Raw genomic sequence first — 55,741 nt, 5'->3', positions numbered from 1 at the left:
CGAAATGCTGGGCCTCTATGTATCGGCCCACCCGCTGGACGGCGCCGAGCACGTCCTTTCCCGGGCGCGGGACTGTTCCATCGCCGAACTGCTCGCCTCCGGCCGCACCACCGGGGACGTACAGCTCTCCGGGCTGATCACCGGCATTCAGCTCAAGATGACCAAACAGGGCAACGCCTGGGCCATCGTGAACCTCGCGGACCGTGACGCCGGCATCGAGGTCCTCTTCTTCCCCGCCGCGTACCAGCTCGTGCAGCACGCGCTGGCCGAGGACAACGTCATCGCCGTCAAGGGCAAGGTCGAGGACAGAGACGGAACGATGAACATCTTCGGTCGCGAGCTCTCCGTCCTCGACATCTCCTCCGCCGAGATCGGCGGCAGGCCACCCGTGAGGCTCGCGCTTCCCTCGCACCGCGTCACCGAACAGTCCGTCAAAGAGCTCAAGCGCATCCTCGCGGCCCACCCGGGCGACAACCCCGTACACCTCAGCGTCCGCGGCGCACGCAAGACCACCGTCTACGCCCTCCAGGCCACGGTGGACCCCACGACCATCGCCTCCGATGTCAAAGGCACCTTCGGAGCCGACGCCTGGCAAGGCATCGCTTGAGAGCGCGGGCGAGCAGGTCGATGCGACATGCGCGAATCGTCAACGACCCTGCGCGGACTGACAAGGCCGAGTGCTATCGCCCTCGGCCATCCTGAGTGCCGAACACCGAAACAGCTGCGCCAGTGAAGGACCACGCACGTAAGGAGAGCCATGAACATCTCTCGCATCCTGAAGACCGCCGTTCCTGTGGCCGCCGCAGTCAGTCTCCTGGCCGCATCCCCCGCGGTCGCCGCCGACTACACCGGGTGCACTTCCAAGGCCTGTGGCAGTGTCTACAACTACCAGTACAAACAAATACCCGGATGGGATTCGTACGAAATCTCAATCGACAACGTGATAGTCAGGGACAAGGTAAAGGACGACGGGTACCTCCCGGCCGTAGTGATCCAGTACAACAACAGCAATGGAGCCCAGCGCAAGTTCATCTGGGGCAATGACAACGGCACCAGCCAGAATCTCGGCAGGGTCTACATGTACGACCTGAAGGATGTCTGGTTCCAGGTCTGCCACACCGGTGGGACCTGTACGAAGCTCACGAGGTTCTGAGCGGGCAAGGCATTCGTGCCGCAGTGCCCACGCATGTGACAGGCGAGGTTCAGCACCAGACCGGGGCATCCGTGCCCCAGAGCGTCGGCGGGTGGGACCAGTCGCGGGGGGCGTCTGCGTGGCCGAGGGGTGGGCGGGCGTAGCGGAGGTGGCCGTGCGGGGCGGGGCGCTCGGTCAGCCAGGGGGTGGGGTCGTAGGCGTCGCCGGGCGGGGTGTCACGGGTGTCGGGGGTGGCGGGGGTGATGCCGTGCATCAGCCAGGAGGCCGTGGCGGTCAGGGAGAGGCGCAGATGGCGTCCGCCGCCGCTCTCGTGGCGTTCGGTCAGTGCGCGCAGGACCGCCGCGGCGAGCAGATAGCCCGTGCCGTGGTCCAGGGCCTGGGCGGGGAGCGCGCCGGGGTGGCCGTCGGAGCCGGCTTCGAGGGCGGCGATGCCGCTCGCGGCCTGGACGAGGCTGTCGAAGCCGCGCCGGCCGGCCCAGGGGCCGGACCAGCCCCAGGCCGACACCTGGGCGACGACGAGTCCGGGGCGGCGCTCCAGCAGGGCGTCGGGGGCGAGGCCGAGGCGGTCGAGGGCGCCGGGGCGGTAGCCGGTGACCACGGCGTCGGCGTGGGCGAGCAGCTCTTCGAAGGTCTGCCGGTCCCGGGGGTCGGCGAGGTCCAGCCGGGTGGAGCGCTTGCCGAAGCCGGTGTCGGCGTGGGCGTCCGGGGCCTCCGGCAGGCGCGGGGAGTCGACGCGCAGCACGTCGGCGCCGAGCAGCGCCAGGGTGCGGGTGGCCACGGGCCCGGCGATGACCCGGGTCAGGTCGAGGACCCGTACGCCGCTCGCGGGGAGAGGTGCGGGCGGCAGCGGGCAGGGGGCCGCGTCTCCGACGTGGCGGGACTCGATCAGCACAGGGTCGGTGGCGGTCTGCGTGGGCGGGCCCACGGCCACGGCCAGGCCGCCCGCTTCGTACGCCGTCTCCTGGATCCACTGAGCGGGGCGCCGCGCCAGCTCCTCCGCGAGGCGCTTGGCGAGGGCGTCCTCATCGCCTTCGTTCGCGATGCCGAGGGCGGCCAGCAGACGGGCGCGGTGGTGCGGGTAGTTGGCGTGCGTGCGCACCCAGCCGTCGGCCGCGCGCCAGAAGCCGGACAGCGGCGCGAAGTTCAGCGGCTTCCGGCCGTCGATCCGCAGATGCCGCTCGCTGACGAAGGCCGTGCCGACCGCGGCCTCGGACACCCGTACGGCGGACACCGCTCCCCCGGACCGCCGCGCCCCGAGCTCGGCGGCGGCGAGTGAGCACGCGCCCACCGTGGCGCGGGCCAGCTCCCGTACGGGCAGGCGGGAGGACAGCACCCCGTCGGCGGGGACGTACGACACCCTCTGAAGCAGTTGCGGCGCGCCTCCCAGGGCCGCCCATGCGTGAGCGGTCGCCGCGTCGGCCTCTCCGTCGGTCTCGATTCGGTGTGTCATGCAGTCATTGTGCCGGGCACCGGGCCGAGCATCTCACGGCCGCGCGCCCGGGCCCATGGTCGCCTCGATGCCCGCGACCATGACGCGCAGCCCCTCCTCGAAACGCGTCTCGTAGTCCGAGAACAGATCCGGGCCCGCCTCCGCCGCCAGCGGATACTCCTCGCCGATGCGCTCCGCGCGCTCCTGGACGTCGTAGCCCTCGGCCCGCTCGCCGGGCATCGGCTCCACCGCCTGTTCCTCGATCACGAACCCGAGCGTGAACGCGTACGCGATGAAGGAGGCGCGGGCGGCGGTGCCGGGGGTGAAGCCCGCCGCGACGAGCGCGCGCAGGTGCTCGTCCTGGGCGGCGGCGTGTGAGGTGTCCGTGAAATGACTGCCGCTGAAGACCTTCGCGCCGTCGCGGTAGCGGAGGAGCGCGCGGCGCAGCGCCCGCTGGGCGCCCGCGACGCGCTCCTGCCAGGTGGCGGCCGGGGGCACCGACCCGGCGGCCATCTCGCGGTACATGGCGGTGGCCATCTCGTCGAGCAGGGCCTGCTTGTTCTTGAAGTGCCAGTAGAGAGCGGGCGCCTGGACGTTCAGCTCTTTGGCGATCCGGCGCAGCGTGAGCCCTTCGAGGCCCACCTCGTTCAGCAGCCGCAGGGCGGTGTCCACCACCTGTGCGCGGTCCAGTCGCGTCGCCATGCGCCGATTCTCCCAGCCCGTCCTCCGGCCCATGACGCTTGACAATTTAACGCCGTTAAGGACACCCTCGAAGCATGGAACTTAACAACGTTAAGGACGCCGTGCTGATCGTCGGGGCCGGGCCCGCCGGCCTGACCCTCGCCGTCGACCTGGCCCGGCGCGGCGTGCGCGCCCGCGTGGTCGAGCGGGGGGCGGACCTGTTCCCCGGGTCGCGCGGCAAGGGGCTGAACCCGCGGACCCAGGAGGTCTTCGACGACCTGGGAGTGATCGACGCGGTGCGGCGGGCGGGCGGGCCGTATCCGCTGATGCTGGGCTGGGAGGACGGCAGGCCGCTCGGCACCCACGACATGATCGAGCGCGGCCGGCCGACGCCGGGCGCGCCGTACCCGGACATGTGGATGGTCCCGCAGTGGCGCACCGCGCGCCTGCTGTACGAAGGGCTCCAAGAGCTGGGCGGAACCGTCGAGTTCGGCACCGAGCTCACCGGCCTGACGCAGGACGCCGACGGCGTCGAGGCGCGGCTGTCCCGCGCCGACGGCTCGGCCGCGACCGTACGGACCGAAGGCGTACGGACCGAAGCCGTACGGGCCGCCTATCTGGTGGCCGCCGACGGAGGCCGCTCCACCGTGCGCAGGGCGCTCGGCATCCCCATGACCGGCGAGAGCGTGGACCCCAGCCCGATGCTGGTCGCCGACGTCCGGGTCGACGAGGACCGGCTCGACCGCGGCCACTGGCACGCGTGGCCGAAGGCGAAGGGCGGCACGCTCGCGCTCTGCCCGCTCGCCGGGACCGACCACTTCCAGCTCTTCGCCCAGTTCGAGGACGCCGACGCCGTGCCGGACACCTCGGCCGAGGCCGTGCGGCAGCTGATCGCCGAGCGCACCCACCTCGCGGCGTCCGAGGTGCGCGAGGTGCTGTGGGCCTCGGACTTCCGGGCGCGGGCGGCCATGGCGGAGCGGTTCGCGGAGGGCCGGGTCTTCCTGGTGGGGGACGCGGCGCACATCCACTCCCCCGCGGGCGGCCAGGGCCTGAACACCAGCGTTCAGGACGCGTACAACCTCGGCTGGAAGCTGGGACAGGTGCTGCGCCACGGGGCGGACCCGGCGCTGCTGGACAGCTACGAGGAGGAGCGGCTGCCGGTCGCCGCCGGGGTGCTCGGCATCAGCACCCGCATCCACCGCGCCCACAGGGCGGGCGACGCGAAGGGGCAGCGCCGCGGCGCGGGCGTGCGCCAACTCGGCCTGTCCTACCGCGGCGGACGGCTGGCGGTGGACCTTCGGCAGGAGGAGAGCGTCTCGCCGGAGGGCCGTCCGCGCGCGGGCGACCGGGCACCTGACGCGCCGTGCGCCCTCCCGGGCGGCGGGCCGTTCCGCCTGTTCGACGCCTTCCGGGGCCCGCACTTCACGCTGCTGGCCCTCGGGGACAGCGAGCCCCCGACGCCGCGCGCCGGCTTCGTCCGTACGTACCGGGTCGGCGGCCCGGCGGGGCGCCCAGGTCATCTTCTCGACCCCGACGGGCACATCCGCGCCGGTTACGGGGAGCGCGGGCTCTTCCTCGTCCGCCCCGATGGGTACATCGGTTTCGCGGCGGACGAGGAAGCCGGGCTGCGCGACTATCTGGCCGGACTCGGCGGCTACGCCGCGCCCGCCTGACGGTAGAGATCCAGCGCCTCGTTGCCGAGCGTCGGGTGGTACTCGTTGTTGCCGGCGCTCACGCTGATGTTGCCGATGAGGTAGCCGCCGCCGTTCGAGGTGTTGAAGTCGGCCAGGAAGCCGCCGCCGCTCGAACCCCCGGTCTGGACGCAGTCGATGCCCCACATCGTGGAGCCGGGCCGCCCCGCGTCGGGGTATTCGTCGCCCTCGCAGTGGTTCAGGCGCTCGCCGTTGCCCTCCGCGGCCGAGCCGCCGTAGCCGAAGGAGTGGACGTGGCGGCCGGTGGGCGAGTTGAAGGCGATGCCCTGGGCGCCCACGGTGTCGACCAGCGACCGCCCGTTCACCTGGCCCATGACGGCGAAGGCGAGGTCCCAGTTGGCGTTGCCGCCCGTGGAGACGTACTGCCCGAGGTGGAACAGCGACCTGGCGGTGAAGGTGCCGAAGGGGCGGTTGCCGTTGGCGTAGCCCGGGATGAAGACCCAGTTGCGGTAGACCTCGCCGGTGCCCGCGTCCACGACGCAGTGGCCGGCGGTGAGGACGACGGACTTGTTGTCCGCGTTGGCGACGGTGGCCGAGCAGGCGAACGTGCCCCCGGAGGCGTTCTGGAAGAACACCTTGCCCGCCGTGGTGCCGATCAGGCCGCCCCCGGTCCAGGGGGTGGGCGAGGAGGCGGCCGCCGAGGGGGCGGCGCCCGAGGGCGACACGGATTCGGGCGCGGACACCGGGGGGACCGTCACCCGCGGTCCGGCCGCCGACGGTTCGGCGGCCGACGCGCCGGTCCGGCGCGTCGTGGTGACGTCCCGTGCGGTGCGCAGGCGTTCGGCGGTCCAGAAGCGCAGCGCGGACCGCTGCTGCTCGGCGGAGACGGAGGTCTCCTGCGCGGACCCGGGCGGCGGGGGCGGCGCGGGCGCGGCCTGGGCGGTGCCGAGGGTCCAGCCCATGGCGGCGACGGTTATCGCGCTTAAGAAGGTGATGGCACGTCTCATGGAAGGGGCTCCACGTCCGTTGAGGAGGGGGTGCGTGGTGCGTTCTGACTTGCCGCGCGAGCTGGCCCGACAACGCCGACAACGTTGTCCAACCCGCGTCGCGGAAAGCCTGCCACGATTGGCCTAGACATGTCCATGGCATGCGGCGCATCCGCGTCCGCATCCGCGTCCGCAAACGACGGACGGCGTGGCGGAGTCAGCTCCGCCACGCCGTCCACTCCGTACGGCTCAGCCCTACTCCTCGCCGAACTCCAGCAGCACCTTGCAGGAGCGGCTGCGGTCGGCGGCCAGCGCGAAGGCCTCGACCGACTCCTGCACCGGCCGGACCGCGCTGATCAGCGCCTCCAGGGACGGCTCGGCCGCCAGCAGCCGCAGGGCGTCGTCGAACTCCGTGTGGAAGCGGAACGCACCGCGCACGTCGATCTCCCGGCTGACCAGCAGGTTCCCCGCGATCGGGCTCTGCCCGGGCGGCAGCATGCCCAGCTGTACGACGACGCCGCCGCGCCGGATCCGGCGCACGCAGGTGTCCAGGCCGGCCGCCACGCCGGAGGCCTCGATCGCGACGTCCACCTCGTCGTCCGGCCAGTTCGGGTCGTCCGGGTCGTCGGCCCGTACGACTGCGGTGGCACCGGCCGAGGCCGCGAACTCCAGGGCGCGCGGCAGCAGATCGGTCACCGTGATTTCCGCGGCGCCCGCCGCCCGCGCGGCGGCCACGACCAGACAGCCGATCGGCCCGGCGCCCGTGACCAGCACCCGACGGCCCTTGAGGTCACCGGCGCGCCGCACCGCGTGCAGCGCGACCGACAGCGGCTCCGCGAGCGCGGCGCGGCGCAGGTCGAGCCCCTCGGGCAGGGCCCGCAGCTGCTCCGCCGGGACGGCGATACGGGCCGCGAAGCCGCCCTGGACGTGCGGGGTCCGCGCCGCGCTGCCCAGGTAGCGGGTGTCACGGCAGACCTGGGCCCGGCCGTCCGCGCACTCCGGGCACACCCCGCAGGGCGTGGCCGGATGGACGGCGACGGGCGTGCCGGGCGCGGGTCCGCTCGCGCCCTCGCCGTATCCGACGACCGTGCCGACGACCTCGTGGCCCAGCACCATCGGCTCGCTCAGCCGGAAGTCGCCGACCCCGCCGTGGCGGTGGTAGTGCAGATCGGACCCGCAGATTCCGCCGTAGCGGATCGCGACGACGGCCTGCCCGGGAGCCGGACTCGGCTCGGGGAGCTCGTCGATCCGCAGATCGCCCTGCCCATGGATCACACAGCCAAGCACCATGTCTCCACCCATACCTCTCCGTGCTCAGAGCACGCTCGTCATGCCGCCGTCTATGTAAAGGATCTGTCCGCTGACGAAGTCCGCCGCGGGGGACGCGAGATACAGCAGCCCGCCGACCAGGTCCTCGGTCCGCCCCCAGCGGCCCGCCGGGGTCCGGCCGCGCACCCAGGCGCTGAACTTCTCGTCCTCGACGAGCGGCCGGGTCAGCTCCGTCTCGATATAGCCGGGGCCCAGCCCGTTGACCTGGATTCCGTACGGACCCCAGTCGGCGCACATGCCCTTGGTGAGCATCTTCAGCGCGCCCTTGGTCGCCGCGTAGGGGGCGATGCCGGGGCGCACCACCTCGCTCTGGAGCGAGCAGACGTTGACGATCTTTCCGTGTCCGCGCTCGGTCATCCGCCGGGCGGCCTCGCGGCCGACCAGGAACGCGCTGGTGAGGTTGGTGTCCAGGATCTGGTGCCAGTCGGCGTCGGTGAACTCCAGCAGCGGGGCGCGGTTCTGCATGCCCGCGTTGTTGACCAGGATGTCGAGCGGGCCGACCCGCTCCTCCACCTCGGCGATCCCGGCGACGACGGAGGGTCCGTCGGTGACGTCGAAGGCGGCGGTGTGGACGGCGGCGGTGTTCCCCGTCGCCTCCACGGAATCCGCGAGTTCGGCCGCCGCGGCCTTGAGGCGTTCCGAGTCACGGCCGTTGAGCACCACCGTGCAGCCCGCCTCCAGCAGGCCCCGGGCGAGGGCGTGGCCGATGCCCCGGCTGGAGCCGGTGACGAGGGCGGTGCGGCCCGCGATGTCGAAGAGCGGATGTGCCGTCATGGGTGTGTGTTCCCCCAAGATCGCTGGATGGCCGGATCGTTGGACGGCCAGGTCACTGGATGACCAGGTCGCGCTGGATGACCAGGTCGCTAGATGACCAGTGAGAGCAGCATGACGAAGCCGAGCGAGACGACGGAGATGATGGTCTCCATCACCGACCAGGTCCGCACGGTCTGCCCGACGCTCATCCCGAAGTACTCCTTGACCAGCCAGAACCCGGCGTCGTTGACATGGCTGAAGAACAGCGACCCGGCGCCGATGGCGAGCACGAGCAGCGCGGTGTGCGTGGTGCTCATATCGGCCGCGAGCGGGCCCATCAGACCGGCGGCGGAGATCGTGGCCACGGTCGCCGAGCCGGTCGCCAGCCGGATGCCGACCGCGATCAGCCAGCCGAGCAGCAGCGCGGAGACGTTCCAGTCCTTGGAGACGTCCATGATCATCTGACCGACGCCGATGTCGACCAGCGTCGCCTTGAAGCCGCCGCCCGCGCCGACGATCAGCAGGATGGAGGCGATGGGGGCGAGCGAGGTCTCGACCGTGGACGTCAGCCGGTCCTTGGTGAAGCCGGCCGCCCGGCCGAGCGTGAACATCCCGACGATGACGGCGGCGAGCAGCGCGATCAGCGGCGAGCCGACGACGTCCGCGACCCGCTGGACGCCATTGGTCGGGTCGTCCACGACGATGTCGACGAGCGCCTTGCCGAGCATCAGGACCACGGGCAGCAGCACCGTGGCCACGGTGATCCCGAAGCCGGGGCGGCGCTTCAGCTCCTCCGAGGGGCGGGCCGGGATCAGCCGGTCGGGCGGGGTGACATCCACCCAGCGGGCGGCGACACGCGCGAAGAGCGGTCCGGCGATCACGACGGTGGGCAGCGCGATCAGCACGCCCAGCGCCAGGGTGACGCCCAGGTTGGCCTTGACCGCGTCGATCGCGGCGAGCGGGCCGGGGTGCGGCGGCACCAGGCCGTGCATGACGGACAGGCCGGCGAGGGCCGGGATACCGATGCGCATCAGCGAGTAGTTGCCGCGCTTGGCGACCAGCAGCACGACCGGGATCAGCAGCACCATGCCGACCTCGAAGAAGAGCGGCAGCCCGATGATGCCCGCGATCAGCGCCATCGCCCACGGCATGGTGCGGTTGCTCGCCTTGGCGAGGATCGTGTCGACGATCTCGTCCGCTCCTCCGGAGTCCGCGAGGAGCTTGCCGAGTATGGAGCCGAGCGCGATCAGCACGCCGACGCCCGCGACCGTGCTGCCGAGCCCGGTCGTGAAGCTGGCGATCGCCTTGTCCAGCGGCGCACCCGCGACGGCGCCGAGGGCCAGCGAGCCGATGGTCAGCGACAGAAAGGCGTGCAGCTTGAACTTGGTGATGAGCAGGACGATGACGGCGATGCCGACGAGGACGGCAATTCCCAGCTGGGCGTGACCGGCCGACGTGATGGGGTCGACGGGATCCGCTGCCAGCATCTCGACGCTGAGACTGGTCACGGAGGTTTCCTTTGCGTGCGTGTCTTGGCCGTACGTTTGTTTATCCGGGTACGCCGGATATGACCCGGGGACGGAAAAGGGGGACGGGCGCTACCGCTGGACTTCGAGCCGCCGCAGTGCGGCGACGGCGCGCTCCGTGACGGTCTCGGGCTCCGGGGTGATGTCCACCGCGACGCCGTTCTCGTCCGGTTGCAGCGGTTCGAGGGTGGCCAACTGTGAGTCGAGCATCTTGCTGGTGAAGAAGTGGCCCTTGCGGGCCTCCATCCGCGCGGCTATCTGATCGCGGTCACCGGTGAGATGGAGGAAGAAGACATCGGGGGCGGCGGCACGGAGCCGGTCGCGGTAGGAGCGCTTGAGCGCGGAGCAGCTGACCACCCCGCCACCCGCGGTGTGTTCGTGCGCCCACTCGCCGATGGCGTCCAGCCACGGCCACCGGTCGTCATCGTCGAGCGGGACACCGGCCGACATCTTGGCGATGTTGGCCGGCGGGTGGAAGGCGTCGGCCTCGGCGTACGGAACGCCGAGCTCGGCCGCCAGCCGCTCGCCGACCGTGGTCTTGCCCGTGCCGGACACTCCCATGACGACGACAACCTGGGGGGTCTGCATGGATACCTCGCTGTCTTCTCCGGCGCCGTCTTCATCGACCTCGACGCCGCGGCACACTCAACCCCACAGGTACGACGTATTCAAGAGTTCGTGACCTAAAAGTCATACTTATTTGAGATGCGACTCGGCACGTAAGGTGAGCCCATGGACAACCAGGGGCGTGGACTGCACGCACGCGTGCTGGCATCCCTCGGGCCCGCGATCACAGCAGGGGAATACCCGCCCGGCACCGTTCTGCGGACGGACGAGCTGGAGGAGCGCTTCGACGTCTCCCGGACCGTCGTGCGCGAGGCCGTGCGCGTGCTGGAGTCCATGCACCTCGTGGAGTCCCGCCGCCGGGTGGGGGTCACGGTGCGCCCGACCGAGGAGTGGGACGTCTTCGACCCGCAGGTCATCCGCTGGCGGCTGGCCGGCTCCGACCGGCCGCGCCAGCTGCGCTCGCTGACCGCGCTGCGCTCGGCGATCGAACCGGCCGCGGCCGCGCTGGCCGCCGAGCACGCCACGCCCCAGCAGTGCGCCGAGATCACCGAACACGCCCTCAACATGGTGGCCACCTCACGCGGCCAGCAGCTGGCGGCCTATCTGGTCCACGACATCGCGTTCCACCGGGTGATCCTCAAGGCCTCGGGCAACGAGATGTTCGCGCGGCTCGGCGACGTGGTCGCGGAGGTGCTGACGGGGCGCACCCAGCACCAGGTGATGTTCAGCGACCCGGACCCGGACGCGGTCACGCTGCACGTCCGGGTCGCCGAGGCCATCCGGGCGCGGGACGCGGTGCAGGCGGAGGCGTGCACCCGGGAGATCACGGTCGGCGCGCTGCGGGAGCTGGACATCCTGGCGCCGTGACGCCGTGACGCCGTGACATCGTGACGCCATGACGCTGTGAAGCCGTGAAAGCGCGAGGCGGTACGGGCGCGAGGCGGCACGGGCATACGGGCGCCGTCAGCCCAGCCCGGCGGCCCCCGCCCGCACCCCGCCCGGCCACCGCTCGTACCACCGCTGATCCGCCTCCAGCTGCGCGGCGAGCGAGATCAGCAGCGGCTCGCTGTTGGCGGGGCCCAGCAGCTGCGCGCCCACCGGCAGCGTCCCGTCCTCGTCGGCGAAGCCGGCCGGTACGTTCACGGCCGGCCACCCCAGGACGTTCCACGGCCAGGCGTACGGGCAGGCCGCGATCGTCGCCCGGTCGGTGTGCCAGGAGTTCAGTTCGGTCAGGGCCCCGATCCGCAGCGGTGGCGTCGCGGTCGTCGGGGAGAGCGCCACGTCGAAGCCGTGGCCGTCGCGCGAGAACAGCTCCCCGACCCGGCGCCGCAGCGGCTCCTCGGCCGCCCGGGCCAGGCGCAGCGGCCTGCCGCCCAGCAGCCTGCCGTGCCGGACGGCGGTGAGGGTGCGTACGTCGAGCAGGGCCCGGTCCGGGACGTGCGAGGACCACTCCCACAGCCCCGCCATGGCCCGCGGCAGAAAGGACAGGCCGACCCCGACCCCGTAGCGCGGCTCGGCCTCCACGACCTCGTGGCCCAGGGCCGCCAGCCGCTCGGCGAGCCGCAGGACGGCGGCCCGGACGACCGGGTCGAGATGCTTGTGCGTGCCGGTGAACGGGGGTTTCAGGGCGAGCGCGACGCGCAGCCGCCCCGGGTCGCGGCGCACCGCGGACAGCACGTCCACCGGCGGCGGCTGGTGCAGATCGCCCGGGTGGCTGCCGGTCGCCGCGTACAGCATCAGGGCGGCGTCCTCGACCGTGCGGGCGAGGGGCCCGTAGCAGGTGATGCCGTTGAACGCCTCGGCCTCCGGCCAGGTGGAGATCCGGCCGCGCTGCGGCTTGACGCCGATCAGATGGGTCCAGGCGGCCGGGATACGGACCGAGCCCGCCCCGTCCGAGCCGAGCGCGGCGGGCACCAGTCCCGCGGCGACCGCGGCCGCGGATCCGCCGGAGGAACCGCCCGGGGTGTGGCCCAGGTTCCACGGGTTGCGCGTCAGGCCGAAGGCGGGCCCCTCCGTGAAGGGCCACTGCCCCAGCTCGGGCGTGTTGGTCTTGCCCACGACGACCGCCCCGGCCGCCCGCAGCCGCCGCACCGCCTCGCAGTCCTCGGTCTTGGGCGGGAACTCCCCGCGGCACCCGAAGGCGGTCGGCTCGCCCGCCACATCCGCGTCGTCCTTGACCGCGATCGGCACCCCCAGCAGCGGCAGCCGCCGCCCGGCCGCCAGCAGCCGGTCGGCCTCGTCGGCCTCGCGGAGCGCCGCCTCGGCCCGTACCCGCCGGAAGGCGTTGAGCGTGCCCTGCGTTTCGGCGATACGGTCCAGCGCCCGCTCGACCAGTGCGCGGGACGACACCTCACCGCCGGCCAACGCACGGACCTGTTCACTCAAGCCTTGGGGAATGACGCTGGTCACGGCGGACCTCCTCGACTCGCTTCGCCCGTGCCCGTGGGGCGGGGACCGGTGCACGTGAGTTCGGCCACTCCCGCTTTACCTCACGGGACGCGTGTGCGCACCCTGGGCGGGGTGACGGCTGCCTCATGCCGATCATCGCCGAGTGAGAAGGACACCCGCATGACCGACATCGCGGCACGCCGCGTGCGATTCCGACACCGGACCGGCGGACCCTCCGAGGACGGGCGGCTCGAGTCCGTCCTCGGCTGGGTGCTGACGGTCGTCATCGCGATGCTCACCGTCCAGCTCGGGCTGCTGTAGCCGCGGGAACCTCCTCCCGGCCGAGCAGCCGGCGGTCGAAGAACGTTGCAAGGCGAGCCGCGGCCCCGTCTCCGTCCAGATCGGCGACCGCCTTGATCCTCGGGTCGTCGTGCAGGCTCCCCAGGTCCGCGAGACGGCCCTCGGACCGGCCGCACAGCCCGATCCTGGACAGGTCCAGGAGCCCGGGGGCGAGCGAGGCGAGCTGGTCGAGCACGAACCGGACGTCCGCCACCCGGTCGTGCGGGAACTTGGCCGCCGGCGCGTCGTCGGCGTGGTCGATGAACACGACGACATAGCCGTGCGAGGCCAGCTCGTCCACGAGCGGCGTGCCCGGCACACGCGCCTCGCCGACGCCGGGCGAGTAGAGCACCACGGGGCGCGGGCCGACCGGGTCCAGCACGGGCGGGGCGTCCTCGTGTGCGAAGCTCCCCGGGACCCGCTCGTACCCCTCCACCTCGCGGGCCGGGTAGCGGACGCCGACCATCAGCTCGCGGTACGGCCTGGACGGCGCCCAGGCGTCGCACCGGTCGCGGTCGACCAGGTGCAGGAAGATCGCGCCGACGGGGTACCGGCCGGCCGGCAGTCCACTGCGCAGTTCACTGCGGTGCGGCCTACGGCCGATGGTGCCGATGCTGTATGTCGTCATGTGTCAGAGGATTCCGCGCCGGGCCGGCCGACACCATGTGGGGAGCCCGCCGTCCTCGGGTGGAGCTGAGTCCACCTTGCCCCGGGACGCGAGTCCCCGCAGCCACCTCTTCCGCCCACTGGGCTGCACTCCGATGTATGGCATATTGGACTGCGGAGCCCGCAGATCCATAGGGAGAACCGTGACACTCGACGCAGCCGAATGGCTCGACTCAGCCGCCATCGACCCCGCCGTCCTCGCGCTGCGCCCCGACTACCGCGCGCTCCTCCTCACCGCCGAGGGGCTGCGCCCCGGCCCCAGCGACGGCTTCAGCGAGGGCATGCTCGCGGCGGCGGAGTCCACGGCGCGCGAGCTGCTGGGCGACGGGGCCGTGGAGGAGCTCCCGCACGTCGCCGCGTGGCGCGAGGCGTTCCGCGCCTTCGGGGCGAAGCCGCAGCGCACGCGGCCCAGCGCGGAGGCGCTGCTGCGGCGGGTGGCGGCCGGGCTGCCCCGCGTGGACCGGCTCACCGACATCTACAACGCGATCTCCGTCGCCCATGTCCTGCCGCTCGGCGGCGAGGACCTCGACCACTACGCCGGCCCGGCGCGCCTGGTCCGCGCGGAGGGTGACGAGACCTTCGAGACCACGGCCGGCGGCGAGGCGGTCGTGGAGCACCCCGCGCCCGGCGAGGTGGTCTGGCGCGACGACGCGGGGGTCACCTGCCGCCGCTGGAACTGGCGCCAGTGCACCCGCACCCGGCTGACCCACGCCACCACCCGCGCCATGTTCGTCCTCGACGCCCTCGGCCCCATGGACGACGCCGCCCTGACCGCCGCCGGCGACGCGCTCGCCGCGGCCCTGACGGAGTGCTCCCCGGGCGTCCGGATCCACTCCCGCCTGGTCACGGCCGCACGGCAGACGGTCACGGGCTAGGGGCGTCCGGCGGGTCTTGACGCCTGCGGCGGGCTCGTCCCCCACCCCGCCCCTTCCCGACCCCTGCCGATATGCGGCTCCGCCGCGTGGGGGGCTCCGCCCCAGACCCGGAGTCCAGGGGCGAAGCCCCTGCCACGCGGCGGAGCCGCACACCGACACCGCGGGAAGGGGCGGGGCGGGGAACAGCATCGATGTGCGGCTCCGCCGCGTGGCCGCCGGACAGGGCCTAGGTCGCCTCGGGTTTGGTGTGGAGGACTTCGCGGGCCTGTTCGGCGGCGCGGGTGATGGCCTCGCTGATGAAGTCGAGGTAGCGGGAGATGTTCTCGAGGCGGGTGCCGGCCTGGGTGCCCTGGCCGAAGATGCCGACGCCCTGCCGTGCGATCTCGCCGACCTGGGCGGTGGACCGGGCGCTGGCCATCATCGATTCGTACCAGATGTCGTCGTCGACGATGTAACGCTCGCGGCGGCGTTCGTCGCGCTCCCGGCGGACGAGTCCCTGGCTCTCGAGGAACGCGACCGCTTTGGAGATGGACGCCGGGCTGACCTGGAGTCGCTCGACGAGCTCGGATGCGCTGAGGCTGCCGCCGTCGCTGGTGATGAGGCAGGCCAGCACCCGGGACATCATCTTGGGTGTGCCCGACTGCATGAAGACGGTGGTGAGCGTCTCCTCGTACTCGCGCACGGCCTCGGCGTCGCGTCCCTGTGACGAGGGAACCGACTCCGCCCCTCGGGAGGGGGCGGGCCTGCGCCGGTGGGCGCGGCGTTCGGTGGCGCGGTGGGCCAGGTCGGCGCGGTAGGCGGTGGGGCCGCCGTTGCGCATCACCTCGCGGGTGATGGTCGAGGTCGGGCGGTCGAGGCGTCTGGCGATCTCCGCGTAAGCGAGGCCGTCGGCCAGTCCCAGCGCGATCTGCTGGCGTTCCTGCTGGGTGAGCCTGCCTCCCGGCATCGCGATTCTCCCCGGTGATCCTGAGTAGTGGCCCCTGATCCCCCCAACGTAGCGTTTCCGGTGTCGGAAACGACGAGCGGTGCGGCTCAGCCGCCGCCGAGGTCCCGGGCCAGCTGCTCCGCCTGGTCCCGGTCGAACGACCCGGCGATCTGGACCTCGCCTCCGGTGATGGCCGAGGCGACGGACGGGGCGGACAGCAGCTTGCCGCCGCGCACCATCGCGATCCGGTTCTGCGGGCTCTGCCGCTGCGCGAGCTTGCCCGTCAGCTCGCCGAAGCGCGCGGCGTCCGCGCTGTCGAGGTCGATGTTCACGATGAAGCCCTGGCCGTACTGCTGGTCGAGGCTCGCCTTCACCGATTTGGTCCGGCGCACGGTCATCCCGGCGTCCGGATCGACGTGGAGACACGGGTGCCCGGCCTGGCCGGTCGCGCCCGTCTGCTCCGGTTGCTCCGTCGGCGCGTCCGTGTACGCGTCGGTGGCGCCGCTCGGGCACGGCCCGAGGTCCACCTGCGTCACGGGGAGCAGCAGCAGCGGCGGCCCGCTCACCACGCCGCCCACGGCGGCGCCGCCGCCTCCGTCACCGCCCGTCGACGCGCCGCTCGTCGACGCGCCGCTCGTCGGCCGGCCGAACACGCCTCCGTCGCCACCGTCGCCACCGTCACCGCCGTCGTCGCACCCGGCGACCGTCGACGCCGCCAGCAGCAGCCCCGCCACCGCGGCGCCCCGCGCCCATCCGCTCCTCATCGGCCCACCCCCCGTGGTCCCCGGGCCCCTTGGCCCGGAGTCGTCCTGAAAGTAGACCAGAAACCGTGACCCGGTCAGAAGGTATTGGCCGGGACGTACGTACCCCATACGTCCCGCAGCGCGTCGCACACCTCCCCCAGCGTGGCGCGGGCGGCGAGCGCGTCCTTCATCGGGTAGAGGACGTTCGCCGTCCCCGCCTCGCTCTCGGCGGCCTTCTTCAGCGCCGACAGCGCCCCGCTCACCGCCGTACGGTCGCGCTCGGCGCGCAGCCTCGCCAGGCGGTCCCGCTGCCGCTCCTCGATGGCCGGGTCCACGCGCAGCGGCTCGTACGGCTCTTCCTCCTCCAGCCGGAAGCGGTTGACGCCGACGACCACCCGCTCCCCCGCGTCCGTCTCCTGGGCGATGCGGTAGGCGTTGCGCTCGATCTGCTCCTTCTGGAAGCCCTGTTCGATTGCGGCCACGGCGCCGCCCAGGTCCTCGATCCGCCGCATCAGGTCGAGGGCGGCGGCCTCGACGGCGTCCGTCAGCGACTCGACGGCGTACGAGCCGGCGAGCGGGTCGACCGTGGCCGTCACATCCGTCTCGTGGGCCAGCACCTGCTGGGTGCGCACCGCGAGGCGGGCGGACTTGTCGGTGGGCAGCGCGATGGCCTCGTCGAAGGCGTTGGTGTGCAGGGACTGGGTGCCGCCGAGGAGCGCGGCGAGGCCCTGGACCGCGACCCGCACCAGGTTCACCTCGGGCTGCTGGGCGGTGAGCTGGACCCCGGCCGTCTGGGTGTGGAAGCGCAGCATCTGCGACCTCGGGTCGCGGGCACCGAACTCCTCGCGCATGATGCGCGCCCAGATCCTGCGCGCCGCCCGGAACTTGGCGGCCTCCTCCAGGAGCGTCGTACGGGCGACGAAGAAGAACGACAGACGGGGCGCGAAGTCGTCGACGTCCATGCCCGCGGCGAGGGCCGTGCGGACGTACTCGACGCCGTCGGCCAGGGTGAAGGCGATCTCCTGCGCGGGCGAGGCGCCCGCCTCCGCCATGTGGTAGCCGGAGATGGAGATGGTGTTCCAGCGGGGGATCTCGGCCCGGCAGTACTTGAAGACGTCCGCGACCAGGCGCAGCGAGGGGCCCGGCGGGAAGATGTAGGTGCCGCGGGCGATGTACTCCTTGAGCACGTCGTTCTGGATGGTGCCGGTCAGGTTCCGGGCCGCCACGCCCTGCTCCTCGCCGACCAGTTGGTAGAGCAGGAGCAGCAGGGCCGCGGGGGCGTTGATGGTCATGGAGGTCGAGACCCGGTCCAGCGGGATGCCCGCGAACAGCGTCCGCATGTCCTCGACCGAGTCGATGGCGACGCCGACCTTGCCGACCTCGCCGTGCGCGAGCGGGGCGTCGGAGTCGTAGCCCATCTGGGTGGGCAGGTCGAAGGCCACGGACAGGCCGGTCGTGCCGTGGTCGATGAGCCGGCGGTAGCGGGCGTTGGACTCGGCGGCGGTGCCGAAGCCCGCGTACTGGCGCATCGTCCAGGGGCGGCCGGTGTACATCGAGGGATAGACGCCGCGCGTGTACGGGTAGGTGCCCGGCTCGCCCAGCGCCTCCTCCGGGTCCCAGCCGGCCGGCTCCCCGGGCCCGTACACCGGCTCGACGGGAAATCCCGACTCCGCATCGCGCGCCATGGGTTCGCTCCTCCTGCCGCTCCGGTCGCCGTGGTCCTCCACACAGCATGCGCCGATGTTCGCCGCGCGGCAGCCCCGGGAAGCATGGAAGACGGATAGCGACAGCGAACTGCGAACGAGCACAGAGCACAGAGCGACAGGCACAGAACTGCACAGCGACAGGACCGGGGCACGGACAGGGACTGGGGGATGGGGAGGATGCACCGGATAACGGTGGCCCGTACGGCGCTCGCCACGGCTGTGGTGGCGGCGCTGGTCACGGGGTGCAAGGAGCAGGAGCGGGCCGACACCGGGCACGCGCTCGCGAAACCGGGGGTGCGTACGAGCAGCAGTGCGCCCGCCCACGCGGCACCGGCGAAGCCGCGGCCGCACAAGACCTGGAAGAAGCCGTCGCCCAAGGCGCCGCGCACCCACCGGGCCGAGCCGCCCCGGCGGACCGCCCCGCCACCGCCGCCGGCGGTGATCGCCTTCGGCACGAGCGGCGAGCAGGTGCGCGAGTTACAGGCGCGGCTGCGCGGGCTCGGCCTCTTCGACCGCAACCCGACCGGCTACTTCGGCACCGTCACGCGCTCCTCGGTGCAGGCGTACCAGCGCGCCCACGGCCTGACGGCCACCGGCTCGCTCGACCTGCGCACCTGGAACTCCGTGCGCGGCGCCACCAAGCGGCCCACCCGCGACGAGCTGTATCCGCCGACCACCAACCCGCTCACCAAGCCCGACCCGCGCTGTATGACCGGGCGGGTGCTGTGCATCAGCAAGACGAGCCGCACGCTCGCCTGGATGGTCAACGGCAAGGTGGTCTCGGCGATGGATGTGCGGTTCGGCTCGCAGTACACGCCGACGCGGGAGGGGCTGTTCCAGGTCGACTTCAAGAGCCGGGACCACGTCTCGACGATCTACGACACCCCGATGCCGTACGCGATGTTCTTCAGCGGCGGCCAGGCGGTGCACTACTCGGCGGACTTCGCGGCCCGTGGCTACAGCGGCGCCTCGCACGGCTGCGTCAACGTGCGGGACAAGGCCAAGATCGCCAGGCTTTTCGACCAGGTCCGGACGGGTGACAAGGTCGTGGTCTACAAGTAGGCCGGTCGAGGAGAAGGGCGCGGGCAGGGCCGGGGGAACGTGCCCTGCCCGCGCCATATGCGCGGAGCCGTCGGTACGGGGGGAACCTCGGCTCCTGCGCTCGGCCGATGACCAGTCGGCCCGTTTCTTACAGCGTCACTGCCGAAAAAAACGTCACACCCGATTCCGGAACCTCACTGGGCGGGGGTGGAGGCGTCGTCCGCCGCGCCGTCGGTGGCATCACCGGACGTCCCGGTCTCGCCGTCAGGGGTCCCGGTCGGGCCGTCGGTGGACGGCGTCGCGTCGGGGGTCACCGGGTCGGACGAGGGCGGAGGCGGCGGCGGGGGTGCCGGGGGCGGCGGGGCGCCGTCAGTGCCCGTGCCCCCGTCCCCTTTTCCCGGGTCTGCTCCGTTGTTGTCGCCGCCGGAGTCGCCGGAGCCGCCCGAACCGCCGGAGTCGCCGCCCTGGCCGTTGTCGCCGCTGCCGCCGCCCTGGCCGTTGTCGTCCCCGCCGCCATTGCCGTTGTCGTGGCCGCTGCGCGGGACGCCCTCGTCGTCGCCGCCGTGCTCGATGACCTCGGCGCAGTAGCCGTCGATCGCGGTCACGCCGCCCGCGGCCCTCTCCAGCTTGCGCAGGTCCTTGTCGTCGACGGCCGCGCCGCCGTCCGCCGCCGCCACGTACTGGCGGCAGACGGTGAGCGACCAGCCGCCTCCCTCGGCGCCGTTCGAGCCCGGCCCCGAGGCGTCGTCGTGCTTGCCCTGGTCGTCGTGGACGTCCTCGTCGGCCTCGTCGCCGTCCGCGCCCTGCCCGTGGCCGGGTGAGGTGTGCGAGCCTCCGGAGCCGTACGAGCCGCCGTCACTGGCATCGTTGTCGGCGGATCCGTCCTCTCCGGAGGGCGTCCGGCCGCCCGGGGAGAAGTTCGGCTCGGCCGACTCCCCGTCGGCGGTGTCGCTGGCGGACATGCTCACCTTGGGACCCGGCGAGCCGTCATGCGTGCCGAACGGCAGTACGCCCGAGGCCGTCGCGACCGCGAATCCGCTGAGCGCACAGCCGGCCAGCGCGGCGACCAGTCCCGCATGCAGCGGCCGGCGCAGCCGCGCCGATCCGCCCGACGCGCCCGGTCCGGCCGGGGGTCTCGTCAACCGGAACGGCCCGCGGGACGCCGAGCCGCCGTCGGCGCCGAACCGTACCCGCACCGCGCGGGCGGCCCGGCCGATCTGCCCGGCCTGTCCGGCCCGTCCGGTCTCCGCGGCCCGCTCGGCCAGCGCCGCGCGGAACGCGGCCACCGCGGCCTCCTCGCCCGGAAGGGGCTTCTGGCCGTCGGCTGTGCCGTCCGCCGGGACCGGGCCGGACGGCTCGGCCATGGCGCCGAGCACGGCGGCCAGAGCCTCCGCCTCCCGCCGCGCCTGGCGCGACCGGCTCGGCTCACTCGACTCGCTCAGCCCGCTCGCGTCACCTGGATCGCGCGGATCACCTGAATCGCCCGGATCGAGAGCGCTGGATCGCACCCAGGCAGGCTCGCCACGAAGCAACCGCTCCGCGGCATCGTCATCCAGCCAGCTGTAGCGGTGGTCGTCGGCCATCACATGTCCTTCTGCGTCGGGGCGCCGGAATCCGTCACACCAGCGGACCTCGCGGTCCCTCTGCGTGACTCCCGCTGAAGCGGGACCCCGTCCAGTACCCCGTGCTCGGACCCTTTCCCGGCCTCGAGAAGGTCGGCCAGGCGCCGCAGTCCCCGGTGGGCCGCGGTGCGCACCGCGCCGGGGCGCTTGCCGAGCACCGCGGCCGCGCTCTTGGCGTCGAGCCCGAGGACCACCCGCAACACCACCGCCTCGGCCTGGTCCTGCGGCAGCTGGGCCACGAGCCCGAGCGCGCGGCCGGTGCCGAGCGCCTCCAGCGCCTGGTCCGCCGTGTCCACGTCGGACGCCCGGCCCTCCAGCTCGGTCTCGTCGCCTCCGATCGCCGGGCGCCGCCCGCGCATCCGGATGTGGTCGAGCGCCCGGTTGCGGGCTATGCGCGCGGCCCAGCCGCGGAAGCGGTCGGCGTCGCCGCTGAACCTGACCAGGTCCCGGGCTATCTGGAGCCATGCCTCGGAGGTGATGTCCTCCGCGTCGCCGTCGCCGACCAGCGTTCGCACATACCCCAGGAGGCGAGGGTGGACCGCTCGGTACACGGTCCGGAAGGCGGTCTCGTCTCCGTCCTGCGCCGCGCGCACCGCGACGGTCAGTTCCGCGTCGTCCCCCTGCACGCCCTCTACCTGCCCCACTCGGAGAATCGGAGGTCCAGCGATGCCGTAGTTGAGGCTAGCCGTGGCCATGGGGCGGATACGGCTGGTTCACCGGACCGGGCGGGCCGTAGGGCGGAGTTCCGTACGGAGGGACGGCCGCCCCGTACGGGGCCACCCCGCCGATCTGGGGCGGAAGGGACGCGCGCTGCTCCTGCATCGCGGTGATCTGGCGGACGAGCAGCAGCCCGAGGATGGCCGCCGCGATGGTGACGAGATACGCGAACATGATCAGGGCGAGCGCCGACGTCATGTCGTCGATGTGCCGGTTCAGCGAGAAGAAGCCGGCCTTGCGCGCCTCCCGGTTGGCCGAGCCGAACTGCGCCAGACCCGCGAGGAACATCACCCCTCCGACGATCCATGTCACCCACCACCCGTTGAGCAGGCCGCGCCGTACGTTGTGCGGCCCCTGCGGGGAGCTGGCTCGCCAGATGTCATTGGCGATCTGCTTGGGGAACCACAGGTTGACGACCGGGGTGAACCAGGACCCGGCGGCCCAGCCGCTGCCGAAGCGGTGCTGGCCGGGGGCGTAGACCTCGGCGTTCAGCCGCAGCCGGCGGAACCAGATCGGCCAGACGACGGTGACCGCGATCATGACCGCCGTGGAGAGGTAGAAGGAGACCGCCGCGAAGTCGTCGGCGTCATTGGCCTCCTCGACGGTCACGCTCCGCCCGTCGACGAGATCCGAGTACACGCCGTACTGGCTCGCCCGTCCGGCGAACGCCAGAATCAGCGCGGCGATGGTCACGCCGAACAGCACCACCAGCGCGGTCGACAGCCCGCGCCGCAGATCCACCCCGCCGGCCGGCATCCCCATGCCCGGGGCGGACGGATAGGAGAGGGGCGGGGCGGCCGGCAGGGGCCCCTGCCCCGGCGGAACATGCGGCATAGGCTGCTGGGGCTGCTGCTGCGGGGGCAGCGGCGGCTGTTGCTGGAGCTGCTGCTGGTAGGTCCCGCATGCGGCGCAGCGCCCGTCGGGGCCGACGGCCACGGCACGGCAGTTCCCACACGGATACATGTTTGGAGTCCCCCTGGGCACATGGCCCCGTCTCAGGCCACGCAAGGAATAAACAACACACCGCGCCCACCGGCGCGGACCTGCACGTTACGGGGATTCGACCGGTCACGTCCAGAGCCGGACCGGGCACCGGACACGGCCCGGGGCCCCCGGTCCCGCCCGCGGTCCCGCCCGCGGAGGGGCTCGGTCGCGTCCTCGGGAGGTGTGACGGAATCGAGGCGTGCGACGCTGTAGGGAATACGGGTCCTTGGCGGGCCCGTACCGGACGGCGGTCGGGGCCTCTCCTGTGGGGGGTGGCGGCCCCGACCGTCCCTCCGACTTCTCGGACCTCTCTCCGACTCATCCGGTCGTCCCGTCAGGGGCCCGCGGAAGCTCAGCTCGTCAGCCGGGCGCTGAGAGCGGTGAAGTTCTTCCAGCTCAAGGGCGGCTTCCCGGGAGTCCACAGCTTCTGGGCCAGTGCCGCGAGCGGCAGCCTGATGCCGTCGGCCACCTGTTTCGGCGTCTGCGCGTTCGCGATGTCGCACCACACCGCGAAGCGCGCGCCCTGTATTCGGGAGGGGCCGGTCAGCGCCGGGTCCTTGACGGGCGTGGTGCCGCGCAGGACCGCCGGGGTCCACTCCTCGTATATACGTCGGCCGGTCGGGTAGCGGAAGTTGTTCGGCTGGCCCAGCACGTAGTAGAGGTATTCGTCGTTGAGGTTGACCACCGTGCGCCCCTCGCGCAGATACTCCTCCGGCTTTCGCGCCCCGCTCTCCCGGCCCGTCCAGTACTCGACCTGGATGTCGCGGGCGGGGGTGACCACGCCGCCGGCGAAGAAGCCGTCGTTCCATGCCTTGGGCACCTTGCCCAGCTCGCGCGCGACCGCCGCGCGGGCGTTGAGCCAGGCGGTGGCCAGGTCCTGGATGCGCCCCTTCGGCCCGTAGGCCAGCCGGGCGGCGGTGGCCAGGGCCGGATAGGTGGCCTCGGGGTTCCGTGACATCAGCGCGCCGTACTCGTCGCCGCCCAGGTGCCAGTACCGGCCGGGGAAGAGCGGCGCGAACTCGCGCATCAGATCGTCCACGATGCGCGCGGCGGCCGGGTTCGTGATGTCCACGGCGCCGCGGAACGCGGCCCCGGTCGCGGTGCGCAGCTGGAGCGCGGGGTGTGCGCGGATGACCGCGCCGAGGTGGCCGGGCGAGTCGATCTCGGGGATGACGGTGATGTGCAGGCTCTGGGCGAGGCGCACGATGTTGCGCAGCTCCTGTTTGGTGAGGTGCTGGGGCGCCACGATCTCCGGGTGCGAGCTGCTCTGGATCCGGAAGGCCTGATCGTCGGAGAAGTGCAGGCCGAGCTGGTTGAGCTTGAGGTCGGCCATCTCACGCAGCCGGGCCTCGATCCAGGAGGGCGGGAAGTACTTGCGGGCGATGTCGAGGTTGAGGCCGCGCTGTGAGCGGTCGGGCCAGTCGCGGATCACGCCCTGCGGCAGCCGGCCCCCGGAGCGCAGCGCCTGTTTGACGGTCCGGGTGCCGTAGAAGACGCCGGTGTCGGTGGAGCCGGTGATCAGGGCCCGGCCGTCGCGGACGGTGAGGACGTACGCCTCGGCGCCGCCGCTCTGCTTGGGGCGCAGCGCGAGCTGGAGGTCGCCGCGCCGGACGGGGCCCGAGCTGACGGGTATGCCCAGCTCGCGGGCTATCAGCCCGGCCTCGTCGGCGAGCGGGCCGCGGGTGTCGGCGACGACGCGGCTGCGTGCGCCGGGCCGCCAGCCGGGGCCGGCCTGGGGGGTGAAGCTCCGGACGGACGGGATGGTGCGGGGCGCGGCGGGGAGGGTCGTCGGGCTGGCCGGGGGCCGCGGCGTGGCGGTGGTGGGGCGGGGGCTGGGGGTGGCCCTGGGGCGGCCGGTGGCCGTGGCGGTGGGGCTCGGGCTGTGGGTGGTGGTGGCCGGGTGCCCGCTCCTGCCGCCCTCGTGCCCGCAGCCGGTGACCAGGGTGAAGGCCGCGGCCAGGGCCGTGACGGCGCCCAGTCCCTTGCGCCCCAGTCGTCCACCGCATGCCATGAAACCGCCCCTTCCGGGTGAATTTCGCACAGCCGCCGGACAGTGACTGACACATATCGTTACCTTGAACTGCCGATCGCACCACTTCAAACCCTCGCGCCCCTTACATCCCCAGCACCACCTTCATCCCCCACATCACCTTCATCACCATTCACACCCTTGTACCGCCCGCGCCGCCGGGCCCGCCACGCGTGTCCAAGGAGCCCATGCTGTCCAGGCCCAGCGACTCCCCGCGCACCCCGTCCGCGCCCCGCTTCCTTCGCTCTCCCCGTTCTTCCCGCTCCGCCCGGCCGCCCGGCCAGCGCGCCTCCGCCGCGCAGGGACCGCCCGCCGCGACCGGCGATGCCGCTCAGCTCGGCCGTCTCAACGCCGCCCCGGCCGGCGTCGCCGAGGGCGCGCTGCTCGCCTGCTGCGGCAGCCGCCGCTGGGCGCGGCTGATCGCGGCCCACCGCCCGTATCCGGATCTCGGCGCGCTGCTCGCCGCCGGCGACGAGGCCAGCTACGACCTCTCCCCCGCCGACCTCGACGAGGCCCTCGCCGACGAGGCGGTGGTCGGGCAGCTGCCGGCGGCGGACGGGCCGGGGGCGCTGGCCGCGCACACCGCGCTGCGGGCCGCCCACGCCGAGTACGAGCGCCGCTTCGGCCATGTCTTCGTGATCTGCCTGGACGGGCTGCACCCCGACGAGATGCGGAACCGGGTGCTGGCCGAAATACATGCCCGACTGGACAACGAGCGGGACGCCGAGCGGGCCAAAGCGGCCGAGGAACTGCGGCGGATCGCGCGCGGCAGGCTCGTACGGCTGATTTCGGGCCCTCTACAGCTGTCCGGAATCCCACGGTTCCGCCCCGCCTGATATAGGCCGTACGTGCCTGATCGATCACACTGACGCCCCCCGGGCGAGCGAACCGACAACACGTCGCTACGATGGCCAGGGCCGGTGGACCATACCCGGCCGGGCCCGACCGACAGAAGCCGGCAGGCCCCAATCCCCGTTTCCGGAGGGTTTTCCGTGCCGGCTGGAACGCTGTATCGCGGCCGGGAAGGCATGTGGTCCTGGGTGGCTCATCGAGTCACCGGCGTCCTCATCTTCTTCTTCCTGTTCGTCCACGTGCTGGACACCTCGCTCGTTCGCGTGTCGCCCGAGGCCTACGACGACGTCGTGGCCACATACAAGAATCCGATCGTGAACGTGATGGAGTACGGCCTGGTGGCCGCCATCCTGTTCCACGCTCTCAACGGTCTGCGCGTCATCGCCGTGGACTTCTGGTCGAAGGGCCCGAAGTACCAGAAGCAGATGCTGTGGAGTGTTGTCGGCGTCTGGGTCGTGCTGATGGCCGGTGCCTTCTACCCGGTTCTGGAGCACACCCTGCGCCAGCTGTTCGGGAAGGGCTGACGCGAGATGTCCGCCGAGACCACCACCGCGACCGACAGCGTCCACCAGTACGACGTGGACCACCCCGCGCCGCTCATCGAGCCGCCGCGCGCCCGTACCCGCAAGACGCCGAAGGCGACGCGCACCAACTTCGAGATGTACGGCTGGCTGTTCATGCGGCTGTCCGGCATCGTGCTGGTCGTGCTCGTCCTGGGCCACCTGCTGATCCAGCTGGTCCTCGACGGCGGTGTTTCCAAGATCGGCTTCGCCTTCGTGGCCGGCCGCTGGGCCTCGCCGTTCTGGCAGGCATGGGACCTGATCATGCTGTGGCTCGCCACGCTGCACGGCGCGAACGGCTTGCGCACGGTCATCAACGACTACGCGGAGCGGGACAACACCCGCCTGTGGCTGAAGGGGCTGCTCTACACGGCGGCAGGATTCACCATTGTGCTCGGCACTCTGGTGATCTTCACCTTCGACCCGAACATCCGCTAGGCCCCGGGGCTGAGGTATCCACTCATGAAGATCCACAAGTACGACACCGTCATCATCGGCGCCGGCGGCGCCGGGATGCGCGCGGCCATCGAGTCGACGAAGCGCAGCCGCACCGCGGTGCTGACCAAGCTCTACCCGACCCGCTCCCACACCGGCGCCGCCCAGGGCGGCATGGCCGCCGCCCTCGCGAACGTCGAGGAGGACAACTGGGAGTGGCACACCTTCGACACGATCAAGGGCGGCGACTACCTGGTCGACCAGGACGCCGCAGAGATCCTGGCGAAGGAGGCCATCGACTCGGTCCTCGACCTGGAGAAGATGGGCCTGCCGTTCAACCGGACCCCGAACGGCACCATCGACCAGCGCCGCTTCGGCGGCCACAGCCGTAACCACGGCGAGGCCCCGGTCCGCCGGTCCTGCTATGCCTCGGACCGCACCGGCCACATGATCCTCCAGACGCTGTACCAGAACTGCGTCAAGGAGGGCGTGGAGTTCTTCAACGAGTTCTACGTCCTGGACCTGCTGCTCACCGAGGTCGACGGCGTCCAGCGCACCGCGGGTGTGGTGGCGTACGAGCTGGCCACCGGCGAGCTCCACGTCTTCCAGGCGAAGGCCGTCGTCTTCGCCTCGGGCGGCTGCGGCAAGTTCTTCAAGGTGACCTCCAACGCCCACACCCTCACCGGTGACGGCCAGGCGGTCGCCTACCGGCGCGGGCTGCCGCTGGAGGACATGGAGTTCTTCCAGTTCCACCCGACCGGCATCTGGCGCATGGGCATCCTGCTCACCGAGGGCGCCCGCGGTGAGGGCGGCATCCTGCGCAACAAGGACGGCGAGCGCTTCATGGAGAAGTACGCGCCCGTCATGAAGGACCTCGCCTCCCGCGACGTCGTCTCCCGCTCCATCTACACCGAGATCCGGGAAGGCCGCGGCTGCGGTCCCGAGGGCGACCACGTCTACCTGGACCTCACCCACCTGCCGCCGGAGCAGCTGGACGCCAAGCTGCCCGACATCACCGAGTTCGCCCGGACGTACCTGGGCATCGAGCCCTACACGGACCCGATCCCGATCCAGCCCACCGCGCACTACACGATGGGCGGCATCCCGACCAACGTCCAGGGCGAGGTGCTGTCCGACAACGACACCGTCGTGCCGGGCCTGTACGCGGCGGGCGAGGTCGCCTGTGTCTCCGTGCACGGCGCCAACCGCCTGGGCACCAACTCGCTGCTCGACATCAACGTCTTCGGCCGCCGGGCCGGCATCGCCGCCGCCGAGTACGCCGCCGAGAACGACTTCGTCGAGCTCCCCGACGACCCGTCCCGGCTCGTCCAGGACCAGGTCGAGGGGTTGCGGAACGCCACCGGCAGCGAGCGGGTCGCCGAGGTCCGCAAGGCGCTCCAGGAGACCATGGACAAGAACGTCATGGTCTTCCGCACCGAGCAGACGCTGAAGGAGGCCGTCGAGGAGATCGGCCACCTGCGCTCGCGCTTCAAGAACATCAGCGTCCAGGACAAGGGCAGGCGGTTCAACACCGACCTGCTGGAGGCCATCGAGCTGGGCAACCTGCTCGACCTGGCCGAGGTCATGGCCGTCTCCGCCCTGGCCCGCAAGGAGTCGCGCGGCGGCCACTACCGCGAGGACTACCCGAACCGCGACGACGTCAACTTCATGCGCCACACCATGGCGTACCGCGAGGTCGGCGCCGACGGTTCCGATTCCATCCGCCTCGACTACAAGCCGGTCGTGCAGACCCGCTACCAGCCGATGGAGCGTAAGTACTGATGAGCACCCCCACGCTTGACAAGCCCTCCGAGGCTCCGGAGGCGGCCGAGGCCGACGCTTCGCACCTGATCACGGTCACCTTCCGGATCCGCCGCTTCAACCCGGAGGTCGCCGCGGATGCGTTCTGGGAGGACTTCCAGATCGACATCGATCCGAAGGAGCGCGTCCTCGACGGGCTTCACAAGATCAAGTGGGATCTGGACGGCACCCTGACGTTTCGCCGCTCCTGCGCCCACGGCATCTGCGGCTCCGACGCCATGCGGATCAACGGCCGCAACCGGCTGGCCTGCAAGACGCTGATCAAGGACATCAACCCTGAGAAGCCCATCACGGTCGAGGCCATCAAGGGCCTCACGGTCCTCAAGGACCTGATCGTGGACATGGAGCCGTTCTTCCAGGCGTACCGCGATGTGATGCCCTTCCTGATCACGACGGGCAATGAGCCGACGCGTGAGCGCCTCCAGTCCGCCGAGGACCGCGAGCGCTTCGACGACACCACCAAGTGCATCCTGTGCGCCGCGTGCACCTCCTCGTGCCCGGTGTTCTGGAACGACGGCCAGTACTTCGGCCCGGCGGCGATCGTCAACGCGCACCGCTTCATCTTCGACTCGCGCGACGAGGGCGGTGAGCAGCGTCTGGAGATCCTGAACGACAAGGACGGCGTCTGGCGTTGCCGCACCACCTTCAACTGCACGGAGGCCTGCCCGCGTGGCATCGAGGTCACCAAGGCGATCCAGGAGGTGAAGCGCGCGCTCATCACGCGGCGCTTCTGATCCCTGGTCGTGGATCCGCTCAGGGCCCCGTCCCCCGGTACGTGAGTTCCGGGAGACGGGGCCCTCGGGCGTCCGGGCCCGGTTCATGCCTCCTGGTTCAGGCCTCCCGGGCACAGAGGGCGAGTTCACGGGACTTGACGATCACCATGTACGTCCCGAAGTCATCGCCGCAGGCGCCGGCGTAGACCTTGTCCTCGCCTTCGAGCACCTTGAAGATCCGCGCCTTCAGCCAGTCGCGGCCGGTGAAGGGGATCTGCCACCCGCACGGCGTCCGGGCGCCGACCCGCGCCTCGACGATCTCCTCGCCCCACGAGTCGGTGTGCAGCGGGAAACACTGCCCCACCCGGTACAGGCGCTCCATGCACAGCGCCGGCCGGTCCGCTTCGGCCGGCTTCCACTCGATCTGCCAGGTCTGCGAACAGTCCATCCCCTCGCGCTGTTCCGCGCGGTCGACCACCTTGTAGTAGGCGTCGTCGGCCGCGCAGTCGACCCGCCCCGGGACCTTGTCGGCCGGGTACCACGCGCTGCCGTCATGAAAGACGTCGGTGCACTCGCCGGTCAGTAGCGCGGGCTCGGCGGCCGTGTCCGCCGTACTCGTGGGACTCGCCGAGTTCGGCGACGCCGATGTGCTCCCGCTCGCTCGCGCCTTCGGCTTGTCCCCGTTGCCGGAGTTGTCGAAGTTGTTGAACATCAGCGCCGCCAGTATGGCGGCAAGGACCACGGCGATCGCGGCGACCGCAGCCACGATCTTCCGCCGGCCCAGCCCGCTCGCCCGCCGTGGCGGACCGGTCAGGACGGTGTGGTGCCGGGTCGGCGGGGGCGGGGGCACCGGCGCGGTCCGTGCGTCCTGGAGGACGGCGGCCTCGGCCGGCCACGCCGTTTCGCCGCGCTCCACCAGGCCCCAGGAGCCGTCCAGCGTGCCGCTCTGCGGGCCGGGCTCCTGGGCGGGCTCCTGGGCAGAGGCCGAACCGCGCTCCCGGAAGGCGTCGATGGCCCGCAACCAGCTCGGCGGCAGCCAGGCCGTATCGCCCGAGGCCGTGGCCGGCGCGTCGAGTTCGGCGGCCAGGACCTCGAGCAGTTCCCGCGGCGACGGCCGATCGGCCGGGTCGGCCGCCAGACAGCCGCGCACGGGGCCGTCGAGTTCGGCGGGCAGTCCGGTCAGGTCGAGCCGCCCTTGGGCGACCCGGCCCAGCAGTTGCAGAACCTCGCCGGTCTCGGCGTACGGGGGACGGCCGACCGCGAGACAGAACATCGTCGCCCCGAGGGAGAAGACATCGGACGCCGGGCTGCTCGCCTCGCCCCGGGCCTGTTCGGGCGAGGTGAAGGCGATCGTCCCCAGGGTGGCCGTGGTCCGGGTCACGTCGACGGCGTGCGAGATGCCGAAGTCGATCACGCGCGGGCCGCCCTCGGGCAGCAGCACGTTGGAGGGCTTGACGTCCCGGTGCACGAGCCCCGCCGCATGCACGTTCACCAACGCCTCGGCGATCCCGGCGCCCACCCACCACACCGCGGGGACGGGCAGCGGACCGCAGGTCTCCACCAGATGGGCCAGGGAAGGTGCCGCGATGTACTCGGTGGCCATCCACGGCACATCGGCGTCGGGGTCGGCGTCCATCACATTGGCGGTGTAGATGCCCGAGACCCGTCCGGCGAGCCTCACCTCGCGCGCGAACCGCTGCCGGGCGGCGTCGCTGATCGGCCCCTCTTCGCGGATCGTCTTGAGCGCGACCAGCCGGCCTCCGGGCGAACGGGCCAGATACACCCGCCCCATGCCCCCGCCGGCGAGCACCGACAGGATGCGATACGGCCCGACCCGGCCTCCCGGTGCGAGCCCTTCTCCGCCCCCGCCGTAGCCCGTCATCGCAACCCCCCTGTGCGCGGCGCCGCTTGGCCGGCGGATCGGCCGACGCCGACCACCGTCACTTTACGGCCGCCCCAGGCCCCGGGCCCCGTACCGACGGCTATACATGCGGTGTATACGTCGTGTGTATAGTGCTCCGCATGACTGACGCGTACCTGCTGCCGATCAAGACGGCCGCGGCCCTGTTCCCCCTCATCGCGCTGGCCCTGTTCCTGCCGACGGCCGTCGTGCTGTACCGCAGGCACGGCGTCATGTCGCGGGGGCGGACCCTGTCGCTGTACGGCTTCCTGTACTACGCGCTGAGCGCGTTCTGCATGACGGTCGTCCCGCTGCCGGTGCGGTCCGCGGACATGTGCACCAGATACGCCCTGGTCGCCGACCCGCAACTGATCCCGGGCAACACCTTCGGCGACATCTGGAAGGAGGCGCACGGCAAGGTCGGCCTCAACACGCTGGTCCTCCAGAACCCCGCCGTCGCCGGAACCCTCTTAAACCTGCTGCTGCTCCTGCCGCTCGGGGTCTTCCTCCGCTATCACTTCCGGCGCGGGCTCCGGGCCACCGCGGCCCTCGGCTTCGGAGCCTCGCTGTTCTTCGAGCTGACGCAGTGGACGGGGGTGTGGGGCCTCTACGCGTGCCCGTACCGGCTGTTCGACGTGGACGACCTGATCGTCAACACCTCGGGCGCGATGCTCGGCTGGGTCCTGGCCGGGCCCGTGGCGCGGCGGCTGCCCACGCTGGAGACGCTGGACGGGCGGGCGCTGGCGCGCCACCCGGTGCCGTTCGGGCGGCGGCTGACGGCGCTGGTGGTCGACCTGGTCGGATATGCGGTGGCGACGCTTCTCGCCGTCGTGGTCAGCCACGGAGCCGGAGCGGCGGACCTCGTTGGGTGGGTGCCCGCCGCGACCTTCGCCGGGTGGTTCGTCGTCCTGCCGTACCTGACCGGGGCGACGCCCGGCAAGCGGCTGTTGCTGCTGCGGATGGTGCCCTCCGACGGCGGCGCGCTGCCCCTCTGGCGGCCGGCCGTACGGGCGCTGGTGCTCGGCGTGTTCACGCTGCCGTTGCTGGCGGGGCTGTCGTTCGCGACGGCGGTACTGCTCTTCGAGCCCTCGCTGCCCGACCTCATCGACACCGCCCGGCGGGCGAACGGCGAGGACGCGGTGTACCTCATGGCGTCCTCGCCGGAGCAGGCACTCGTCGCGCTGCTCGGCGTCGCGATGCTGATGGCGTACGGGCTGCGGACGCTGCGGCACCCCGAGGGTCTCGGCCCGCACGAGACCGTCTCGGGGCTCCGCAACGAGGCCCTGCCGCACGCCCGCGCCCGGCGCCCCCGCAACGCGGTGGCCGCGCCCGCCGCCGTCATCCCTGTGGCTGTGACCCGTACCGCCGTTGAGGCACCCGCCCCGCGGCAGAAGGCACTCACCAGCGTCTGAGCCCGGCGCCCACGGGCCTCAGCGGTCGCCCACCAACTCCCGCTCACCCTCGGCGGGTTCCGGGGAGACCCCCGGGTACGGGCGGTCCGGCGGGTCCACCGCCAGATGCGGCAGCCGCTTGTCGATCGCCCGCGGCAGCCACCAGTTGGCCCGGCCGATCAGGTGCATCAGGGCCGGTACGAGCACCATGCGCAGGATGAACGCGTCCAGCGCCACCGAGCCACCGAGCCCGAGCCCGGCCATGACGCCGCCCCGGTCGCCGCTGAGGATGAAGGAGAAGAAAACGCAGATCATGATGAGCGCCGCGCAGTTGATGACCCGGCTGGTGTCGGCGAGCCCGGCCCGTACCGCCCGCGCGTTGTCCTTCGTGTGCACCCACTCCTCGTGCATCCGGCTGACCAGGAAGACCTGGTAGTCCATGGACAGGCCGAACAGCAGCGGCAGCATGATCACCGGCAGGAAGGAGATGATCGGCCCCTCCTTGCCCAGGCCCAGCAGATCCATGCCCCAGCCCCACTGGAAGACCGCCACCAGCACCCCGAAGGAGGCGGCCGCCGCGATCAGGTTCATCACCGCGGCCGTCAGCGGCACCACCACGCTGCGGAACGCCACGAGCAGCAGCAGCGCGCCCAGCCCGACGATCAGCGCGATGAACGGCGGCAGCCGTTCGCCGATGACCGACGCGAAGTCCTTCTGGATGGCCGTGGCACCGCCGATGTCGACCTCGAGCGCGGTGCCCCGCTCGGCCGCGGGCACGGTCTCGTCGCGCAGCTTGTCGATCAGCCGGTCGGTCTCCTCCGACTGCGGCGAGGTGGCCGGCACCACCTGCACCACCGCGGTGTGCTCGGCCGTCTCGGGCCCGGCAGGCAGCCGTACCGCCCGCACCACGCCCTCGGTGTCGCCCACCTCGCGCACCAGGCGGTCGAGCGCCCGCTGTTCGCCCGCCCCGCCGGACACGTCCGCGACCATCAGCAGCGGGCCGTTGAAACCGGGCCCGAACCCCTCGGCCAGCAGGTCGTACGCCTTGCGGGTCGTCTGTGACTCGGGCTGGTTGCCCTGGTCGTTGGTGCCCAGGCGCAGCGAAAGCGTGGGGAGGGCGAGCACCGCCATCACGGCGATCGCGGCCGCGGCCAGCGCCTTCGGGTGCCGCTCCACGTACGAGGCCCAGCGCACCGCACGCCCGCCGGGCTTCTCCCCGTCCCGCGGTCCCTCCTCGGCCAGCGCCCGCCGCTCCTTGCGGCTGAGCACCCGGTGTCCGAGGAAGCCGAACATGGCGGGCAGCAGGGTGACCGCGGCGAGGACGCTGAGCAGGGTGGTGAGCGTCGCGGCGATCGCGACGCCGTTGAGGAAGTCCAGTCCCAGCGAGAACATCGCCAGCAGTGCGACGCAGACCGTGCCGCCCGCGAACAGCACCGCGCGGCCGGAGGTGTCCAGCGCCCGCGCCGTGGACTCGCCCGGCTCCAGGCCCGCGCGCAGGCCCTTGCGGTGCCGGGTGACGATGAACAGCGCGTAGTCGATGCCGACGCCGAGCCCGATCAGGCTGCCCATCAGCGGCGCCACATCGGGCAGATCGACGACATGGCTGAGCAGGATCAGCGCGGTCAGGCCGGTGCCCACCGCGAAGACGGCGTTGAGCAGCGGCAGCAGCATCGCGAACAGCGACCCGAAGGCGAGGAAGAGCACCACCGCCGCCGCGACGATGCCCACCGCCTCCGACAGACCGGCCGGCGGCTCCTGCGTCTGCTCGATGGCCTGGCCGCCGAGCTCCACCCGCAGCCCGTCGGTGCGCGCCTCCTCGGCCCGGTCGACGACTTTTCGGATGTTCTCCTTCCGCAGCTCGGGCGCCTGCTTGGTGAAGGTCACCTCGGCGTAGGCGATCCGCCCGTCCCTGCTGATCTGCCGCGCGCCCTCGGGCTCGTACGGGCTCACCACCGCGCCCACCTCGGGCAGCTTCGCGATGTCGGCGAGCGCCGCGGACATCCGCTCCCGTACGGCCGGGTCCTTGACCGACTTGCTCTGGCCCGCCACCTCCCACACCACGCTGTCGGTGTCCCCCGCGCGCTGCGGGAACGCCTTCTCCATCCGCTCCATGGCCCGCGAGGACTCGGTCCCCGGGAAGCTGAAGACGTTCGAGTACGCGCTGCCCACGACCCCGCTCGCGACGGCCGTGCCGAACAGCGCCCCCACCCACAGCAGGAGAACCACCAGCCGGTGTCTGAGGCACCACCGTGCCCATGCCGCCATGCGTTCCGCTCCTTGTCGTTCCTTGACGTCGTTCGTTCCATGACGTCCTCGGGGAAGTACGCACCCAGACTCGGCGGCCAGTGGGAGGGGGAAGTCGGGCCGGCCCCGGACTCACAAGAAGCTCCCAGGCTTCCCCATGGGATCGCGCAATTCCGCGGCCGATACTGGGGAGATGAGTGCCGCAGACCCCAACGGCAGCCCCGGAGGCCCCGGCAGCGCGACCGTCCTGATCGTCGAGGACGAGCCGAGCATCGCGGACGTGCTCGCCATCACCCTGCGCTTCCACGGCTTCTCGGTGGTGTGCGCGGGCAGCGCGCGGGCCGCCGTCGAACTCGCCCGCGAGGCGCGCCCGGACGCCGTCCTGCTCGACATCGCTCTGCCCGACGGCGACGGGCGCCATGTGTGCCGGGTGCTGCGCGCCGAGCGCGCCGACCTTGCGGTCGTCTTCCTCACCGCGCGCGACGCCCCGGCCGACATCGTGCGCGGACTCGCCCTCGGCGGCGACGACTACGTCACCAAGCCGTTCAACGTCGACGAGGTGGTGGCCAGGATCCGGGCCGTGCTGCGCCGCACCCGCCCGCCGGGCCCGGACGCCCCGCCGCCGCCCCGGCCCCCGGTGCTGCGCCATGGCGACCTGGAGCTCGACGAGGCCACGTACACGGTGCGGCGCGGCGGGCGCAGCGCGGATCTGACCCCGACCGAGTTCGCGCTGCTGCGCCACCTGGTGCGGCACGCGGACCGGATCGTGCCCAAGGAGCAGCTGCTGCGGGACGTGTGGCGGTACGAGCACGTCGTCGAGTCCACCGTCGTCGAGACGTACATCAGCTATCTGCGGCGCAAACTCGACCCGCTGGGGCCGCCGTTGATCCGCACCCGGCGGGGCGTCGGCTACGGCCTGCGGCCCGCGGAGCCGGCGTGAGGTGCTGGAGCGTGAAGTGCTGGTGCTGGGGGTGCGGGAGGTGTCGGCACAAGGAGCGGCATCAGCGCGCGACGCTGCGGGCCAAGCTGACGCTCAGCATCATCGCCATGCTGACGCTCGGCATCGCCGCCGCGCTGTGGGTCAGCACCATGGGCATCCGGCACTACATGGTCGCCAACATCGACAGCGATCTCCGCGCCTCCCGCAACGGGCTCCAGCGGACCGGGCTGACCAGCGACCAGGTGGCGGCCCTCGCCGCGATCGCCGACCTGAGCGGCAAGTTCGCCGCCGAGAACCACTCCAGCCGCACCCTGTTCACCGTCGTCGGGCGCGACGGCGAAGCCGCGCCGTTCGGCGGCGTGCCCCTGAGCCCCGCCCAGCGCGCCCTCGCCGACGCCGTCCCCGACGCCGCCGCGCTGGCGCTGAGCGGCGAGCCCGTCGACGCCACCGCGCACGGCACCAGCTACCGGGTGACCGCGCTGCGCCTGGGCGGCTCCGACGGCCGGCTGCTCCTGCTGGCCAACTCCACCACGGCCGTCACCCAGACGATGCACAAGGTCGTACGGATGGTCCTGACCGTCGGTGTTGTGCTGGTCGCCTGCCTGGGCGCGGCCACCTTCATCGGCGCGCGGCGGCGGCTGCGGCCCCTGGAGGACATGGTCGAGACCGCCTCCGCCATCGCCGAGGGCTGCCCCCAGGGGCTCGACCTCTCGCGCCGGGTCGCCTCCCGCGGCCGCGCGCACAGCGGCGGCGAGGTCGAGCAGCTGCGCACCGCCCTCAACGCCATGCTCCAGCAGCTGGAGACCGCCTTCCACACGCGCGAGCACGCCGCCGGACAGCTGCGCCGGTTCGTCGAGGACGCCTCGCACGAGCTGCGGACGCCGCTCGCCGCGATCCGCGGCTACCTCCAGCTGGAGGAGAAGGGCATGTTCAAGGACGAGGCGGAACGGGCGCGCGCGATGGGCCGGATGAACGCCGAGGCGGAGCGGATGGCCCGGCTCGTCGACGAACTCCTCGCCCTGGCCCGCCTCGACCAGCGGCCGCGGCTGCGCCCCGCGCCCGTGGACCTGGCGTGCGTGGCCCGCGGCGCCGCCGCCGACCTCAGCGCCCAGCAGCCCGGCCGCCCGGTGGAGCTGGGCCTGCCCGCGGACTGCCTGGTCCTCGCCGACGAGCCGACCCTCCACCAGATCGTCAGCAATCTGCTGGCCAACGTGCGCATCCACACGCCCGCCGACGCGCGGGTGCGGGTGACGGTGGCCGAGGAGGACGGCCACGGGGTGCTGCGCGTCGCCGACGAGGGGCCCGGCATGCGCCCGCAGGACGCGGAGCGCGTCTTCGACCGCTTCTTCCGTACGGGCGGGGCGGAAGGCAGCGGCCTCGGCATGGCGGTCGTACGGGCGGCGGTCGACGCGCACGGCGGCACGGTCCGGGTGACCACGGCCCCGGGGGCGGGGCTGACGGTCGCGGTGGCCCTGCCGTCGGCGCGTCCTGCCGCAGCCGCTGGTCCAGGGCCCGTCACGTTCGCCGGCCCAGGGCCCGTCACGTCCGCTCAGGCGCGGGTCGAGGCCAGCTCCACGACGGTGACGTCCGGCGGCGCTCCGACCCGCACCGGCGGGCCCCAGGCGCCCGCGCCGCGCGTGACGTAGAGCTGGGTGTCGCCGTAGCGCTCGAGCCCGGCGGCGGTCGGGTTCGCGAGCTCGGCGACATAGTTGCCGGGCCACATCTGCCCGCCGTGGGTGTGCCCGGACAGCTGGAGATCCACACCGTGGTCCACCGCGTCGTGGATCACCACCGGCTGGTGGGCGAGCAGCACACAGGCGCGCGCCGGGTCGCGGTCGCCGAGCGCCGCCTTGAAGTCGGGGCCCTCGCCCTCGTCCTCGCCCGCGACGTCGTTCACCCCGGCCAGGTCGAAGCCGCCCAGCTCGGTGCGCTGGTTCTCCAGCGGCCGCAGCCCGAGCTCGCGTACGTGGTCGACCCACTGCGCGGCGCCGGAGAAGTACTCGTGGTTGCCGGTGACGAAGTACGACCCGTGGCGGGCGCGCAGCTCGCGCAGCGGCTCGGCGGCGGGGCCGAGGTCCGCGACGCTGCCGTCGACGAGGTCGCCGACGACGGCGATCATGTCGGGGTTGGTGCGGTTGATCGTCTCCACGATCCGCCGGGTGTGGGCGCGGCCCAGGATCGGCCCGAGGTGGATGTCGCTGACCACGGCGATCCGGAAGCCGTGCGCCTGGCGCGGCAGCTTGGCCAGGGGCACGGTGACCCGCTTCAGACGGGGCCCGCGCAGCACCGAGTACGTGCCGTAGCCCACGGTGCCCGCGGCCACGGTCGCCGCCCCGACGGCCACGGTGCGCGCGACGAACAGCCGGCGGGAGGGGGGTGGGGTCGCGACGGCCCCGGTCTCGGCCTCCGTCACCGTCTCCGTCTCCGTCACCGTCTCCGTCACGGTGTCCGTGTCGGCCTCGGTCCCGGCGCGCACCGCCACCGGCGACCGCTCCGCGGGCAGGGCGGTGGACGGTGCGGTGGGCACGGCGGCCGGCGGCTCGGCCGACTGGGCGAGCCGGGCCGCGTCGCGCCGCTCCAGCCACCGGCGCAGCAGCGGCCGTACGGCCTCGCCCACCAGCAGGGCGAGCATCAGATAGAGCACCAGCGCCAGCCACAGATACCCCGGCCAGGCCAGGGCCTGCTGGAGGGCGAAGGGCGCTCCGGCCCGCCCGGAGACCAGCGCGCCCACGCTGATCAGCGGCAGGACCACCGCGGCCACCGTTCCGACGCGCCGGGCGAGCCCGCCCCGCGCGGTGGTGTCACCGACGAGCCGCCGCCACAGATACCAGTGGACGCCGGACAGCAGCCCGACGACGGCGAACGCCACAAGGGCGAAGAGCACGGCCAAGACGGAGGTCCCTCCCCATTCGCGCCACCAAGGCGCCCGTTACGCCACCACTGCTTCCAGTGCTCTTACTGCTCCTGAGCGGCGTCCTCGCGGCGCAGCGCGCGCAGACCACGGAACCCGATCACGCCAATCCCCGTCCCCAAGAGAAACGAGGTGATCGCGAGCAGCAGATGCACCCAAAAGTACGCGGTGGGATCCCCGGCGTCGTCGAAAGCCAGCCCGCTGCTGTCCTTCCACAAGTTTTTGACAAAGGTGAACCAGATGGCCCAGCTCCAGACCCCGAAGGCGAGCAGGAACCAGGAAATGGGGCGGCTGAGCTTCATGCTGTCCAGTATGAGCACGCCTACCGGGCGAACCTCGCGCGGGTCGGCCACTCGTGAGGCCGTGGCAATGTCGCCCGGGGGTTCGACGGCCGGTACGTTCACAGGCGTGCCGACCACCTCCTGCGCCCCGAAGCGGGGCACCGCCGCACCGCTCGCCATCGCCTCCGCCACCTCCGCGCTCCTGCTCTCCGCCCTGCTGTCCGCCGCCCCGGCCCACGCCGCCGCGGCCGCCGACGGCTCCGACGACAAGGACAACGCCAAGCCGCCCGCCACGATGTCCACCGTGGGCGGCGAGCGGCTCGGCCGTCCGGGCACCCAGGTCTCGCTGAAGGCGGGCGCGCCCGCGCTGCCCAAGGGGCTGAGCGGACGCTCGTGGCTGGTGGCCGACGCGGAGTCGGGCGATGTGCTCGCCGCGCACAACGCCCACTGGAAGCTGCCGCCCGCCTCCACGCTGAAGATGCTCTTCGCGGATACGGTGCTGCCCAAGCTGCCCAAGGACCGCGAGCACAAGGTGGATCCGTCGGACCTGGCCGGCATGGGCGAGGGCAGCAGCCTGGTCGGGGTCAAGGAGAACCTGACCTACACCGTGCACGACCTGTGGCTCGGCGTCTTCCTGCGCTCGGGCAACGACGCCGTGCACGTACTGTCCGCGATGAACGGGGGCAAGACGAAGACGGTGGAGGAGATGCAGGCACACGCCAAGCAGTTGAACGCGCTCGACACGCATGTCGTCACCCCCGACGGATACGACGAGAAGGGCCAGGTCAGCAGCGCGTACGACCTGACCCTGTTCGCCCGTTCAGGGCTCCAGAAGGCGGACTTCCGGGAGTACAGCGCGACGGCGACGGCGCAGTTCCCCGGGGAGTACAAGAAGGACAAAAAGAAGGGCGGCAAGAAGCGGGAGAGCTTCGGGATCCAGAACACCAACCGCCTGCTGACCGGCTTCGGCATCCCGCAGTACAAGGGCATCGCCGGGGTGAAGAACGGCTATACGACGAACGCGGGCTCCACCTTCACCGGCGTGGCGCAGCGCGGCGACCGGGTGCTGCTGGTGACCGTCATGAACCCGCAGAAGCAGGCACCCAGCGAGGTGTACAAGGAGACCGCGACCCTCTTCGACTGGGGCTTCAAGGCGGCGGACTCGGTCGAGCCGGTGGGCGCGCTGGTCCGGCCGGGCCCGAAGGGCCTCAACAGCGGGTCCCCGTCGGACGAGGCGGGGAAGAAGGCCGGCGAGCGCGCGCAGGCGGCGGTCTCCGCGGGCGACGGCGGTTCGAACGGGAAGTGGGCGGCGCTCGGGGTGACGGGCGGCTCGCTCGTGCTGCTGGCGGGCGTCGCGTTCGCGGTGCACCGCCGGTGGCCGCTGCCGGAGCTGGTGCGGCGCCGCTCGCGCGGCTGAAACGCTCGGGCGGCTGAAACGCTCGGCTCGGTCAGGCGGTCAGGAGCGCTCGGGCTGCGGGGCCGCCGGCCCGGGCGTCTCCGGCTGGGGCGCCTCGGGCTCGGGCGTCTTTGGCTCGGGCGTCTCCGGCTCGGGGGCCGGTTTGGTGGCGGTCCAGGCGGCGCAGTAGAGCGTCAGTTTGGCGGTGAAGTTGATCCACAGGAGGAGGGCGATGGGCACCCCGAAGGCCCCGTACATGCTCTTCGCCGCGACTTTCTGGAGGTAGCTGCTCAGCAACAGCTTGAGCAGTTCAAAGCCGACCGCGCCGATCAGCGCCGCGACGACGACGCGGCGGCGCGGCGGCCGCACGCCGGGCAGCCAGGTCAGGACGTAGCACAGCAGCACGAAGTCGGCGACGACGGCGGCCGCGAAGGCCGCCACCCGCAGCAGAAAGCCGCCGGGCCCGTTCTCGGGGATGCCCAGGTGGCGCGCGGTCCAGCCGACGGCGGTGACGGCGAAGCCGGAGACGGCGAAGGAGACCAGCGCGACGCCGCCGAGGCCGACGAGCACGACGGCGTCCTTGAGCTTGCGCTTCACCGCGCTGCCGGGGTCCTCCTCCAGCTCCCACACCGCGCGCAGGCACTCGCGCAGCGAGCCCACCCAGCCGATGCCGGTGAACAGCAGCAGCACGCCGGCGACGATGCCGATGGTGGCGGCGTTCTCGATGAGGCCGCTGAGGTCGAGCTGGCCGGAGATGCCGGGGACCTGCTGGGCGAGCTTCTTCTCCAGGTCCCGCATCTGCTGCGCGCTGAGCGTGGCGGCGCCGATCGCCGCGCCGACGGCGATCAGGGGGAAGATGGCGAGGAAGCTGATGAAGGTGATGGCGGCGGCCAGCCGGCTCCAGTGGACGCGCTCCAGCGTCTCGTACGAGCGCCAGGCGTGGGTGCGCATCAGCCGGACCATCAGGGGGCCGATCAGTGGCAGCCGGGTCAACCAGTCCATGATCAGCGAGTACCCTCCGGTCGGCTTTCAGTCCCGGTGGCCAGGGTCTCGCTCCCGATGGGTGGTCGGCCCGGATCGACTAGTCCGACACTCGGCTAATCACTCTTTTTGGCGAGGCTGTGGAAACACCCGCCCAAGCGCCCCCGCCCCGCCTGTACGTTCGGTCCCGACGAGACCGCCCCGTGCGGGCGCGACCGGAGAACGGGAAGGTGTCCGATGTAAGGCTTGGCCCCTGGAGCCCCGGGGTCTGGGGCAGAGCCCCAGTTTCGGGAAGGGGCGGGTAGGGGACAACGCCGATGCGCTGCTCCACCGCGTAGCCCCTGGATACCGCCTAGAGGGAGGGCGCTGGTGGACGGGAGAGGTTGACCTGACGGGGGACGACGGGGCCGGTGCCCGACGGGCCGGGGCCGCCACCGAAGGGGTACTCGCGCTCCAGGCGCCAGATCCCGTCCGCGCCCTGCTCGTAGAGCGCGAAGCCGCCGATCGTCCAGGCCGCCGCGAAGTCGTTGAGCGCCGCGTAGGCCCGGTCCATGGCCTCGTCGTCGATGCCGTGGGCGATCGTGACGTGGGGGTGATAGGGAAAATGCAGCTCGCGGGCGCACGGCCCGGACGCCTCCCGCACCCGCGCCTGGAGCGCGGTGCACTCCTCGACGCCCTCGACGATCTTGACGTAGACGACCGGGGACAGCGGGCGGAAGGTGTCGGTGCCCTCCAGCCGCATCGTGAACGGGCGGCCCTCGGCCGCGACGGTCGCCAGATGGTCCTCGACGCCGGGCAGCGCCGAGGCGTCGACCTCGGTGGGGGGCAGCAGCGTGACGTGGGTGGGGATGCCATGCGCAGCAGGGTCGCCGAAGCCCGCGCGCCGCTCCTGGAGATAGCTGCCGTACGGCTCCGGGACCGCGATCGAAACCCCGAGCGTTACGGTCCCCACTACGTTCTCCCTCCTGGCCCTCCCGGGCGTTGTGGGCGTCAGCCGCCGCACCGGTGTCAGTGTGGCGGCAGTGCCGCCTTCGCGGCTAGGTTCCTCGGTCCTTCGGCGCACAGGCCCATGGCCCTCCGTGAGGGGGCCCCGGGGCCGGCGCCCACTGCCTCTGTGCGCCTGCTCGGGCACGCGCGGGCGAGGTGGTCGCCGAAGTCGTCGTGTGTACTTCAGCCGGTGCTTCGATCAGTGCTTCGCGGGCAGGAAGCCCACCTTGTCGTACGTGCGGGCCAGCGTCTCGCCCGCGACGGCCCGGGCCTTCTCCGCGCCCTTGGCCAGGATCCCGTCCAACGTCGCGGGGTCCGCGAGGTATTCCTGGGTGCTCTCGCGGAAGGGCGTGACCCACTCGACCAGCACCTCGGCGAGCTCGGTCTTGAACGCGCCGTAGCCCTTGCCCTCGTACGTGCGCTCCAGCTCCGCGATGGAGGTGCCGGTGAGGGTGGAGTAGATGGTCAGCAGATTGCTGATGCCGGGCTTCTTCTCCTCGTCGAAGCGGACCTCGGTCTCGGTGTCCGTCACCGCGCTCTTGATCTTCTTCGCCGAGACCTTGGGCTCGTCCAGCAGGTTGATGATGCCCTTCGGCGTGGAGGCCGACTTGCTCATCTTGATCGCCGGGTCCTGAAGGTCGTAGATCTTCCCGGTCTCCTTGACGATGTAGGGAGCGGGGATGACGAAGGTGTCGCCGTAGCGCCCGTTGAACCGCTCGGCGATATCGCGGGTCAGCTCGACGTGCTGGCGCTGGTCCTCGCCGACCGGGACCTGGCTGGCCTGGTAGAGCAGGATGTCGGCGACCTGGAGCACCGGGTAGGTGAACAGGCCGACGGTGGCCCGCTCCATGCCCTGCTTGGCCGTCTTGTCCTTGAACTGGGTCATCCGGGAGGCCTCGCCGAAGCCCGTCAGGCAGTTCATCACCCAGGCGAGCTGCGCGTGCTCGGGCACATGGCTCTGGATGAAGAGCGTGCAGCGGTCCGGGTCGAGCCCGGAGGCGAGCAGCTGGGCGGCGGCCACCCGGGTGTTGGCGCGCAGCTCCGCCGGATCCTGCGGGACGGTGATCGCATGCAGGTCGACGACCATGTAGAACGCGTCGTGGGTGTCCTGAAGTACGAGGTACTGCCGGAGCGCACCGAGGTAGTTCCCGAGGTGGAACGAGCCTGCGGTGGGCTGGATACCGGAGAGGACACGGGGACGATCGAGGGCCATGGCACCCATTCTCTCAGGTGTGGAACCGGACTCGGTCCGCCGGTGTATGAAAGGTGTGAGGACTCGTGAGAGGGCGCGGGAGGGGGACCTCATCGCGCGAATGACGGCAGGGCCGGCGCCGGCCGAGGCAGGCGGCGACGCGGAGATCATCGCGCGGGTGCGGGCCGGGGACACCGAGGCGTATGCGGAGCTGATGCGGGCCCACACGCCGATAGCGCACCGCACCGCGGTGCTGCTCGGGGCGGGCGCCGATGCGGAGGATGTGGTGCAGGACGCCTTTGTGAAGGCATATCTCGCCCTGGGCGGATTCCGGGAGGGCGCGGCGTTCCGGCCGTGGCTGCTGCGGATCGTGGCCAACGAAACGAGAAACACGCTCCGCTCGGCTCGGCGGCTGCACACGGCGGTGGGCCGGGAGGCGGCCCTGGGCGGGGCCGAGCCGGCCATACCGGAGTCGGCGGACCCGGCGGTGGCGGCGCTGGCCGGCGAGCGGCGGTCCAGGCTGCTTGCCGCGCTGGACGAGCTCAGCGAGGAGCAGCGGCGGGTGGTCACCTACCGCTATCTGCTGGATCTGGACGAGGCGGAGACCGCGCAGGCGCTCGGCTGGCCGCGCGGCACGGTGAAGTCCCGGCTCAGCCGTGCGCTGAGGCGACTGGAGCTGCTGCTGGAGAAGGAGGAGGAAGGAAGGTGGGAAAGTGACGGAGCGGCCCAGGGAGCCGGCCTCGGAGACTCCCTCGGGGACGGCCGTGCAAACCACAGCGGCTGCGCCCCCGGGCGCGGGCGGGCGACTGCCCGACGAGTTGCGGGCGCTCGGGCGCGCGCTGGAGTCTCCCCCGCCGGGCGTGCCGCCGGTGGACGGCGAGACATTGGTCGAGCGGGTGATGGCGCGGATAGTGCGCGCGTCGGCGGCCGGTCCCGCGCCCGCACCGGACCGGGACGGGCGGGACCGGGACGCGCCTCAGGACCAGGACACACGGGTCCGGGTCTGGGCGGAGGAGCGGTGGCAGGACCTGCCCGGCCTGACGGCCGGGCAGGACTCCGGCGTCAGGCGGTCGGCAGACCGGGGGCGGGATAGGCCGCCATCAGCTCGGCGACCTCGGCCCTGATCTTGGTGAGCGTCTCCTCGTCGCCGGTCCCGGCGGCGCCCACGCCCCGGTCGATCCACTCGGCCACGGTGGCCATGTGCTCGGTGCGCAGGCCCCGCGAGGTCAGGGAGGGGGTGCCGATCCGGATGCCGGAGGGGTCGAACGGCTTGCGCGGGTCGAAGGGGACGGTGTTGTAGTTCACCACGATCCCGGCCTGGTCGAGGGCCTTCGCCGCGACCTTGCCCGGCACCTCCTTGGGCGTGAGGTCCATGAGGATCAGGTGGTTGTCGGTGCCGCCGGAGACCAGGTCGAAGCCGCGCGCGAGCAGGGCTTCGGCGAGGGCCTTGGCGTTGGCGACGACGGCGTGGGCGTAGTCGCGGAAGGCGGGCTGGGCGGCCTCGTGCAGAGAGACGGCGATGCCCGCGGTGGTCTGGTTGTGCGGACCGCCCTGAAGCCCGGGGAAGACGGCCTTGTCGATCGCCTTGGCATGCACCTCGCGCGACATCAGCATCGCGCCGCGCGGGCCGCGCAGCGTCTTGTGCGTGGTGGTGGAGATGACATCGGCGTGCGGCACCGGGGAAGGGTGGGCGCCGCCCGCGATCAGCCCGGCGATGTGCGCGATGTCGGCGACCAGCACCGCGTCCACCTCGCGGGCGATCTCCGCGAAGGCGGCGAAGTCGATGGTGCGGGGCACCGCCGTCCCACCGCAGAAGATCACCTTGGGGCGCTCCTTGCGGGCCAGGTCGCGCACCTCGTCGAAGTCGATCAGGCCGGTGTCCTGCCGCACCCCGTACTGGACACCGCGGAACCACCTACCGGTGGCAGAGACGCCCCAGCCATGGGTGAGGTGGCCGCCCATGGGCAGCGACATGCCCATGACGGTGTCGCCGGGCTCGGTGAAGGCCAGATAGACGGCCAGGTTGGCGGGCGAACCGGAGTAGGGCTGCACGTTGGCGTGCTCGACACCGAACACGGCCTTGGCGCGGTCCGCCGCGAGGGTCTCGACCTGGTCGATGATCTGCTGACCCTCGTAGTAGCGGCGGCCCGGGTAGCCCTCGCTGTACTTGTTCTGGAGCACGGTGCCGGAGGCCTCCAGCACGGCGCTGGAGACATAGTTCTCGCTGGGGATCAGGCGCAGGGTCTCCGCCTGGAGCCGCTCCTCCGCGCCGACCAGCGCGGCAAGCTCCGGATCGGCGGCGGCCAGCGCGGGATGGGAGAGAGCGGGGGCGGGAGTGGAAGGGGAATGCGGCAGGCTCACGGTGTCCTCCGGGCGATCGGTCGGTTGGTCCGGTCGTGGTCCCGGGGTGCCCAGGCGGGCGGCACCTCGTGGTGGCTGGAGCGCACCGCTTCCTCGTGGTCTCTTCCACGTTCGCCAGTCACGGTGTGCGGTTCCACTGTAGTCATGGTCCGGTTTCGCCCCAGTCGGGCGTCGGGAGCGACGGGCCCCGCGTACGCCCGGGGGGTGAACAGACTCGTGCGTGGCGCTCCCCGCGGCGTAGCGTGGATGAACCATTCACCTGGTGGGGGTGACCATGCACTACGCGGACGAGACGATCGGCGATCGGATCGGTCGGCTCCGTGAGCGACGGGGGCTGACCCAAGAACAGCTCGCCGAGCTCGCGAACGTGTCAGTGGACACTGTGCGGAAGCTTGAGCAGAACCGACGATTGACGGCTCGGCTTTCCACACTGAACCAGCTCGCCCGCGCCCTGGATGTCGAGACGTCCGCACTGGTCGGTCAGCCGACCACCTTCGAAGTGCGCTCTGATGGCGACACTCCCTCCGTGCTCGCACTGAGGCAGGCGGTTTCACCGCTGTCCGACCTGCTCGGTGAGGACCACGACACGGAAGACCCACCCTCCCTGGGAGCGCTGCGCGCTTCGCTTCGCTCGACGGAAGTCATCCGTCGCGAGGGACGCATGGGCGAAATCGGTTCGCTTCTGCCTCAGCTCATCCGAGACGCTCGCGCTGCGGCCCGCGCCTATCACAGCAGCGACCAAGCAGCCGCCCATGCCGTCCTGGCCGAGGCATACCAAGTAGCGGCGACCACGCTCACAGCGCTGGGCAAGGAAGACGCCGCGTTCACCGCCATGGAACGCGCTACGGAGGCGGCCAGACGCTCCGACGACCCCCACCTCGAATCCATTGGCGCCTCAACCCTGGCGTGGATCTTCACGAAGCAAGGCCGCCTTGAAGATGCCGAGCGCGTGGCACTGACCTATTCCGACCAGATCAACCCCGGCTTCCGCTCTCAGCCTGTGGATCTCTCGCTGTGGGGAATTCTGCTGCTGCGGGCGGCCACTGCGACCGTGCGTCAGGGCGAGGGCAAGTACGACAGGGTGAAGGAGCTGCTGAGGCTGTCAACGGGCGCCGCAGCAAGCATCGGGACCGATCGCCTCGACTACGCCACTCCGTTCGGCCCGACCAACGTGGGTGTGGCGAAGGTGAATTTCCTGGTTGAGATGGAGCAAAGCGCCGATGCGGTAGCCACGGCCCGCACTGTGCAGGGCGTCGGCTCGCTTCCTCCGACGTGGCGGGCACGATTTCATGTGGATCGCGCCCTGGCGTACTCCGATCTCCGCCAGGATGCGTCGGCCATCCGTGCCCTGCTGAAAGCGGAGGAGGACGCACCCGAGTGGATGAGGTACCACGGCACCGCACGCCAGCTTGTGGCCGAGCTGCGCAGCCGGGAGCGGCGCCGTACCTCCCCGGTGACGCAACTCGCAGACCGTCTTCACCTGGACGGGTAGGGCATCGCGTCCTACCCGAGTGCGAAACCAGGACAGCTCGTCACTGTCTGTTCGTGAGCGGTGCCCTTAAGTTACGCCCCACTGAAACAGCGGCCTCGATCGCGCGACCCTCGTCAGGGCAGACCGGCGCCGCCTACGCATGACAACTGGGGCGCATATGACGACCGAAGCCGAACCATGGACACCTCCCAGAGGCCGTAGCGCGCAACTGCAGCCCGCCGGCAAATCGTGGGACGTCGTGCGCGTCCCACGCTTCCTCGGCAAGCCAGCCTTGGAATCGCTCGGCGAAGCCACGGGCTCGGTCATCGAGAACCCCTTCGACGGGGTGCTGTACTGGCTGATCCAGCCCTGTGCCGCGTCCAGTTGGGACACAAGCCTGCTGCCCTCCGTCGAGGTGTGGGGGTCGACGGCCTACATCGAGGTGCCTCCCACAGACCGCACGACCGGGCCCGGCGTCCACTGGCGCGTACCGCTCCGGCACGGCCGGTACCTCACCGACCCGACGGCTCTCCTCGCCGCGCTGAAGATCGCGACCAGCGCGGCGCTCGGCCCACGCGAGGAGGCGTCCCGGTGACCGAATGCTGCTATCGCTGCGACAAGCCCACCCCCGAACCGATCACCGTGCTGCGCGCATCAGCCTCCGGGCCCGGCTGCCTGCGCCACCTGTGCCCGGACTGCAACCGACGACGACCGCACCCCGACGCCGACCTCTACGACGTGCTGGTCACCTTGCAGCGCGAGAGGCAGACGACGACATGACCGCCCCGGCCAACGCCAGGCGCCTGTCCCCGTACTGCGCCATGTACACGGCCGAGCCCGACACCACGCCCGACGAGATCCACGCCTTCTGCAAAGGACCGGGCGAGGTAAGGGCGGCGCCCATGCCGCCCGCGTCCCGGGGCGCGCTGATCTTCACCGTGCGCTGCGACTGCGACTGCCACCAGGCCCCGCCCACCTAGACCGTTGCGCCCCTGTTCGGTGTCCAGCGAAGCGTCATATCGGGCAGGTTCTCCATGTTGCGATCACCGTCGTTGGTGTCGAGGACGGTGAACCCGTGGCGCTCGTAGAACGCGCGGGCCTCGGTGTTCTGCTGAAAGACGTGGAGGGACACCCCGTCGGGGCTGTGCCGCCTTACCTCATCGAGCAGTAGCGTGCCGATGCCCTGCCGACGGACGTCCGGGCGCAGATAGAGGTCTTCGAGCATGTCACCGTCAAGGGCTGCATAGCCGGTGATCTCCGCGTCACGCACTGCCACCCAGGTGCGGCATTGCTTGAGCAGGACGTCCCGAACCCATCGGGTCACCTGCTCGTGATCGCGCTTCTGCGGGGGCAGATAGGGCATGGTCGCCGACCGCGAGGCCATATGGATGCTCGCGATCACGGCCGCATCCGCCTCCTCCGCGCATCGGATCCGAGTCCTGCCGTCATCACGCGTCATTTGCTCATCCATTGATCGATCTCAGTGCTGATCTGCGCTTTCAACTCCGCGGGAGCGAAACTGGCTTCGACCGAGGCACGGGCCAGGTTCGCCAGTTCGGCGTCGCCGTACCCGAAGATCTCGCGGGCGTGCTGGTACTCCGCCGCCAACGACGTCTCCCCGTCAGTGTTCACGGTGACCGTCAGACCGGCCTCGATCAGGCGCGGCAGCGGGTGCTCCGCCAGCGACGGCACCAGGCCGAGCAGGACATTGGAGGAGGGGCAGACCTCCAGCGGCACACGGCGTCTCCGCAACTCGGCCACCAGGTCCGGATCCTCCAACACGCGGATGCCGTGGCCGATCCGCTCCGCGTGCCCCGCCGTCAAGGCCTCCCGGACGCTGGCCGGGCCCGCCGTCTCCCCGGCATGGTGCACCAGGTGCAGCCCCGCCTCGCGGGCGGCCTGGAGCACCTCGGCGAAGGGCGCCGCCGGGTAGGACTCGTCTCCTGCGAGGCCGATGGCGATCACCTGCGGGTACCGGGTGGCCATCTTGAGGCTTTCCCACAGCCGCTCGACGGGGCGACGGCGCGAGTGGTCCAGGATCACCCGAGTTTGGATGCCGTACCGCTCCGCGCCGGCGGCCAGTCCCTCCACCACCGCTTCCAGCGGCATCTCCGGATCGCCGAGGCGCTCGCCGTGGGCCGCCGCGGTGAAGGTGACCTCCGCGTAGCGGACGCCCTGACCCGCCTCGTCCTGGCAGAACTCCTCGGCGATACGACGGAAGTGCCGATGCTCGCGGAGCAGCGCGCGCACCCCGGCCCGCTGGTCTGCGAACTCCCCGAAACTGGTGAATGGCCGGTCCTGGACAGGCGGCTCGCCTCCCAGCTCGCGGATCGTGGCGCGACGGACGGTGCTTTCCAGGTGCGTGTGCAGATGGGCCTTGGGCAGTAGGCGGAGATCTCTCACGGCGGGACTCTAACGACTCCCACAAAATGAGGCTTCTGGATTTCCAGGAGTGAAGTGTCGGCCGCCCCGAGCGACCTGGCAGACGCCGGCCCGCGCTGTGCGGTTCCGCAGCGCCTTCGCCCGCTGGCCACTCCGGCTACAGGGAGCACGGAGACGAAACCCCGGGATCTCGGTGAACGGCACGCGCCAATATGGTGGGCCGATGACGTCGATCAAGAAGTTCCAAGTCACCTTCGACTGCGCAGAACCTGAGCGCCTCGCTCGTTTCTGGTGCGAGGTGTTGGGGTACGTCGTACCGCCGCCGCCGGAGGGGTTTGCCACTTGGGACGATTTCAAGGGCTCGCAACCACCTGAGCAGCGGGATTCATGGTTCGCATGCATTGATCCCTCAGGTGTGGGCCCGCGACTGTACTTCCAGCGCGTCCCCGAAGGGAAGGCCGCGAAGAACCGGGTGCATCTTGATGTGCGGGTCGGCACCGGACTCGTGGGGGAAGAGCGCCTCGCCGCACTTGAGGCCGAATGCGCACGGCTGGTCCCGCTCGGCGCGGTACACGTGCAGACGCTGTATGACGGCAATGATTCGTGCATCCCGATGCTGGACATCGAGGGCAACGAGTTCTGTATCGACTGAAGGGCACGCCGAGCTTGTCTACGGGCTGTGGGCGCCGGAGGCGGGCGACGGGGGCGGAAGCAGTTCGCCACGGGCCAGGGCCAGGACGGTCCGGGCCGCGATGCCACCGATGAGGACGGTGATGGCCGCGAGGACGAGGTACGTGTAGACGACGTGGCCCGCCGGTTTGCCGGCATCGATCCAGTGCAGCGTGGTGGTGGCGACCACGGCCCAGGAGAAGGTGAACGCCCACGTGCTGACCGTGAACCGCAGGCGCGCGTAGAGGGGGATCAGCCGGAGCTGGACGATGACCATCAGCAGTCCGTATCCGGCCAGCCCGGCCGCGATGAAGTCCACCCGGCCCTGGTCGAGTGCGAAGTAGGCGACGCTGGCGATGGCGGCGGGGGCCACCTCGATCGTCATCGTCGGCAGGAGCGGCTCGGGCAGTCGAGGGCGGTGGAACAGCCTTCCCGTAATCATCGAACCGAGGATGAACCAGCAGATCACGCCCAAGCCGAACATGACCTCGGCCAGCCGGGTCTGTCCCACCCTCGCGGCGCTGATGCAGGAAACCAGGCCGCCGGCCACCGTGGGCAGGAAGTAGCCGGGGTGCATCCGGTCCAGGTCCATGTCCCGGCAGACCCACTGTCCGGTGAGCCACCCGCCGAACAGCACGGTCAGCACGAGAAAGACGTCCACCAGGATCTTCCCCGCCGTCGGGCTGTACGGCGCCAGCCCCTCGCTCGCCAGCAGCATCGGGGTGATCAGCGCCAGGGAGGCGAACGGACTCGCCACGGGGTCTTCCAGATCGGCGCGGAGCCTCCCCCTGCCGCCGCACGCGTAGGCCAGATACCAACCCACCGATACCAGCCACACGGCAGCGGCCAGTCCGATCAGGGCTCTTCCGACGATCATCGGAACATGCCCCGCCTGACCAGCGGCCACCCAACTGCCGCCGAGACCGGCCAGGCCGAAGGCCATGCTGAAAATGTTGGGCGGGACGCGCGGTACGGCCATCGCCAGGGCTCCTTTCAGATCCGGCCGATGAGCCCACCGCTACCCACTGTGCGGCCCGCAGGCCGCCTCCGCGACTTTGCCGTGCGGCAGCCCGCGCCAGCCGACCCCCGCGCCGTAAAGTTTCTTCGCAAACCGCCCGGGCGACGATAGAAAAGAGCACTGATCGGCCCCGACACCGAACGGAGCATGACTTTGACCTCAACGGAACGCGCCATTGCCGCCGCCGAGGCCCACAGCGCGCACAACTACCATCCGCTTCCGGTCGTCGTCGCGTCCGCCGAGGGCGCCTGGATGACCGATGTCGAGGGGAGGCGGTACCTCGACATGCTCGCCGGGTACTCGGCGCTCAACTTCGGGCATGGCAACCGCCGGTTGATCGAGGCCGCGAAGGCCCAGCTGGAGCGGGTCACGCTCACCTCCCGCGCGTTCCATCACGACCGCTTCGCCACCTTCTGCTCGGAGCTGGCCGAGCTGTGCGGCATGGAGATGGTGCTGCCCATGAACACGGGGGCGGAGGCGGTGGAGACGGCCGTGAAGACCGCCCGGAAGTGGGGCTACCGGGTCAAGGGCGTTCCGGACGGCCGGGCGAAGATCATCGTCGCGGACAACAACTTCCACGGCCGGACGACCACCGTCATCAGCTTCTCGACCGACCCCGAGGCCCGCGCCGACTTCGGCCCCTACACGCCGGGCTTCGAGATCGTGCCGTACGGCGATCTGGCCGCGATGGAGGCGGCCCTGGACGCCGCCGGTGACGACGCGGTGGCCGTGCTGCTGGAGCCCATCCAGGGCGAGGCGGGGGTGCTGGTGCCGCCGGCCGGCTATCTGGCCGGGGTCCGGGAGCTGACCCGCGCGCGGAACGTGCTGTTCATGGCGGACGAGATCCAGTCCGGCCTGGGCCGCACCGGCAGGACCTTCGCCTGCGAGCACGAGGGCGTCGTCCCGGACGTCTATGTGCTGGGCAAGGCGCTCGGCGGCGGTGTGGTGCCGGTGTCGGCGGTGGTGTCCTCCCATGAGGTGCTCGGGGTGTACCGGCCGGGCGAACACGGTTCGACCTTCGGCGGCAACCCCCTGGCCTGCGCGGTCGCGCTGGAGGTCATCGCCATACTGCGGACGGGCGAGTACCAGCAGCGGGCGGCGGAGCTCGGCGAGCATCTGCACGGCGAGCTGGGGCTGCTGGTGGAGAGCCCGGCGTACCGGGGCGGCGTGCGGGCCGTGCGCGGGCGGGGGCTGTGGGCGGGGGTGGACATCGACCCCGCGCTCGGCACCGGGCGGCAGATCTCGGAGCAGCTCATGGACCGGGGGGTGCTGGTCAAGGACACCCATGGCTCCACGATCCGGCTCGCGCCCCCGCTGGTGATCAGCAAGGAGGATCTGGACTGGGGGCTGGACCAGCTGCGGGCGGTTCTGGCCGGGTGAGCGCCCGCGCCTGATCGAGCCGGCGGAGGGCCGTCGGGCAGCGCTCGGCGGCCCTCACCCCGGCATCACACCGGGAGCGCCCGGCACAGCGCCTCCAGCGCGCCCGCGAACGCGTGGTCTGGCGGGGTCCCGTAGCCGACCACCAGCGCGTCGGCCGGTTCGGCCGGTTCGCCCGGCTCCCCGCCGGGCCGGGCGGCGGCCGGCTCGTGCCGGAAGCGGGCCAGTCCGTCCATCGCCAGTCCCTGCCAGGCCGCGCCCTGCACCACGGAGCGCTCGGTCCCCGGCGGGATGTCGAGCACCGCGTGCAGCCCCGCCGCGATCCCCCTGACCCGCACCCCCGGCGCGCGCTCGGCGAGCGCCGCGACCAGCTGGTCGCGGCGGCGCCGGTAGCGCAGCCGCATGCCGCGCACATGGCGGTCGTACGCCCCGGAGTCGAGGAACTCGGCGAGCGTCAGCTGGTCCAGCGCGGCCGTCGGCCACTCCCCCGCCTCCTTGACCGCCAGCACGCCGTCCATCAGATGGGCCGGCACCACCATCCAGGCCAGCCGCAGCGCCGGGGCCAGGCTCTTGCTCGACGTGCCCAGGTAGAGCACGCGCTCGGGGTCGAGCCCTTGGAGCGCCCCGACCGGGTTGCGGTCGTAGCGGAACTCCCCGTCGTAGTCGTCCTCCACCACCAGCCCGCCGGTGCGGGAGGCCCAGTCGACCACGGCGGCGCGGCGGTCGGGGTGCAGGGACACCCCGGTCGGGAACTGATGCGCCGGGGTGAGCATGACGGTCCGTACGCCGCCGAGCCCGGCCAGCTCGTCGGTGCGGGCGCCGCGGTCGTCGACCGGCAGCGGCACGGTGCGCAGCCCGGCGCGCCGCATGACGTCCCAGTGGAAGTCCAGCCCGTACGACTCGACGGCCACGTCCCGCTCGCCCGCGGCCCGGAGCACCCTGCTGAGCACGGCCAGCCCCTGTTTGAAGCCCGCGCAGACCACGATCCGCTCCGGGTCGGCCCGCACCCCCCGGGCGCGCGCCACATAGTCGGCGAGCGCGCGGCGCAGCTCGGGCCGCCCGCGCGGCCCGCCGTACGCGAAGGCGTCGCTCGGCGCCGCGGCCAGGGCCCGCCGGGCGGCGGAGAGCCAGGCCCCGCGGGGGAAGGACGAGACATCGGGCGAGCCGGGCCGCAGGTCGTAGGCGGGGTGGCGGTGCGGCGCGGCGGCCGGCGGGGTGCGCGGGGGCAGAGGCTCGGGCGGTACGACGCGCTGGGCGACGCGGGTTCCCGAGCCCTGCCGGGCGGTGAGCCAGCCTTCGGCGACGAGCTCGCCGTAGGCGTCGGCGACGGTGTTACGGGCGATGCCGAGGTCGGCGGCGAGCGAGCGGGAGGAGGGCAGCCGGGTGCCGGGGGCGAGGCGTCCGCCGCGTACGGCGTCGCGCAGGGAGCGGATGAGCGCGGCGCGCACCCCCGTGGTGCCGTGTCCCGGAAGGCCGGACCGCAGGTCAGACCCCAGGTCCAAATGAAGATCGGCGCCGGGCCCGGCCGGGGGCGGCCCGGAAATGGCCCATGAATCCTCCATGGAAATGGACCATACCCCTGGGCTACTCGCGTCCTAGCGTGGCAGTCATGACGACCACCGACAAGACATCCCGGAGCACCCACGAGCACGGCCCCCGCATGCGGCTGGCGAAGCTCGCCCCCGAGTTCTACAAGGCGATGGTCGGCCTCGACGCGGCGGCCCGCAAGGACCTCGACCCCGCCCTGGTCGACCTCATCAAGATCCGCGCCTCGCAGATCAACCACTGCGCGTTCTGCGTCAACATGCACACCCGGGACGCGCGCGAGGCGGGCGAGACCGAGGAGCGCCTGCACCTCCTCAGCGCCTGGGAGGAGGCGGCGGGCTTCTTCACCGAGAAGGAGCGGGCGGCGCTCGCGCTGACCGAGGCCGTCACCGTGCTGACCGACGGCTTCGTCCCGGACGCGGTGTACGAGCGGGCGGCGGCCCACTTCGAGGAGGCCGAACTCGCCCAGGTCATCGCCGCGATCATCGCCATCAACGCCTGGAACCGCATTGGCGTCAGCACCCGCATGGTGCCGGGCAGGGCATGACCGGCACCTTCGCGCGGCCGACGGGATGCGGCGCGCCGGGTGCGACTCGCGTCACGTTCGGCCCGGGTCCGTTCCGCCGGTCCCCGGCCGCGGCCGCGGCCGCGGCGATCGCCGCGGAACCGCGCCCGGCGTAAGGCCATAATCCCGACAAGGGAATACGGCTCTCCCGATTTCTCACCGCAAAGCCGACCAATAACGCCAACGGGATTCCCCCGGAACCCAGCGACATTTAAAGCCGCTGGACACGTCTGCGGGGCGGAGTTATCGTGCACTCGAATTCCGGGAAAACCTGGAAAAGCGGTACAGAAATCGGGGAGCAACAACAGAATGACAAATCTCATAGGGGAGCGCGGAGCGGCCGAACGCCTGGGTGGGGGACGCCGGTTGGCGACCCGTGCGGTGCTGGCCGCGGCGCTTTCCGTGGGCGCGCTGGCGGGCGCCGGGGCGGCGCAGGCCGACGAAAATCCCTCGACTCCGACCCCCAGGATTATCGGCGGCCATGACGCCACCGAAAACTACTCATTCATCGTTTCCTTGCAGAAGGAAAGGAACGGTGATCCGGACGGTCACCGTTGCACCGGAGCGCTGATCCGCAAGGACTGGGTGGTGACCGCGGCCCACTGCGTCACCGAGCCGGGCACCGGCTCGGACCCGTACACGGTCATGGACCCGGCGCTGTTCCACGTCCGGGTGGGCTCCAACGACCGGACCACCGGCGGCACCGTCGCGAAGATCAAGAAGATCGAGGTCGACCCCGGGTACAAGTGGCTCGACGACCGCTCCGAGGGCTACGACGTGGCGCTCCTCCAGCTCGACACCGCGGTGACCAACAAGCCGGTCGCCCTGGCGCCCACATCGACCAAGGAGGGCACCGCGGTTCGCCAGCTCGGCTGGGGCTACACCTCGACGGCCGACGTCGGCGACGTGAGCAAGCTCCCGGTGAAGCTCCAGGAGCTCGACACCACGGTGCTCAACCCGGCCGCGGAAGAGTGCCGGGTGGACGCCGCGGGGGACGACGCGTGGGGCATCCGCGAGGGCGATGTGTGCACGGACAACCCGCAGGACACCTACGGCCCGTGCAACGGTGACTCCGGCTCGCCGCTGCTGAGGAAGGTCAACGGCCGCTGGCAGATCGTCGGCGTGGACAGCCGTGGCATCGGCGAGGTCTGCGGTTCGACCCCGGACATCTACACCGACCTCCACTACCACCGCTCCTGGCTGACCAGCGTCATCGGCTGACCAACGACCCCGTACGCCCGCACGCCGACACTCACGTCGGCGTGCGGGCGTACGGGTCAGCCGGCGAACCAGCGGACGGGGGCCGGGCGCAGGTTCTCGTAGACGTGCTTGGTCTCGCGGTATGCGGCCAGCCCCGAGGGTCCCAGCTCGCGCCCGACGCCGGACTTGCCGAACCCGCCCCACTCGGCCTGCGGGAGGTACGGGTGGTAGTCGTTGATCCACACGGTGCCGTGCCGCAGCCGCCCCGCGACGCGGCGCGCCCGCGCGGTGTCCCGGGACCAGACGGCGCCCGCGAGCCCGTACTCCGTGTCGTTGGCGAGCGCGACGGCCTCGTCCTCGGTCCGGAAGGACTCGACGGTCAGGATCGGGCCGAAGGTCTCCTCCCGCACCACCCGCATCTCGCGGTGGCACTGGTCG

The 55,741-nt window shown here is 71.7% G+C and carries 53 protein-coding genes, 1 pseudogene and 1 riboswitch (2 of these 55 running past the window's edge); of the genes and pseudogenes, 25 read left to right on the top strand and 29 right to left on the bottom strand.

All coding sequences use genetic code 11. The features are described 5' to 3' along the window. Together dnaE and ABTY62_RS18490 are read left to right on the top strand one after the other, a co-directional pair. A protein-coding gene (dnaE, locus tag ABTY62_RS18495; protein ID WP_352130474.1) for a DNA polymerase III subunit alpha crosses the window boundary here: on the top strand, positions 1-607 show its 3' end. The gene continues 2,990 nt to the left of window position 1, outside the view; 607 of the gene's 3,597 nt are visible here — the last part of the coding sequence; its start codon lies off the left edge, out of view; its stop codon occupies positions 605-607. A gap of 150 nt (positions 608-757) precedes the next feature. Beyond that, positions 758-1,153, top strand: coding sequence for a hypothetical protein (locus ABTY62_RS18490; protein WP_352130473.1), 396 nt, complete (start codon positions 758-760; stop codon positions 1,151-1,153). Positions 1,154-1,202: 49 nt separating this feature from the next. On the opposite strand, the gene ABTY62_RS18485 is transcribed toward ABTY62_RS18490, so the two are convergent. Continuing rightward, complete coding sequence (locus ABTY62_RS18485) at positions 1,203-2,603, bottom strand: CoA transferase (RefSeq protein WP_352130472.1); 1,401 nt, start codon at positions 2,601-2,603, stop codon at positions 1,203-1,205. 33 nt (positions 2,604-2,636) lie between these two features. Beyond that, a complete protein-coding gene (locus tag ABTY62_RS18480; protein WP_352130471.1) occupies positions 2,637-3,284 on the bottom strand; it encodes a TetR/AcrR family transcriptional regulator C-terminal domain-containing protein in 648 nt (215 codons plus the stop codon). A gap of 74 nt (positions 3,285-3,358) precedes the next feature. On the opposite strand from ABTY62_RS18480, the gene ABTY62_RS18475 reads away from it, so the two are divergent. After that, positions 3,359-4,936: an FAD-dependent monooxygenase gene (locus tag ABTY62_RS18475; RefSeq protein ID WP_352130470.1), complete on the top strand. Its 1,578-nt coding sequence runs from the start codon at positions 3,359-3,361 to the stop codon at positions 4,934-4,936. On the opposite strand, the gene ABTY62_RS18470 is transcribed toward ABTY62_RS18475, so the two are convergent. The 5 genes from ABTY62_RS18470 to ABTY62_RS18450 all read right to left on the bottom strand — a co-directional run bounded on the left by ABTY62_RS18470 (position 4,918) and on the right by ABTY62_RS18450 (position 10,097). Further along, positions 4,918-5,922: a trypsin-like serine peptidase gene (locus ABTY62_RS18470; protein WP_352130469.1), complete on the bottom strand. Its 1,005-nt coding sequence runs from the start codon at positions 5,920-5,922 to the stop codon at positions 4,918-4,920. The two genes, ABTY62_RS18475 and ABTY62_RS18470, sit on opposite strands and share 19 nt — an antisense overlap. A 234-nt stretch (positions 5,923-6,156) precedes the next feature. After that, positions 6,157-7,191: an L-idonate 5-dehydrogenase gene (locus ABTY62_RS18465; RefSeq protein WP_352130534.1), complete on the bottom strand. Its 1,035-nt coding sequence runs from the start codon at positions 7,189-7,191 to the stop codon at positions 6,157-6,159. A 24-nt stretch (positions 7,192-7,215) separates the two neighbouring features. Next, positions 7,216-8,004 (bottom strand): SDR family oxidoreductase, encoded by a 789-nt coding sequence (locus tag ABTY62_RS18460; protein ID WP_352130468.1) that lies wholly within the window; start codon positions 8,002-8,004, stop codon positions 7,216-7,218. Between the two features lie 89 nt (positions 8,005-8,093). Next, positions 8,094-9,491 (bottom strand): GntP family permease, encoded by a 1,398-nt coding sequence (locus ABTY62_RS18455; RefSeq protein ID WP_352130467.1) that lies wholly within the window; start codon positions 9,489-9,491, stop codon positions 8,094-8,096. A 90-nt stretch (positions 9,492-9,581) separates the two neighbouring features. Further along, positions 9,582-10,097, bottom strand: coding sequence for a gluconokinase (locus ABTY62_RS18450; protein WP_352130466.1), 516 nt, complete (start codon positions 10,095-10,097; stop codon positions 9,582-9,584). Between the two features lie 144 nt (positions 10,098-10,241). Between ABTY62_RS18450 and ABTY62_RS18445 the strand changes: the two genes are divergently transcribed. Further along, complete coding sequence (locus tag ABTY62_RS18445) at positions 10,242-10,943, top strand: FadR/GntR family transcriptional regulator (RefSeq protein ID WP_352130465.1); 702 nt, start codon at positions 10,242-10,244, stop codon at positions 10,941-10,943. Positions 10,944-11,039: 96 nt separating this feature from the next. Here ABTY62_RS18445 and ABTY62_RS18440 read toward each other — a convergent pair whose 3' ends face one another. Further along, complete coding sequence (locus ABTY62_RS18440) at positions 11,040-12,485, bottom strand: amidase (protein WP_352130464.1); 1,446 nt, start codon at positions 12,483-12,485, stop codon at positions 11,040-11,042. A 159-nt stretch (positions 12,486-12,644) separates the two neighbouring features. On the opposite strand from ABTY62_RS18440, the gene ABTY62_RS18435 reads away from it, so the two are divergent. Next, positions 12,645-12,785, top strand: a complete 141-nt coding sequence (locus ABTY62_RS18435) for an SCO1431 family membrane protein (protein ID WP_352130463.1) — start codon at positions 12,645-12,647, stop codon at positions 12,783-12,785. Here the strand turns inward: ABTY62_RS18435 and ABTY62_RS18430 are convergent. Continuing rightward, positions 12,760-13,431, bottom strand: coding sequence for an alpha/beta hydrolase (locus ABTY62_RS18430; RefSeq protein WP_352130462.1), 672 nt, complete (start codon positions 13,429-13,431; stop codon positions 12,760-12,762). The two genes, ABTY62_RS18435 and ABTY62_RS18430, sit on opposite strands and share 26 nt — an antisense overlap. A 181-nt stretch (positions 13,432-13,612) precedes the next feature. Between ABTY62_RS18430 and ABTY62_RS18425 the strand changes: the two genes are divergently transcribed. Beyond that, the gene (locus tag ABTY62_RS18425) at positions 13,613-14,344 is read left to right on the top strand and encodes a B3/B4 domain-containing protein (RefSeq protein ID WP_352130461.1); all 732 of its coding nucleotides are present in this window, start codon (positions 13,613-13,615) and stop codon (positions 14,342-14,344) included. 226 nt (positions 14,345-14,570) lie between these two features. On the opposite strand, the gene ABTY62_RS18420 is transcribed toward ABTY62_RS18425, so the two are convergent. The 3 genes from ABTY62_RS18420 to ABTY62_RS18410 all read right to left on the bottom strand — a co-directional run bounded on the left by ABTY62_RS18420 (position 14,571) and on the right by ABTY62_RS18410 (position 17,697). Beyond that, positions 14,571-15,290, bottom strand: a complete 720-nt coding sequence (locus tag ABTY62_RS18420; RefSeq protein WP_352130460.1) for a GbsR/MarR family transcriptional regulator — start codon at positions 15,288-15,290, stop codon at positions 14,571-14,573. Positions 15,291-15,376: 86 nt separating this feature from the next. Continuing rightward, positions 15,377-16,033 (bottom strand): SecDF P1 head subdomain-containing protein, encoded by a 657-nt coding sequence (locus tag ABTY62_RS18415; protein ID WP_352130459.1) that lies wholly within the window; start codon positions 16,031-16,033, stop codon positions 15,377-15,379. Positions 16,034-16,107: 74 nt separating this feature from the next. After that, positions 16,108-17,697, bottom strand: coding sequence for an acyl-CoA mutase large subunit family protein (locus tag ABTY62_RS18410; protein WP_352130458.1), 1,590 nt, complete (start codon positions 17,695-17,697; stop codon positions 16,108-16,110). A gap of 198 nt (positions 17,698-17,895) precedes the next feature. On the opposite strand from ABTY62_RS18410, the gene ABTY62_RS18405 reads away from it, so the two are divergent. Beyond that, positions 17,896-18,780 (top strand): L,D-transpeptidase family protein, encoded by an 885-nt coding sequence (locus ABTY62_RS18405; protein WP_352130457.1) that lies wholly within the window; start codon positions 17,896-17,898, stop codon positions 18,778-18,780. Positions 18,781-18,953: 173 nt separating this feature from the next. On the opposite strand, the gene ABTY62_RS18400 is transcribed toward ABTY62_RS18405, so the two are convergent. From ABTY62_RS18400 to ABTY62_RS18385, 4 genes are all read right to left on the bottom strand, one after another. After that, on the bottom strand, positions 18,954-20,342 hold the full coding sequence (locus ABTY62_RS18400; protein ID WP_352130456.1) for a hypothetical protein: 1,389 nt from the start codon (positions 20,340-20,342) through the stop codon (positions 18,954-18,956). Further along, complete coding sequence (locus tag ABTY62_RS18395; RefSeq protein WP_352130533.1) at positions 20,342-21,007, bottom strand: RNA polymerase sigma factor; 666 nt, start codon at positions 21,005-21,007, stop codon at positions 20,342-20,344. Before ABTY62_RS18395 ends, ABTY62_RS18400 begins: the two co-directional genes overlap by 1 nt. 55 nt (positions 21,008-21,062) lie before the next feature. Beyond that, the gene (locus tag ABTY62_RS18390) at positions 21,063-22,034 is read right to left on the bottom strand and encodes a DUF4328 domain-containing protein (protein ID WP_352130455.1); all 972 of its coding nucleotides are present in this window, start codon (positions 22,032-22,034) and stop codon (positions 21,063-21,065) included. A 400-nt stretch (positions 22,035-22,434) separates the two neighbouring features. Further along, entirely contained in the window at positions 22,435-24,093 is a 1,659-nt protein-coding gene (locus tag ABTY62_RS18385; protein WP_352130454.1) for a beta-N-acetylhexosaminidase, read from the bottom strand. A gap of 206 nt (positions 24,094-24,299) precedes the next feature. Between ABTY62_RS18385 and ABTY62_RS18380 the strand changes: the two genes are divergently transcribed. From ABTY62_RS18380 to ABTY62_RS18360, 5 genes are all read left to right on the top strand, one after another. Next, the gene (locus ABTY62_RS18380; RefSeq protein ID WP_352130453.1) at positions 24,300-24,947 is read left to right on the top strand and encodes a 2-oxo-4-hydroxy-4-carboxy-5-ureidoimidazoline decarboxylase; all 648 of its coding nucleotides are present in this window, start codon (positions 24,300-24,302) and stop codon (positions 24,945-24,947) included. A gap of 156 nt (positions 24,948-25,103) precedes the next feature. Then, positions 25,104-25,487 carry a succinate dehydrogenase, cytochrome b556 subunit gene (sdhC, locus tag ABTY62_RS18375; RefSeq protein ID WP_311724626.1) on the top strand — a complete coding sequence of 128 codons (384 nt, stop codon included), beginning with the start codon at positions 25,104-25,106 and terminating at the stop codon, positions 25,485-25,487. 6 nt (positions 25,488-25,493) lie between these two features. Then, positions 25,494-25,961, top strand: a complete 468-nt coding sequence (locus ABTY62_RS18370; RefSeq protein ID WP_352130452.1) for a succinate dehydrogenase hydrophobic membrane anchor subunit — start codon at positions 25,494-25,496, stop codon at positions 25,959-25,961. Positions 25,962-25,985: 24 nt separating this feature from the next. After that, positions 25,986-27,740, top strand: coding sequence for a succinate dehydrogenase flavoprotein subunit (sdhA, locus tag ABTY62_RS18365; protein WP_311724267.1), 1,755 nt, complete (start codon positions 25,986-25,988; stop codon positions 27,738-27,740). After that, the gene (locus ABTY62_RS18360; protein WP_352130451.1) at positions 27,740-28,513 is read left to right on the top strand and encodes a succinate dehydrogenase iron-sulfur subunit; all 774 of its coding nucleotides are present in this window, start codon (positions 27,740-27,742) and stop codon (positions 28,511-28,513) included. Before sdhA ends, ABTY62_RS18360 begins: the two co-directional genes overlap by 1 nt. Positions 28,514-28,610: 97 nt before the next feature. Here the strand turns inward: ABTY62_RS18360 and ABTY62_RS18355 are convergent, their stop codons facing one another. Next, positions 28,611-30,374, bottom strand: coding sequence for a serine/threonine protein kinase (locus tag ABTY62_RS18355; protein ID WP_352130450.1), 1,764 nt, complete (start codon positions 30,372-30,374; stop codon positions 28,611-28,613). Positions 30,375-30,514: 140 nt separating this feature from the next. Here ABTY62_RS18355 and ABTY62_RS18350 point away from each other — a divergent pair, with 140 nt between their 5' ends. Next, positions 30,515-31,804: a VanZ family protein gene (locus tag ABTY62_RS18350; protein ID WP_352130449.1), complete on the top strand. Its 1,290-nt coding sequence runs from the start codon at positions 30,515-30,517 to the stop codon at positions 31,802-31,804. 18 nt (positions 31,805-31,822) lie between these two features. Here ABTY62_RS18350 and ABTY62_RS18345 read toward each other — a convergent pair whose 3' ends face one another. Then, on the bottom strand, positions 31,823-34,048 hold the full coding sequence (locus ABTY62_RS18345; RefSeq protein ID WP_352130448.1) for an MMPL family transporter: 2,226 nt from the start codon (positions 34,046-34,048) through the stop codon (positions 31,823-31,825). A gap of 172 nt (positions 34,049-34,220) precedes the next feature. On the opposite strand from ABTY62_RS18345, the gene ABTY62_RS18340 reads away from it, so the two are divergent. Further along, positions 34,221-34,967 (top strand): response regulator transcription factor, encoded by a 747-nt coding sequence (locus ABTY62_RS18340; protein WP_352130447.1) that lies wholly within the window; start codon positions 34,221-34,223, stop codon positions 34,965-34,967. Continuing rightward, positions 34,964-36,613 carry a sensor histidine kinase gene (locus ABTY62_RS18335; protein ID WP_352130446.1) on the top strand — a complete coding sequence of 550 codons (1,650 nt, stop codon included), beginning with the start codon at positions 34,964-34,966 and terminating at the stop codon, positions 36,611-36,613. Before ABTY62_RS18340 ends, ABTY62_RS18335 begins: the two co-directional genes overlap by 4 nt. Here the strand turns inward: ABTY62_RS18335 and ABTY62_RS18330 are convergent. Continuing rightward, a complete protein-coding gene (locus tag ABTY62_RS18330) occupies positions 36,517-37,857 on the bottom strand; it encodes a metallophosphoesterase (RefSeq protein WP_352130445.1) in 1,341 nt (446 codons plus the stop codon). The two genes, ABTY62_RS18335 and ABTY62_RS18330, sit on opposite strands and share 97 nt — an antisense overlap. A 65-nt stretch (positions 37,858-37,922) precedes the next feature. After that, a complete protein-coding gene (locus tag ABTY62_RS18325; protein ID WP_352130444.1) occupies positions 37,923-38,180 on the bottom strand; it encodes an SCO4848 family membrane protein in 258 nt (85 codons plus the stop codon). 67 nt (positions 38,181-38,247) lie between these two features. Between ABTY62_RS18325 and ABTY62_RS18320 the strand changes: the two genes are divergently transcribed. Next, positions 38,248-39,576, top strand: a complete 1,329-nt coding sequence (locus tag ABTY62_RS18320; protein WP_502997477.1) for a D-alanyl-D-alanine carboxypeptidase family protein — start codon at positions 38,248-38,250, stop codon at positions 39,574-39,576. Positions 39,577-39,615: 39 nt separating this feature from the next. On the opposite strand, the gene ABTY62_RS18315 is transcribed toward ABTY62_RS18320, so the two are convergent. The 3 genes from ABTY62_RS18315 to trpS form a co-directional block, all read right to left on the bottom strand. Continuing rightward, entirely contained in the window at positions 39,616-40,557 is a 942-nt protein-coding gene (locus ABTY62_RS18315) for a YihY/virulence factor BrkB family protein (protein ID WP_352130442.1), read from the bottom strand. A 331-nt stretch (positions 40,558-40,888) separates the two neighbouring features. After that, complete coding sequence (locus ABTY62_RS18310) at positions 40,889-41,488, bottom strand: 2'-5' RNA ligase family protein (protein WP_352130441.1); 600 nt, start codon at positions 41,486-41,488, stop codon at positions 40,889-40,891. Positions 41,489-41,722: 234 nt separating this feature from the next. After that, positions 41,723-42,736 carry a tryptophan--tRNA ligase gene (trpS, locus tag ABTY62_RS18305; RefSeq protein ID WP_352130440.1) on the bottom strand — a complete coding sequence of 338 codons (1,014 nt, stop codon included), beginning with the start codon at positions 42,734-42,736 and terminating at the stop codon, positions 41,723-41,725. 145 nt (positions 42,737-42,881) lie between these two features. Here trpS and ABTY62_RS18300 point away from each other — a divergent pair. Then, positions 42,882-43,400: pseudogene (locus ABTY62_RS18300) on the top strand (RNA polymerase sigma factor); the annotation flags it as partial. A 377-nt stretch (positions 43,401-43,777) separates the two neighbouring features. Here the strand turns inward: ABTY62_RS18300 and glyA are convergent. Next, positions 43,778-45,076 carry a serine hydroxymethyltransferase gene (gene glyA / locus ABTY62_RS18295; RefSeq protein ID WP_352130439.1) on the bottom strand — a complete coding sequence of 433 codons (1,299 nt, stop codon included), beginning with the start codon at positions 45,074-45,076 and terminating at the stop codon, positions 43,778-43,780. Between the two features lie 41 nt (positions 45,077-45,117). Then, a riboswitch (ZMP/ZTP riboswitch) is annotated at positions 45,118-45,208 on the bottom strand. 142 nt (positions 45,209-45,350) lie between these two features. On the opposite strand from glyA, the gene ABTY62_RS18290 reads away from it, so the two are divergent. The 4 genes from ABTY62_RS18290 (at position 45,351) to ABTY62_RS18275 (ending at position 47,527) form a co-directional block, all read left to right on the top strand. Then, complete coding sequence (locus tag ABTY62_RS18290) at positions 45,351-46,568, top strand: helix-turn-helix domain-containing protein (RefSeq protein WP_352130532.1); 1,218 nt, start codon at positions 45,351-45,353, stop codon at positions 46,566-46,568. A 238-nt stretch (positions 46,569-46,806) separates the two neighbouring features. After that, on the top strand, positions 46,807-47,142 hold the full coding sequence (locus ABTY62_RS18285; protein ID WP_352130438.1) for a hypothetical protein: 336 nt from the start codon (positions 46,807-46,809) through the stop codon (positions 47,140-47,142). Beyond that, positions 47,139-47,327, top strand: coding sequence for a hypothetical protein (locus tag ABTY62_RS18280; protein ID WP_352130437.1), 189 nt, complete (start codon positions 47,139-47,141; stop codon positions 47,325-47,327). Before ABTY62_RS18285 ends, ABTY62_RS18280 begins: the two co-directional genes overlap by 4 nt. Next, a complete protein-coding gene (locus tag ABTY62_RS18275; RefSeq protein ID WP_352130436.1) occupies positions 47,324-47,527 on the top strand; it encodes a hypothetical protein in 204 nt (67 codons plus the stop codon). The genes ABTY62_RS18280 and ABTY62_RS18275 overlap by 4 nt, the downstream gene beginning before the upstream one ends. On the opposite strand, the gene ABTY62_RS18270 is transcribed toward ABTY62_RS18275, so the two are convergent. Further along, positions 47,524-48,006, bottom strand: coding sequence for a GNAT family N-acetyltransferase (locus tag ABTY62_RS18270; protein WP_352130435.1), 483 nt, complete (start codon positions 48,004-48,006; stop codon positions 47,524-47,526). The genes ABTY62_RS18275 and ABTY62_RS18270 overlap by 4 nt on opposite strands. Next, positions 48,003-48,950, bottom strand: a complete 948-nt coding sequence (gene add / locus ABTY62_RS18265; protein WP_352130434.1) for an adenosine deaminase — start codon at positions 48,948-48,950, stop codon at positions 48,003-48,005. Before add ends, ABTY62_RS18270 begins: the two co-directional genes overlap by 4 nt. Before the next feature lie 202 nt (positions 48,951-49,152). Between add and ABTY62_RS18260 the strand changes: the two genes are divergently transcribed. Beyond that, positions 49,153-49,581 (top strand): VOC family protein, encoded by a 429-nt coding sequence (locus tag ABTY62_RS18260; RefSeq protein ID WP_352130433.1) that lies wholly within the window; start codon positions 49,153-49,155, stop codon positions 49,579-49,581. Between the two features lie 18 nt (positions 49,582-49,599). Here the strand turns inward: ABTY62_RS18260 and ABTY62_RS18255 are convergent, their stop codons facing one another. Continuing rightward, positions 49,600-50,577, bottom strand: a complete 978-nt coding sequence (locus ABTY62_RS18255) for an SLAC1 family transporter (RefSeq protein ID WP_352130432.1) — start codon at positions 50,575-50,577, stop codon at positions 49,600-49,602. A 192-nt stretch (positions 50,578-50,769) separates the two neighbouring features. Here ABTY62_RS18255 and rocD point away from each other — a divergent pair, with 192 nt between their 5' ends. Then, on the top strand, positions 50,770-51,996 hold the full coding sequence (rocD, locus tag ABTY62_RS18250; RefSeq protein WP_352130531.1) for an ornithine--oxo-acid transaminase: 1,227 nt from the start codon (positions 50,770-50,772) through the stop codon (positions 51,994-51,996). Positions 51,997-52,061: 65 nt separating this feature from the next. On the opposite strand, the gene pdxR is transcribed toward rocD, so the two are convergent. Further along, positions 52,062-53,555: a MocR-like pyridoxine biosynthesis transcription factor PdxR gene (gene pdxR / locus ABTY62_RS18245; protein ID WP_352130431.1), complete on the bottom strand. Its 1,494-nt coding sequence runs from the start codon at positions 53,553-53,555 to the stop codon at positions 52,062-52,064. Positions 53,556-53,602: 47 nt separating this feature from the next. Here pdxR and ABTY62_RS18240 point away from each other — a divergent pair, with 47 nt between their 5' ends. Continuing rightward, positions 53,603-54,085 carry a carboxymuconolactone decarboxylase family protein gene (locus tag ABTY62_RS18240; RefSeq protein ID WP_352130430.1) on the top strand — a complete coding sequence of 161 codons (483 nt, stop codon included), beginning with the start codon at positions 53,603-53,605 and terminating at the stop codon, positions 54,083-54,085. Positions 54,086-54,412: 327 nt separating this feature from the next. Next, the gene (locus tag ABTY62_RS18235) at positions 54,413-55,324 is read left to right on the top strand and encodes a S1 family peptidase (RefSeq protein WP_352130429.1); all 912 of its coding nucleotides are present in this window, start codon (positions 54,413-54,415) and stop codon (positions 55,322-55,324) included. Positions 55,325-55,380: 56 nt separating this feature from the next. Here ABTY62_RS18235 and ABTY62_RS18230 read toward each other — a convergent pair whose 3' ends face one another. Beyond that, positions 55,381-55,741: the end of an aldehyde dehydrogenase family protein gene (locus ABTY62_RS18230; RefSeq protein WP_352130428.1), read on the bottom strand. Its footprint extends 1,142 nt past the window's final position; only the last 361 of its 1,503 coding nucleotides appear in the window; its start codon lies beyond the right edge, outside the window — the gene reads right to left on this strand; its stop codon occupies positions 55,381-55,383.

It is taken from the genome of Streptomyces sp. NPDC097640, assembly GCF_040302705.1.
Classification (GTDB): Bacteria; Actinomycetota; Actinomycetes; order Streptomycetales; family Streptomycetaceae; genus Streptomyces.
The sequence above is the reverse complement of the archived record's forward strand: the minus strand, read 5'-3'. Positions and strand labels throughout refer to the sequence as shown.

Coding starts and splice junctions, on each gene's coding strand:
- ABTY62_RS18345 (WP_352130448.1), bottom strand. CDS start 34,048: ATGGCGGCATGGGCACGGTGGTGCCTCAGACACCGGCTGGTGGTTCTC.
- ABTY62_RS18400 (WP_352130456.1), bottom strand. CDS start 20,342: ATGGCCGACGACCACCGCTACAGCTGGCTGGATGACGATGCCGCGGAG.
- ABTY62_RS18415 (WP_352130459.1), bottom strand. CDS start 16,033: ATGAGGAGCGGATGGGCGCGGGGCGCCGCGGTGGCGGGGCTGCTGCTG.
- ABTY62_RS18485 (WP_352130472.1), bottom strand. CDS start 2,603: ATGACACACCGAATCGAGACCGACGGAGAGGCCGACGCGGCGACCGCT.
- pdxR (WP_352130431.1), bottom strand. CDS start 53,555: ATGGAGGATTCATGGGCCATTTCCGGGCCGCCCCCGGCCGGGCCCGGC.
- ABTY62_RS18235 (WP_352130429.1), top strand. CDS start 54,413: ATGACAAATCTCATAGGGGAGCGCGGAGCGGCCGAACGCCTGGGTGGG.
- ABTY62_RS18465 (WP_352130534.1), bottom strand. CDS start 7,191: ATGGTGCTTGGCTGTGTGATCCATGGGCAGGGCGATCTGCGGATCGAC.
- ABTY62_RS18350 (WP_352130449.1), top strand. CDS start 30,515: ATGACTGACGCGTACCTGCTGCCGATCAAGACGGCCGCGGCCCTGTTC.
- ABTY62_RS18385 (WP_352130454.1), bottom strand. CDS start 24,093: ATGGCATGCGGTGGACGACTGGGGCGCAAGGGACTGGGCGCCGTCACG.
- ABTY62_RS18260 (WP_352130433.1), top strand. CDS start 49,153: ATGACGTCGATCAAGAAGTTCCAAGTCACCTTCGACTGCGCAGAACCT.
- ABTY62_RS18320 (WP_502997477.1), top strand. CDS start 38,248: ATGTCGCCCGGGGGTTCGACGGCCGGTACGTTCACAGGCGTGCCGACC.
- ABTY62_RS18240 (WP_352130430.1), top strand. CDS start 53,603: ATGACGACCACCGACAAGACATCCCGGAGCACCCACGAGCACGGCCCC.
- ABTY62_RS18360 (WP_352130451.1), top strand. CDS start 27,740: ATGAGCACCCCCACGCTTGACAAGCCCTCCGAGGCTCCGGAGGCGGCC.
- ABTY62_RS18460 (WP_352130468.1), bottom strand. CDS start 8,004: ATGACGGCACATCCGCTCTTCGACATCGCGGGCCGCACCGCCCTCGTC.
- ABTY62_RS18490 (WP_352130473.1), top strand. CDS start 758: ATGAACATCTCTCGCATCCTGAAGACCGCCGTTCCTGTGGCCGCCGCA.
- sdhA (WP_311724267.1), top strand. CDS start 25,986: ATGAAGATCCACAAGTACGACACCGTCATCATCGGCGCCGGCGGCGCC.
- ABTY62_RS18315 (WP_352130442.1), bottom strand. CDS start 40,557: ATGGACTGGTTGACCCGGCTGCCACTGATCGGCCCCCTGATGGTCCGG.
- ABTY62_RS18355 (WP_352130450.1), bottom strand. CDS start 30,374: ATGACGGGCTACGGCGGGGGCGGAGAAGGGCTCGCACCGGGAGGCCGG.
- ABTY62_RS18255 (WP_352130432.1), bottom strand. CDS start 50,577: ATGGCCGTACCGCGCGTCCCGCCCAACATTTTCAGCATGGCCTTCGGC.
- ABTY62_RS18435 (WP_352130463.1), top strand. CDS start 12,645: ATGACCGACATCGCGGCACGCCGCGTGCGATTCCGACACCGGACCGGC.
- ABTY62_RS18420 (WP_352130460.1), bottom strand. CDS start 15,290: ATGCCGGGAGGCAGGCTCACCCAGCAGGAACGCCAGCAGATCGCGCTG.
- ABTY62_RS18410 (WP_352130458.1), bottom strand. CDS start 17,697: ATGGCGCGCGATGCGGAGTCGGGATTTCCCGTCGAGCCGGTGTACGGG.
- ABTY62_RS18480 (WP_352130471.1), bottom strand. CDS start 3,284: ATGGCGACGCGACTGGACCGCGCACAGGTGGTGGACACCGCCCTGCGG.
- ABTY62_RS18270 (WP_352130435.1), bottom strand. CDS start 48,006: ATGACGCGTGATGACGGCAGGACTCGGATCCGATGCGCGGAGGAGGCG.
- ABTY62_RS18275 (WP_352130436.1), top strand. CDS start 47,324: ATGACCGCCCCGGCCAACGCCAGGCGCCTGTCCCCGTACTGCGCCATG.
- ABTY62_RS18450 (WP_352130466.1), bottom strand. CDS start 10,097: ATGCAGACCCCCCAGGTTGTCGTCGTCATGGGAGTGTCCGGCACGGGC.
- ABTY62_RS18325 (WP_352130444.1), bottom strand. CDS start 38,180: ATGAAGCTCAGCCGCCCCATTTCCTGGTTCCTGCTCGCCTTCGGGGTC.
- ABTY62_RS18475 (WP_352130470.1), top strand. CDS start 3,359: ATGGAACTTAACAACGTTAAGGACGCCGTGCTGATCGTCGGGGCCGGG.
- trpS (WP_352130440.1), bottom strand. CDS start 42,736: ATGGCCCTCGATCGTCCCCGTGTCCTCTCCGGTATCCAGCCCACCGCA.
- ABTY62_RS18405 (WP_352130457.1), top strand. CDS start 17,896: ATGCACCGGATAACGGTGGCCCGTACGGCGCTCGCCACGGCTGTGGTG.
- ABTY62_RS18340 (WP_352130447.1), top strand. CDS start 34,221: ATGAGTGCCGCAGACCCCAACGGCAGCCCCGGAGGCCCCGGCAGCGCG.
- ABTY62_RS18470 (WP_352130469.1), bottom strand. CDS start 5,922: ATGAGACGTGCCATCACCTTCTTAAGCGCGATAACCGTCGCCGCCATG.
- ABTY62_RS18370 (WP_352130452.1), top strand. CDS start 25,494: ATGTCCGCCGAGACCACCACCGCGACCGACAGCGTCCACCAGTACGAC.
- ABTY62_RS18290 (WP_352130532.1), top strand. CDS start 45,351: ATGCACTACGCGGACGAGACGATCGGCGATCGGATCGGTCGGCTCCGT.
- ABTY62_RS18445 (WP_352130465.1), top strand. CDS start 10,242: ATGGACAACCAGGGGCGTGGACTGCACGCACGCGTGCTGGCATCCCTC.
- ABTY62_RS18430 (WP_352130462.1), bottom strand. CDS start 13,431: ATGACGACATACAGCATCGGCACCATCGGCCGTAGGCCGCACCGCAGT.
- ABTY62_RS18380 (WP_352130453.1), top strand. CDS start 24,300: ATGCTGTCCAGGCCCAGCGACTCCCCGCGCACCCCGTCCGCGCCCCGC.